The sequence below is a fragment of the Dyella silvatica genome (genome assembly GCF_026283955.1).
In the GTDB taxonomy this organism is placed as follows: Bacteria; Pseudomonadota; Gammaproteobacteria; order Xanthomonadales; family Rhodanobacteraceae; genus Dyella_C; species Dyella_C silvatica.
In genome coordinates this window covers 1-40,438 of record NZ_JAPDPE010000036.1, presented here as the reverse complement: position 1 = coordinate 40,438, position 40,438 = coordinate 1, and the positions used below count along the sequence as shown (strand labels likewise).

The 40,438-nt window shown below is 61.3% G+C and carries 22 protein-coding genes; 17 read left to right on the top strand and 5 right to left on the bottom strand.

Features of this window, described 5'->3' with window-relative positions; translation table 11 throughout:
- The 3 genes from OUZ52_RS09290 to OUZ52_RS09280 all read left to right on the top strand — a co-directional run.
- Positions 1 to 678, top strand: a 678-nt coding sequence (locus tag OUZ52_RS09290; protein WP_266158107.1) for an AraC family transcriptional regulator, incomplete at its 5' end; no start/stop codon positions are given.
- A 435-nt stretch (positions 679 to 1,113) separates the two neighbouring features.
- A complete protein-coding gene (locus tag OUZ52_RS09285; RefSeq protein WP_266158106.1) occupies positions 1,114 to 1,995 on the top strand; it encodes a Kelch repeat-containing protein in 882 nt (293 codons plus the stop codon).
- Positions 1,950 to 4,400: a beta strand repeat-containing protein gene (locus OUZ52_RS09280; RefSeq protein WP_266158105.1), complete on the top strand. Its 2,451-nt coding sequence runs from the start codon at positions 1,950 to 1,952 to the stop codon at positions 4,398 to 4,400. The genes OUZ52_RS09285 and OUZ52_RS09280 overlap by 46 nt, the downstream gene beginning before the upstream one ends.
- 407 nt (positions 4,401 to 4,807) lie before the next feature.
- On the opposite strand, the gene OUZ52_RS09275 is transcribed toward OUZ52_RS09280, so the two are convergent.
- The 3 genes from OUZ52_RS09275 to OUZ52_RS09265 form a co-directional block, all read right to left on the bottom strand.
- Positions 4,808 to 5,584 (bottom strand): alpha/beta hydrolase, encoded by a 777-nt coding sequence (locus tag OUZ52_RS09275; protein WP_266158104.1) that lies wholly within the window; start codon positions 5,582 to 5,584, stop codon positions 4,808 to 4,810.
- 92 nt (positions 5,585 to 5,676) lie between these two features.
- Positions 5,677 to 6,285 (bottom strand): hypothetical protein, encoded by a 609-nt coding sequence (locus OUZ52_RS09270; RefSeq protein WP_266158103.1) that lies wholly within the window; start codon positions 6,283 to 6,285, stop codon positions 5,677 to 5,679.
- Between the two features lie 344 nt (positions 6,286 to 6,629).
- Positions 6,630 to 6,902, bottom strand: coding sequence for a hypothetical protein (locus OUZ52_RS09265; RefSeq protein WP_266158102.1), 273 nt, complete (start codon positions 6,900 to 6,902; stop codon positions 6,630 to 6,632).
- Positions 6,903 to 7,275: 373 nt separating this feature from the next.
- On the opposite strand from OUZ52_RS09265, the gene OUZ52_RS09260 reads away from it, so the two are divergent.
- On the top strand, positions 7,276 to 8,037 hold the full coding sequence (locus tag OUZ52_RS09260; protein ID WP_266158101.1) for a DNA/RNA non-specific endonuclease: 762 nt from the start codon (positions 7,276 to 7,278) through the stop codon (positions 8,035 to 8,037).
- Between the two features lie 145 nt (positions 8,038 to 8,182).
- Here OUZ52_RS09260 and OUZ52_RS09255 read toward each other — a convergent pair whose 3' ends face one another.
- On the bottom strand, positions 8,183 to 11,128 hold the full coding sequence (locus tag OUZ52_RS09255) for a TonB-dependent receptor (RefSeq protein WP_266158108.1): 2,946 nt from the start codon (positions 11,126 to 11,128) through the stop codon (positions 8,183 to 8,185).
- Between the two features lie 701 nt (positions 11,129 to 11,829).
- On the opposite strand from OUZ52_RS09255, the gene OUZ52_RS09250 reads away from it, so the two are divergent.
- The 8 genes from OUZ52_RS09250 to OUZ52_RS09215 all read left to right on the top strand — a co-directional run bounded on the left by OUZ52_RS09250 (position 11,830) and on the right by OUZ52_RS09215 (position 22,397).
- Positions 11,830 to 13,179 carry an Hsp70 family protein gene (locus OUZ52_RS09250; protein ID WP_266158100.1) on the top strand — a complete coding sequence of 450 codons (1,350 nt, stop codon included), beginning with the start codon at positions 11,830 to 11,832 and terminating at the stop codon, positions 13,177 to 13,179.
- Between the two features lie 85 nt (positions 13,180 to 13,264).
- Positions 13,265 to 13,570 carry a hypothetical protein gene (locus tag OUZ52_RS09245; RefSeq protein WP_266158099.1) on the top strand — a complete coding sequence of 102 codons (306 nt, stop codon included), beginning with the start codon at positions 13,265 to 13,267 and terminating at the stop codon, positions 13,568 to 13,570.
- 174 nt (positions 13,571 to 13,744) lie between these two features.
- Positions 13,745 to 14,314: a LexA family protein gene (locus tag OUZ52_RS09240; RefSeq protein ID WP_266158098.1), complete on the top strand. Its 570-nt coding sequence runs from the start codon at positions 13,745 to 13,747 to the stop codon at positions 14,312 to 14,314.
- 6 nt (positions 14,315 to 14,320) lie between these two features.
- On the top strand, positions 14,321 to 14,944 hold the full coding sequence (gene imuA / locus OUZ52_RS09235; protein WP_266158097.1) for a translesion DNA synthesis-associated protein ImuA: 624 nt from the start codon (positions 14,321 to 14,323) through the stop codon (positions 14,942 to 14,944).
- Positions 14,945 to 14,956: 12 nt separating this feature from the next.
- Complete coding sequence (locus OUZ52_RS09230; protein WP_266158096.1) at positions 14,957 to 16,369, top strand: Y-family DNA polymerase; 1,413 nt, start codon at positions 14,957 to 14,959, stop codon at positions 16,367 to 16,369.
- The gene (locus tag OUZ52_RS09225) at positions 16,366 to 19,446 is read left to right on the top strand and encodes an error-prone DNA polymerase (RefSeq protein ID WP_266158095.1); all 3,081 of its coding nucleotides are present in this window, start codon (positions 16,366 to 16,368) and stop codon (positions 19,444 to 19,446) included. The genes OUZ52_RS09230 and OUZ52_RS09225 overlap by 4 nt, the downstream gene beginning before the upstream one ends.
- A 226-nt stretch (positions 19,447 to 19,672) precedes the next feature.
- Positions 19,673 to 20,389, top strand: a complete 717-nt coding sequence (locus OUZ52_RS09220) for a helix-turn-helix domain-containing protein (RefSeq protein WP_266158094.1) — start codon at positions 19,673 to 19,675, stop codon at positions 20,387 to 20,389.
- 196 nt (positions 20,390 to 20,585) lie between these two features.
- Positions 20,586 to 22,397 (top strand): aspartyl protease family protein, encoded by a 1,812-nt coding sequence (locus OUZ52_RS09215; protein WP_266158093.1) that lies wholly within the window; start codon positions 20,586 to 20,588, stop codon positions 22,395 to 22,397.
- Positions 22,398 to 22,540: 143 nt separating this feature from the next.
- On the opposite strand, the gene OUZ52_RS09210 is transcribed toward OUZ52_RS09215, so the two are convergent.
- Positions 22,541 to 24,526, bottom strand: a complete 1,986-nt coding sequence (locus tag OUZ52_RS09210; protein WP_266158092.1) for a PKD domain-containing protein — start codon at positions 24,524 to 24,526, stop codon at positions 22,541 to 22,543.
- Positions 24,527 to 24,876: 350 nt separating this feature from the next.
- Here OUZ52_RS09210 and OUZ52_RS09205 point away from each other — a divergent pair, with 350 nt between their 5' ends.
- From OUZ52_RS09205 to OUZ52_RS09185, 5 genes are all read left to right on the top strand, one after another.
- Positions 24,877 to 26,535 carry a multicopper oxidase family protein gene (locus tag OUZ52_RS09205; RefSeq protein ID WP_266158091.1) on the top strand — a complete coding sequence of 553 codons (1,659 nt, stop codon included), beginning with the start codon at positions 24,877 to 24,879 and terminating at the stop codon, positions 26,533 to 26,535.
- A gap of 98 nt (positions 26,536 to 26,633) precedes the next feature.
- Entirely contained in the window at positions 26,634 to 27,437 is an 804-nt protein-coding gene (locus tag OUZ52_RS09200; protein WP_266158090.1) for an FKBP-type peptidyl-prolyl cis-trans isomerase N-terminal domain-containing protein, read from the top strand.
- 944 nt (positions 27,438 to 28,381) lie between these two features.
- Positions 28,382 to 28,594, top strand: a complete 213-nt coding sequence (locus tag OUZ52_RS09195) for an MbtH family protein (RefSeq protein WP_266158089.1) — start codon at positions 28,382 to 28,384, stop codon at positions 28,592 to 28,594.
- Between the two features lie 244 nt (positions 28,595 to 28,838).
- A complete protein-coding gene (gene fabD, locus OUZ52_RS09190) occupies positions 28,839 to 32,150 on the top strand; it encodes an ACP S-malonyltransferase (RefSeq protein ID WP_266158088.1) in 3,312 nt (1,103 codons plus the stop codon).
- Positions 32,151 to 32,425: 275 nt separating this feature from the next.
- A partial coding sequence (locus OUZ52_RS09185) for an SDR family NAD(P)-dependent oxidoreductase (RefSeq protein WP_266158087.1) occupies positions 32,426 to 40,438 on the top strand: 8,013 nt, incomplete at its 3' end.

The following is a 40,438-nucleotide window of genomic DNA, read 5'->3' as shown; positions in this document are numbered from 1 at the left end:
ATCAGCGAGGCATGCGTGAAACGTTGCGGCTTGCATCGCAAGGAGGAGGCGATCGGCAAGACCGCGTTTGCACTATTCCCCGGGCCTATGGCCGAGCGTTACTGTCATCAGGACGAGCGCCTGTTTCAAACCGGCAAGCCATTAATCGACAGCCTGGATCTGACCGTTTACAACGACGGCAGCACCGGTTGGTGTCTGTCGACCAAGCAGCCGCTGTGGGACCTCAGCGGGGCCATTGTCGGCTTGACTTGCGTGTCGCGCGATCTGCTCGAACCAAGCCGCGCCCGGATGATCGACAACGGCTTCGCAGACACGATCGACCATATGCGCGAGCACTATGTGGAAAAACTGCTGCTGCCCGATCTCGCTCAGCGGGCAAGCCTGTCCGAGGCGCAATTCGAGCGGCGCATGAAACGCATCTTCCAGCTATCCGCCGGGCAATACTTGATGAAAGTGCGCATCGATGCCGCCACGCGTTTGCTGCAACGTAGCGAAGAGTCGATCTCGAGAATTGCTCAGCAGGTAGGTTTTTTCGATCAGAGTCTTATGTCGCGCGCGTTCCGGCGGGTGACCGGTATGACGCCAAGCCAATATCGGCGAATCTTTGGGGATTTCCGTCTTTGCCCAAAGTGTGATGCAGCGCCCGGACTCGAAGCTTTGGCAAATCCGTCGACCTAAGCGAACGTTTTTACCTATCGCTGCCTTGCTCGCAGTCGCACAGTTGCGGCAAGTTTCAATACCGTTCCAGGGGATGCTGTCGATCACCAAGCTGCAGGGGTTGTGCCAGGCCAAGCCATCTAGCCGCTTAGATGGAGCCCCGTATAGCCGATGCAGCTGATCTACATGCAGGGGCACGGTCATCGAAACGTAGAGCACGTAAGCATGATCGTGTCCATCGAGGTATGAGTGGATCGGTGTCGCGAATCCATGGGGTTAGGTCGCGATAGATTCGCAGGAGCGTCCCGACAACGACCGGGCTTACGAGGGCCGCCGCAATCGCGCGTGCGGCATCACAACGTTCGTCATCGGGAGAATCCATATGACCATCTCAACGGCACGATCACCTCAGGGTGGTTGTGCGAATGGAGCGGCTTTGCTTCAAGGAGCGCCGCGATGAAAATTTTAAGACCCGCGTTCTGGTTAATGTCGCTGCTGCTTTGGGCCAATGTCGCCATCGGTCAAAGCTGGACACTGCTGAAAAATGCCCCGCCCACCCAGATCGGGCACATGGTGTTGTCGACCGACGGCACAGTGCTGGCGCATGCCAGAACCTTTTCCTCCGCCGATTCGCAGTGGTACAAGCTCACCCCCGACAGCAGCGGAAGTTACGTCAACGGCACCTGGAGCCAGATCGCCTCGATGCCCGCGGGATACGGGCCTATTGATTACGCCGGCGGCGTGCTGGCCGATGGCAAGCTGCTCGTCGAGGGCGGCGAATACAACAATGGGATCGATGACGAATCCAACCTGGGGGCCATTTACGATCCCGTGGCCAACACCTGGGCACCGGTGAATCCGCCCTCCGGCTGGACCGAAATCGGCGATGCCTCAGGCGTGATCCTCGCCAATGGCACCTTCATGATGGGGCAACAGGCCAGTACGCCGAGCGCGCTTTTCAATGAGTCCAATCTCAGCTGGACCATTACCGGCACCAACAAGCCCGATTACAACGTCGAGGAGAATTGGATACTGCTGCCTAACCACAAGGTGCTGAATGTTGAAATTTATTGGTACGACAAATACAACGCCACGGGTACCCAGTCCGAGGTCTACGACCCCAGCAGCGGATCGTGGAGTGACGCTGGCAGCACCATCGTGCAATTGTGGGATTCCGCGGCTAACTGTGGCGGCAGCAATGCGCCAATAAATGCGCCGCCGGTCACACGGCGATTTACAACACCGCGACCGCAACCTGGAAGGCCGGCCCGGATTTCCCCAATGGCCTGGATATGGCCGATGGCGCGGCGGCGGTGGAGACCAACGGCAATGTGCTGATCATGGCCAGCCCAGGGATTTATCAACAGCCGCCTACCTTTCTTGAATGGAATGGCAGCACCTTGACGACGGTTCCCACACCTAGCACGGCGTCCAGCGATTCTTCGTGGTACGGCGACATGCTGGAGTTGCCGAACGGCCAGATACTGTTCTCCGATTTAAGTCAAAGCCTTCAGGTCTGGACGCCGGCGGGAACCTACCAAACGGCTTGGCAGCCCACCATCAGCAGCGTATCGAGCACGTTGGCGGCGGGTGCTACTTATCCTATTTCCGGAACCCAGTTCAACGGATTGACGCAGGGTGCGTATTACGGCGATGACCAGCAGATGGCGACCAACTATCCGCTGGTCCGCATTGTCAATGCGGCGACCGGCCACGTGTTTTACTGCCGCACCCACGGACACAGCAGCATGGGCGTGGCGACCGGCAGCACGCCGGTAAGCACGAATTTCGACGTACCATCCAACATCGAGCTAGGTGCCAGCACGCTGTACGTCGTTGCCAACGGCATTCCTTCGGCAGGCGTTGCCACCACCGTCGGTCCGGCGATTCCAGGTTTTGCATTGACCGGCACGACCGCCTCGGTGCAGGCAGGCGGCAGCGGTAGTTCAACGGTCACGCAAACGGCCATCGGTGGATTCAATTCGGCGGTGACCCTCTCGGTCAGCGGGTTGCCGACCGGTGTCAGCGCGGTTTTCAGCCCGCCTTCCATTACCGGTACGGGCACCTCGACACTGACTTTTACCGCGGCTTCAACCGTGGTGGCGCCGGCTACTTCCACGGTCACCGTGACCGGAACCACGGCCGCCGGAACAACGCACAGCACCAGCATTTATCTGTCCCTTTCGGCGGCCCCCGCCGGCACCCTGAGCTGGAGCCCGGCGAGCTACAACTTCGGTACGCTGACCTCCACGGCAAACTCGTTCACTCCCAATGCGCAATTCTCCCTGACCAACACCGGCTCCGCGCCTGTGACGATTAAGGGCATCAGCATTAGCCCAGGTGGGGAGTTCGTTCTCAACGGGGACTACTGCACCGGCACGTTGGCGCCGGGGGCGCAGTGCCAGGTATTTGCGTATTTCACGCCGTCGAATCAACCTCCCGGCGTGTTCACCGGCAGCCTGATCGCAACCGACAGCGCACTCAACAGTCCGCAGACGCTGGCACTGAGTGGCACCGGCAGTGCCAGCGGTTTCAATATCACGGCTAATGATTTGACCGTGGGACAAGGCAGCAGCGGTTCGGACACGGTGACGCAAACGGTGCAAGGCGGATTCAATGCGCCGGTAACCCTCACGGCCAGCTTTTTGCCGACTGGCGTCAGCGCGGTTTTCAACCCGTCCACCATCGTCGGCGCGGGAACCTCGACGCTGACTTTTGCCGTGTCTTCCACGGCGGCGCCGGGCAGCTACGGCGTGATGTTGGTCGGCACCTCGGCTTCCACAGGAATCACCCAGGTCCACACGATCACCCTGACGGTTGCAAACCAGGGGAGCCCGGGTTTTTCGCTCTCAGCGCCGGCAGCCAGCGTGACGGCGGGTGGTGCGGGTAGTTCGGTGGTGACCGAGAGCATCACCCATGGATTCAATTCGCCGGTGACGCTTTCGGCGAGTGGATTGCCTTCCGGCGTTAGCGCGGCTTTCAGTCCAGCCTCGATCACCGGTGCGGGTAGCTCGACGCTAACCTTCAACGCGGCCGCAACAGCCGTAGCTGGTACTTACAGCGTGACCGTCACCGGTACGGCGGCCTCGGGAGCGACGCAGACGGCGACCATTCCACTGACCGTCAAAGCGGGTAGTTCATCGGGCAGCGTTACGCTGAGTCCGGCGAGCTACAACTTCGGCAACGTAACGGTCAATGGCTACAGCACATGGCAAGCATTCACGCTGACCAATACCGGTAGCACGGCGGTGTCGATCAGCCAGGCCACGGTAAGCGGTCCGTTCGATGTATCGAACGCTTGTGGATCGTCGCTGGCCGCCGGATCCAACTGCACGGTCTGGGTGTTGTTCGCACCTCAGGCCAACGGCGCGGCCAGCGGCACGCTGACGCTAGTCGACAACGCCGGCAACAGCCCGCAGACGGCGACTCTCACGGGTACCGGCAGCGCAACGAGCGGGGGCAATATCAATTACTCGGGAACCATCGCCGCCGCAGGGCAGTACGCGTATACGCCGAACTTCAGCAGCGGCGCAGGGCCGGTGACGGCAACGCTTAATGTACCTGCGGGCAGCAGCTGGCGATTTGCCGCCGACGATGCCACCGCTAATCAGGTCGTCGCGGAACAGGACGGTACCGGGCCGTTGACGATCACTTTTACGGCCGTGGCAGGGGGTACCTATAACTTCTTCATCGAGGCCAGCGCCGGGGCAGGAGCCTGGTCGGTGACAGGATCGCACCCGTAGCAAGCACATCGAAAACCTTTGTTTACTCGTCATTCCAGCAGTTGCAAAGCAGCGTGCTGGAGTGACGAGCTTCTTCGGCTGATTGAGTTGGGTGCTTGATGGGTTGGCAGTGAGGAGAATGCGGTGTTGAACGCGGTGATATGGGGCGCGGTATTAACGCTTGCCACGGCTCCGGTCGCCGGCGTCATCGTCGTGCGAAGTGGTCTGGCGGCGGCCCATGCCGACGCGAACCGCGGCAGCTCTTAGACGTCGGTGCGCAATCGCAATGGATGCTTTCCCAAGAGGTGAAAGGTTTCGCCATGTGGCGGCTTATGAACATGGCGGACGCCTAGCTTGCCGGCGCCCGCCTTGGTGGTAAGTACCGCTGACGGTTTCAATGGAACACATCTAACGCGGCATTAGCTGGATCAAGTTCTCGGCAAAAACGGCTGGACGCAGGGCCAGACGGTTTCGATCTCAGTCAGTTCGGTCTCATGAGTCAGTCCGTCGATAACGGTCAGACGCACCTTGGACGTTTGCAGTGCGGCTTCGTTGCTGCGGGTGTTTTCCAGCGTCGGCGAATTTTCTCGGCCGACCATCCACAGCGTGCTGCATAGCAGATCGGCTGGATCGATGGGCCGCCAATCCAGGATGGCGGTAAGCCAGGCAATCTCTGACCCTGCACGCCCACTGTGAAGATAGGCTTGCTCTGCCGGGAGTAGTGACGCCAGGTCAAGGCTGCCATCTTGCTGCGCTTTCAGGATCGGGCCCCATCGATCCCTGAGGTTGATCAGGGTGTGGCGAAACTCACCCGATGCGCCGGGTCCAAACGGTATGCCGACCATGACGAATCGACGCACACGGGTTGACTGCGCGGCAAGATAGCGACCGATATTGGCGCCGAGCGAGTAGCCCCAAAGCACGAATTGCTCGATACCCGCTTGATCGGCGACGGCAAGTATGTCTTCGCATTGCTGCGCCGTGGTATAGGCGCTTGCATCGATGGGTTTATCGCTTTGACCATGACCTCGAAGGTCGATGCTTAAGACGCGGTAGTGAGCCTGGAGCCTGTCGACGTAGCCAAGGGTGTGCCAGATCTGGCGCGACTGCGCGCCACCATGCAATAACACGATGGCGGGTCCGCCGCCGCTGATGTCGTAGGCAATGCGACGGCCGTCGCTAGAGGTCGCGAAACAGGTGTTCATAGGTAGGTATCTTTCCTGGAAAGCAAAACAGGCGCCTGCCGAGTGCGCGTGCACCCGGCGGCGGTGATCACTGCAATGACGAGCCGAACGCGTTAGAAATTTCGCGCGCTTGGCGTTCGGCCGATCGGCAAGCGATCGCGGGTGGCTATGAGCCGGTCGTGGCAGAGTGCCCGCCAGGCTGGCGTGCCATAACCAGCGACGAGGTCGCGGCCGGTTTCCTGCCAGCGCGGGGAGGCCGGATCGAGCCCGAGCCTGCGCACGAAATTTTCATCGCCAACGACGATTTGCCGGGCGAAAGGAAACAGGAACCGGCTCGTCTCACCGGCACAGAAGCGGCGTGCCTCGTCGTAGCTGGCGAACCAGTGGTTGAGCAGAAGTTGGCAGCGAAGGTCGTACCACAACCCTCCCATGTCATCGCCGGGTCGGGCCTGTCCGTGGAGTACGCAGCGCGCATGCTGCCAGTCCTGAAATCCGAGCTCGGCACAAACGAGGTTGAGTGCCTGCGTCAGCTTCCATTTTTCGGGCCACGCCCATCGCCGTTTTCTGGATACCCAGCGTGCGTGGAAGATGGCATCGGGTGTTTCGTTGAGCAGATCTTTCAAGCGAAGCCGTGCGCGAATCTTGATTTCACGCAACAGTTCATCGGAGGCGTCTTCCGATACCTCACGCGCCGCAGCGCTGGTTAAATCCCATGCAGTCATGACAACCCCTCATCAGGCGTCCGACATTCCCGCTGAAGTCAGACAAAGGGCTGAGTGTCGTCGACCCCTGACCCTGCCGATCAGTTGATCGCAAGGCAGGTAGAAACAGACGTATTCTCGAAGGGTGAGAGCCTCTTGCGCGGGAGGGCGCCCCTCCGGCACCCGCGGCAACTATAGACGGCTGCCCAAGTTGGCTGCAAGCCAGTTGGCTAGGTGAATTTCCACCCACGGCGCGGTCTTGTGCGGCGACTCGTGCACACGCGATGTGGGATAGCAGACACGCTCGCGTTGAAGCATGTTGGCCTGAGCTCGACCGTGAGCCGCTTATTTTGGTGTGGCGTTAGTCAGCCGGTGCCACAGGCACTGGGCCCGCCAACCAGGCTGGAAATCAGCTGGGTGAGCAAGGCTAGAAATACCAGCGCAGCGAGCAGCCCTGGGATCCATTGAGGTCGCTGCCACATCGCTACCAGCAGCAAGATGGATCCAGGTAGACAGAAGACGGCGGCCCCCAGCAGCAATAGAAAGCCACCACCCCAGCATCCATTTCCGGCAAGGCTGACGTCGATGTACACGGCAGCGAATGCGATAAACGCCGATAACGCGAGGGCGGCCGGCAAGCGGGCGCGATGGGCGCGTGTGGGTAGGGCCGGGGCCGACGGGCTTTTTTCAGTCTTCTCGAACGAGGTCACAACGGGGCGCTCAGGGTTGCATTCAACATCATAGTGCAGGCGCCTGGCGCAGATGCCGTGGCGCTGCTCCGGTTCCCATCTTCAAGCATGCCGCCGATCAGCGGCTTGCACATGCGCGCTGTCCTCATGCAGCGACCCATCGATGTCGGCAACAACCCATGCCTTTCGCCGGCTTGGCGGGGATATGGCGTGTACTCACGGTAGTCATTCAGACATCAATATGTAACGACGCGTAACGCAAAATCTTGCGCCAAGGGGGCCGATAAGCCAGTTATCAAAAGCCAGCAATGGAGGGATTTGTATGCTTAAACGTTTAGCTATTTTGCTGTTCAGCGCCGCTATCGGCCTGGGCTTTTCCACGGCACAGGCATCTTCCAGCGCATGCCCGCATTTGTTCGAGGCGTCGCAGGCTCCCAATCTTGCGAGTAGCGTTTCGGCCAAGGTCACGGTGGTTTGCTATACGGATTACGCGCTGGCCAATTCCGGTGTTACCAAGGGCCCGTTATGGAGTGCCGAGCATTTGACCAAAGAGCAGGTGGCTCTTGCCAAGAACGTCACTCGGAAAGACGCATTTCACGCCGACAAAAATGTGCCGGCTGCTGACCGCGCAGAATTGGCGGACTACAAAGGCAGCGGTTACGACCGTGGGCATATGACGCCCTCCGGCGATGCGCCCAGCGCGGACTCGCAGTACGAAACCTTTACGCTGGCCAATATAGTGCCGCAGAACAGTACCTTGAACCGGGGCAAGTGGTCGCGAATCGAAGCCAGTGTGCGCGCCATGGCGACCGAAATGGACGAGCTCTATGTGATTACCGGCCCGATCTTCGATGCCGACAGCATTCCGACGATCGGCGATAACCGCGTGGCGGTGCCTAAGTACGTGTGGAAGGCGGTCTCGTTTCCGAACGGTGGTGGCGCGGGAGCTTATCGCTGCACCAATGCCGCGCCGGTGACTTGCGATGTGGTGTCGATCCAGGTGATTACCGATGCGACCGGCGTGACGATTTTTCCCGACCTTTCGCAATACGATCGCCAGCACCCGATCGACTTGCCGTTGTAACGGCGGGCGATGTCTGAAGGGTTTGGCCTGGCGATAGCGCCGGCAGGGCGACGACGGCACGGGCTTGGTGCGATGCCCGTGCCGCCGGGTTTATGGATGCACGGCGGTCTCGATGGAGTGTCCGGCTGAGCCGATGGCACTCGATTCAATAGTCGTAAGTGGCGCTCAGCCGGACATAGCGGGGTTGCTGGCGAACCACGGACGAACCGTAGAGCGGATTGGGCGTGCCTGGTGAAATCTGGAAGAACGGATAGGCGTTGAGAATGGTTTGCGAGTTGAACGCATTGAAAACGTTCAACGAGAGTCCAAGCTTGCCGGTCGCGAACGCCGGCCGATACGTCGCACCCAGGTCCACTTGCTTGTTCCATGGCAGGCGATGTGTTCCCGGTGGCGATGGCTGGCCGCCGCACCAGTGGTAGTAACTGTTGTAGCCATTGGGATCGGTCTGATGAGGGCCGTAGTAGCCCAGGCAGTTGCGTGGATTGCCCGAGACCAGTTGCACATTGCCCGAGAGCTGCCATTCCGGGGTCAGCTGGTAGTAGCCGAAGAACTTGATCTGGTGGGTGTGATCGTTGCTCTGCGCGCCATTGCTGGACGACATCAGTTGCGGGAAATCCCAGTCGATGCTGGTCGATGCGGCGGTCTGCTGGATGTCCGAACGCAGTTGCCCTTCGGTGTCGCCATAGCTGCGCGAAAAGACATAGTCGACCTTGCCGTACCAGCGGCCATCGAAGGGATGTTCGAGGAACGCTTCCAGTCCGTAGTATTTTCGCTTGAGCGCGGGAAATCCGAACTCGACGTTGTTCAGCGGCACGCTGCGATACGTGCCTTGGCTATCGATCACGGTAAAAGTATTGGCCCGACCGGGGTTGATCAAATAGCAGCTGTTGGTGGAGCTGACGTTGTAGCCGAGCGTGGCTGCTTTGCTTTCGATGGCGCCGACGTCACAGTAATCGTCGATGCCGCTGCGCAAGATGCGCTGGGTCAATTTGGCGCCATAAACCCATGAATCGCCCCAGGTCTTGGTGAAGCCAAGAATGAATTCGTCCTGATACTCGGGTTTCAGGTTTTGCGCGGTTACCGTCTTAGGATTCGGCAATACGCCGTAGGTGTTATTGGCCGATACCGCACGGGAGAACGGTGTCAGTCCGGTGGGTGTGCCATCGGCGGCGATGCCGCTATAGGTAAAGTATTGCTGGGTGGCGACATAAGCGCCGGCGGCGTTCAAGGCGGGATTCAGCGGCAGACCCAGGTAATAGCGCCCGGCGTTTCCATACACCTTGAAACTCGCGTCGCCATTCACATCCCAGCTGAAACCGAGGCGTGGCGCCCATTGCGGTTTGGTCTGGCGGATATAAGCCTGGGCATCGGCGTTGTAATCGGTGAACTGGTCGTTACGCAGACCCAGCGATAGCAGCCAGCGATCGTTGAGCTGCCACTTGTCTTCGATGTACTGCGCACGCTGCGCCGATCGCACACTGGCAATCGAGCTGCTGACGTTTTTAATGGCGTAGTAGCCCGAGCCGCCATAGGGGTAATTCGCCGGGGCGCCGACGCCGAGATTCGGGATCAGCGCGACGCCGGGCATGGTCGTGTATTCATAGTCCCAGTAATAGCCCGGGCCTGAGCTTTGGCTGCCCTGGTCGATGGCGCGCGCGTTCTGATTGTCGATGCCCAGCGCGATGGTGTGCTGGCCCAGTTGATAGGTCAGGTCGATGCGCAGATTGTTGCTGTTGTTATGCCGGTTGGGATTGAACAGCGTCTGGGTCACCTGGCTGTTGCCGATGGAGTTTCCATCCTTCAAGGCCGGGTTCTGGTTCTGGATGTTGGTCAGATAGGTCAGGCTGCCGTCATAGCCACCGGGCGCGTCATAGTTGACGGTTTTCATCTTGCCGTAGGTGGCGCTAAGGGTTAGATGGTCGGTGATGTAACTGGTGAACTTCGCCGTATAAAGATCGCCGCCGGTCTTGGTGCTATCGGCATAGTTGATGAAGCTGCCTTGCCTCAGCGCGTTGTAGTCGTATTTGTAGATGGTGCCGTCGGTATGCTTTTTATTTGATGCGCCGGTCACCTCCAGGATGTTGCTGTCGGTGATGTTCCAGTCCAGCTTGCCGTACCATTTGGGCAAGGTGTCGTGATAGCGCACATAGGGCTGCGCGCTCGATACATTGTTGACGGTGGTGCCGTCTTGCCGGGAGGCCTCGGCGGCAAGAAACAAAAACAGTTTGTCCTTGATCAGCGGGCCGCCGACATAGGCGTCGTAGGTGGTCGTCCACTGCCGGTTTTTGCTATTGGGGGCATACAGGCTGCCGGCGATCGGCGAGGCGGGCAGGCCGTTGGTGTAATAAGTATTGGTGCCATCGGCCTGCGCAAACTTCGGCTCCCATAAAACCTGCGCGCCGGCATGCCATTCGTTGGTGCCGCGCTTGCCCACCATGTTGATGACGCCGCCATCGGAGCGACCGTATTGGGCGCTATAGCCGCCGGTATAGATCTCCTGTTGCTCGATGGCGCCATAGGGCAGGGTGATGCCACCCAGGCCGCGCAGTGGGTCAGTCGTGTTGAAGCCGTTGATGTAGTAAGCGTTTTCGCTGGCCGACGAGCCGCCAAAGCTGACCAGTGATTGCCCGGTCGGCCCGGTATAACCGGCGCTGTTGTTGACGACGCCGGGAGCCAGTTGCGCGATTGCCTCGGCCGAGCGTCCCAGCGGAAACTTGGCCAGATCGGCGGCGGTGATCACGGTGCGCGAATCGACACTGGTGACGTCGATGGGGGGCGCCGTGTTTGCGGTGACTTTGACGGCGCCGAGATTCTTTGCCGCCGTGGTATCGAAAGAGACCTCGGTACCCGAGCCCACCCGCAGGTTGATATCGCTACGGCTGTCGATCACCTTGCCATCGCGCAAAAGCGATACGGTATAAGCGCCGATCGGCAGCTCGGTGGCGACGTAACGGCCGCGGCCATCCACGGCGACGGTCCGGCTGATGCCGGTACTACTCCTGATCTGGATCGTTTCATTGCCGGCGACGGCGGCCTGGCCAAAAATGCTGCCTGTCGTGGATTGCGCATGAGTGGCCATGCTGACCAGCATCAGCGCGGAGGCCAGGGCCAGGGCGAGGGCAAGGGGTGAGGCGGGGATGGGCTTGATCAAGTTCAGGACTCTTCGATGCTGCGACAGTAAAAGGAAAGGTCATCGGCAATGGCAGGGTCGCGTCCGTGTGCATGGCTGAAAATCCGCAACTCCCCGTTAACAGGCTATGTATATCCGGACTGGCACGAGGTTCGCCTGTTCCAGAAGTATGGCGTGGGCTGGACCCGTTATGTGCCTGGTATGTCGCGGTGCAGCAATTTTTTGTGAGTGTATATATACATAGATTTTTTAGCCATATAAATGGCTAAAAATATAACGATCGAATATATCCATAGAATCTTTGCTTCTGGGTTACTTCAGCACGAAATTCCATCATTCGTCTGCGACCGGTAACCCAGACGACACGGCGGCGATGCGGGAGCGCAAGTCTGTCGCGATTGTTTTGCGAACCATGTCACCAAAAAGCGGCCGCTGAGACGCGAGGCCTGTCTCGGTTCATCTGGATGGGCTGGCTATGCCAGCCTTGATGCTTACGCGCCAGACCGGCCTGATCCCAGACCGGCTTGATCACTGCGATGGCATCGGCCGATAGGTCCGGATGAGGCCAGGCAGCATAGGCCGCGCGCCGCTGGGCCGACGATGACGAGCATAGATGTCATAATGCCCGGTTACGTTCATCTCAGCAGGCGTTGTCAGTACTCATGTATATCGGAATCGATTTCGGCACCAGCTATTCCGCCGCCGCGGCGGTCGTGGATGGACAATTGAAGCTGGTTCGCTTTGGCGATGCCCATCAGTTCCGTACGGCGGTGTTCTTTCCCGAGGTGGTGCCCAACCCCGAGGACTTCAGCCTGACGCCGGCGCTGGCCGCGCAAGTGGATGCCATCATGCGCAGTGCGCGCGGGCAGCAGGGCCACGGCACGGAAGAGCAGCGCCATCGCGACGCCGTGCGCGTGGTGCGCCGGCAATGGATGGAAGAGCAGACCCGCGCGGCATCGGCATCGATTGCCAGCTTTCAGCACGCGCTCTTTGGCGAAGAGGCGGTCGAGGCTTATCTCGAAGAGGGTACCGGCCATTTGATCGAGTCACCCAAGTCGATGCTGGGTTATCGGCTCGACCCACCCGTGCGGCGGACCATTCTCAACATCGCGGCACATATTCTTGAGCACATCCGGCTTACTGCCACCCAGCAGTTCGGCACCCCGGTACGCGGCGCGGTCATCGGGCGCCCGGTGGAGTTTCGCAGCTCGATGGGCGAGTCAGGCGGCGAGCAGGCGCTTGAACTGCTGCGTGAGGCGGCGGCGATTGCCGGCTTCGACGAGGTGACGTTTCTGGAAGAACCCGCTGCCGCGGCGATGCACTATCACCTAAGCCTGGCTGAGCGGCAGCTGGCGCTGATCGTCGATATCGGCGGCGGTACCACCGACGTCGCCTATGCCGAGCTGGGTGGTGGTTCGACCCCCATCATCCGCCGCAGCTGGGGCCTGCCCAAGGGCGGCAGCGACATCGATGCAGGTGTGAGTCTGCACAGCTTCATGCCGTATTTCGGCAAGCACGCGTCGGTGATCCCCGTACATCATTTTGTCGAGGCAGCCAGCGTGCACATCATGCCTAAGCAGCGTGAATTCCGCCGGCAAAACTACCAGCGCGTCAGCGAACCCTTCGGCTCGCGCTTGCGCGCGTTGCAACAGCTTGGTGCAACCACCCGGCTGAATCGGCTGGCCGAGCGCATCAAGATCGAGCTGGGCGCCAAGCCGCACAGCGAGGTCACGATGGATTTCATCGAGCGCGATCTTGCCGTGGCGGTGGGCGAGGCCGACTTCCTGCTCTCCGCCGATGATTTTCTGCAACGCTTGCAACGGCTGCTGGAGCAGGTGAGCGCCGACATTCCCGACGTGCCTGCCAGCGTTTTCCTGACCGGAGGCAGCTCGCGTTCGCCGCATTTGCAAGCCAGCGTGCGTGCCTGCTTTCCTGGCATTGCCTTGGTAGAAGGCGATCCGTCGTTGGGCGTCGTGTCGGGCCTGGCCAGCGCCAGCGCCCATATGGCGTGACGCTGCGTTGGCCGGACATGCCGGGTTTGCTGGAGATTTCTACACGGATGTTGCCGGCCGCGCGCCAGCAGGGGAGTATCGGGCCATGAGCGATCAAGCAACGCCGCCTCGCCCCTCTCCAGGCTTCTGGATGGCATGTCTGCTTTTCCTGGCGGTTTATGGGCTGCTGACGCCACTCGGTGTCGGGCTGTTGCTTAGATGGGATCTTTATCCGTTGGCGGTGTTGTTTGTTGCCGTGATGGCCTTGCTCATCATCCCTGTGCTGCACAAATACCCTCTCAAGGGCAAAGGGGTGCTTGGCCTGGTCGTGGGGATGCTCATCAGTGCCACGATTTTTGTGACATGGCTTTTTTATGCCCTTGCCGATGCGCTCAGGCAGATGCCGCGGTAAGCCTCGGAAGCCTTCCGGGGGTTGATGCCGCAACCATTGCGGTGATGCGGATGAATCTTGTGGTGATGTCGCAAGAAATCGCGGCGATCCATTCCGTGGTGAGGCTGAGGTTTCTCAACATCTGAGACGCATGCGGTGCTATCTTGATTGACGTCCCGATAATCAAGATGACTGATGCCTCCCTCCGACCACGGTGGATTTCGCCCCGGCGCCGGCCGCCCCGCCGGTGAGCCGAGCCAGCGCTTGCGCGTGCCTGAAAGTCAGGTGCCGGCGGTGCTGGCGTATCTCGATGCCTATCGCCAAGCCACTTCGCTGGAAGCGCCACGCCCGCTGTCGTTGAATCCGTCGACGGTGGCCCTGACCGCATTCTTGAGCCGCGTGCCCGCGGGCCTGCCGAGTGCCGCAGACGACACCGTCGACGAGATCGTCGATCTCAACGAACATCTGGTGCTGCCGGGACACGAGCCGAGCACCTACATCATTCGCGTCTCAGGCTGGTCGATGATCGGCGCGGGCATCTTCGACCGCGATGAGGTGCTGGTGGATCGTGCGCTCAAGGCGCGGCAGGGCGATATCGTCGTCGCCATCGTCAATAACGAGCTGTCCATCAAGCGGCTGGGCAAAGTGGAAGGGCATCTTGCCTTGTTGCCTGAAAACGCCCACTTCAAGCCTATTGTCTTCAAGGAAGGCGAGACCCTGGAGATCTGGGGTGTGGTGACCAAATGCCTGCGCAATTTGCGTTGAGCCGTCATGAGCAACGTCGTCGCACTTTCTTCGCTGATCCAGGGCCGGCAAGTCTGGCAAGGGCGAGCGGCGCCTGCGCCGGGCAGCGATCAACCCACCGGGTGGGCGATGCTCGATGCCGTCTTGCCCAGCGGTGGCTGGCCGGCGGCGGCGCTCACCGAAATTCTGCTGCCCGCCGATGGTGTCGGTGAGTTGCAATTGGTCTTGCCGACCTTGGCGCGCAGTACCCAGGCCGGTCGCACGGTGATGGTGATTGCGCCGCCTTATGCGCCCTATGTGCTGGGCTGGGAGGCGGGCGGGGTGGTGATGTCGCGCGTGGATGTGGTTATCGCCCATGCGGCGGATGCGCTGTGGGCGGCCGAGCAATGCTTGCGCTCAGGTAGTTGCGCCGCGGTGCTGACATGGCCGCTGCATGCCGACGACCGCGCAGTGCGCCGACTGCAAGTCGCGGCCGATACCGGCAAGGCGCTCGCGTTTGCTTTTCGCGATCGGCGCCATGCCTTGCAAGCCTCTCCGGCGGCATTGCGTTTGGAACTGGAGACCGAGCCGTCGCTGCAGGTGCGCGTACGTAAATGCCGTGGCGGCAATCCACCGGCCCACCCGGTGCCATTGTCCGCCGGTCGGTCGTGAGGAGGGCGCGGCATGCTGTGGGCCTGCGTATTGCTGCCGCATCTGGCGCTGGATGGCATCCTGCGCCGACGTCCCGCGTCGGATACGCCCCTGGTTCTGCTGCATGGGCCGGCGCAGGCACGCAGTATCTTCGCGGCCAATGCTGCCGCGCGCGCCGCCGGCTTGCGGGCGGGGCAACGACTATCGGCAGCGCAGGCGTTGCTGAGTCAGTTCGAGGCGGTCGAGTACGACGCTGAGGCCGCCGCGCGCTGGCATCGATTGCTTGCCGCATGGGCTTATCGCTACAGCTCCGAGGTCGTGCTGTTGCCGCACGCCATTGTCTTGGAAGTCAGTAGAAGTCTGGGTCTGTTCGGGCCATGGCCGCACTTCGAGGCGCGCTTGCGCGAGGATTTGTGCGCGCTGGGTTTTCGTCATCGCATTACCCTGGCGCCAAGTGCTCATGCAGCCTATGTGCTTGCCGGCGTCCACGATGGCCTGGCGCTGATGACGCCGGATACCTTGCTGCGTGCACTGACGCCTGTCGCGGTGCGCCACGCACGTTTGCCGGCTCATGCTGCGGCGTCCTTGCCTGCCATGGGTATTCGCACCCTGGGCCAGCTTTTGCGTCTGCCGCGTGCCGGCCTGCAACGCCGTTTCGGCAGTGCATTGCTGGACTATCTGGACCAGCTGACCGGCGCTGGCCCTGAATTGATGCAGGGCTATCGGCCGCCGGACTCGCTCGATCTGCGCATGGAGTGGGCGCAGGAGATCGAACACGTCGAGGCGCTGGTGTTCCCGCTGCGTCGATTGACCGGCGATCTGGCCGCCTATCTGGCAGGCCGCGATGGTGGTGTGCAACGCTTCGTGGTGGAGCTGGAGCATCGCGGCATGCCGTCTACGCGCTTACCGGTGGGGTTGCTGGCCGCGGAGCGCGATGCGGCCTTGCTGTTCGACTGCGCGCGTGGCCGGTTAGAGCGCCAGCAGCTGCCCGCGCCTGTCGTGGCGATGCGTTTGCTGGCGCGTGAGTTGCCGCCTTTTGTTCCGGCGGGGCGCGATTTGTTCGATGCGCGGCCGGCCCATGCCATGCCATTGGAGCAACTACGCGAACGCCTGCGCGCACGCCTGGGCGAGCAGGCCTTGCAACGCCTTCGCCATACCATCGACCCACGTCCCGAGCAGGCACAAACCAGCGCCGAGGCGGTGAAGTACACGCATGCCGTCGAAGCGTTGCCGCGTCCGACCTGGTTGCTCGATCCGCCGATTCCTCTACGTGGCCCGGTGCCGACTATTCTCGCCGGCCCCGAGCGCCTGGAAACCGGCTGGTGGGATGGCGGCGATCTGCGCCGAGACTATTACGTCGTGCGTACCGCCCAAGGGCAGTGCGCCTGGGTGTTTTGCGCGCCGGGCGAGCAGGGCCCATGGATGCTGCAGGGGTGGTTTGCATGAACGCCTATGCCGAACTGCACTGCCTGTCGAACTTCTCCTTCCAGCGTGGCGCCTCCAGTGCGCGCGAATTATTCGAGCGGGCCAAGGCCTGCGGTTACCGCGCGCTGGCGATTACCGATGAATGTTCGCTGGCCGGTATCGTCCGCGCCCATGAGGCTGCCCGCGATAGCGGATTGCAGCTGATCGTCGGCGCGGAGTTCCAGCTGTTCGATGGTCCGAAGCTGGTGTTGTTATGCGAGACCTTGGCCGGTTATATCGCGCTGTGTTCGCTGATTACCCGCGCTCGCCGCGCGGCAGACAAAGGCAGCTACCGGGTGACTCGCCGTGACTTTGCCGACGGCCTTCCCGGCACGCTGGCGTTATGGCTGCCCGGCGCCGCGCCAGATCGTGAGCATGGGGAGTGGCTGCAGACGATCTTCGATCATCGTCTGTGGCTGGCGATCGAGCTGCATTGCGGGCCCGATGACGCACGCCGCCTGCAGGCGCTAGAGGCGCTGGCGCTGTCGCTGGGCCTGCCGGTGGTTGGCAGCGGCGATGTCCACATGCATCTACGCCGTCGCCGCGCCTTGCAGGATGTACTGACCGCGGTTCGCCATCGCCTGACCGTGGCCGAAGCCGCCGCGGTGTTGTTCAAAAATGGCGAGCGCCACCTGCGCACCCGCGATGCGCTGGCGGCGATCTATCCCGCGCATCTGATGCAGGAAAGCGTGCGCATCGCCGCGCGTTGTCAGTTCAGCCTGACCGAATTGCGTTACCGCTACCCCGCCGAACTGGTGCCCGCGGGGCACACGCCGACCAGCTGGCTCAGGCAGCTGACCGAGCAGGGCATTCGCTGGCGTTGGCCCGCAGGGCCGTCGCCAAAGATGCGCGCGCAGATCGACTACGAGTTGCAACTGATCGCCGAGCTTGCCTACGAATCCTATTTTCTGACCGTGTGGGATATCGTCGACTTCGCGCGTCGTCAGCGCATTCTCTGCCAGGGGCGTGGCTCGGCGGCGAACTCGGCGGTTTGCTACGTGCTGGGCGTGACCGAGGTCGACCCCACCCGTATCAACCTGTTGATGGAACGCTTTATCTCGCGCGAGCGTAACGAGCCGCCGGACATCGATATCGATTTCGAGCACGAGCGGCGCGAAGAGGTCATTCAGTACATCTACAACAAATACGGTCGCGATCGTGCCGCCTTGGCCGCGACCGTGATCAGCTATCGCGGCAAGAGCGCAGTGCGTGATGTCGCGCGTTCCCTTGGTTTGCCGGCGGATCAGATCGACCTGCTGGCCAAGGTCTTTGCCTGGTGGGATGGCGAAGAGACATTGGATGGTTCATTGCGCGAATACGGTTTCGATCCGAGCAGCCCGGTGATGCAGCGTTTGTTCAAGCTCACTGCCGAGCTGCTGGATTTCCCCCGGCATTTGTCGCAGCACGTCGGTGGCTTCGTGATCTCCGATCAGCCCCTGTCGCACCTGGTGCCGGTCGAGAATGCGGCGATGCCGGATCGCACCATCATTCAGTGGGACAAGGACGATCTCGACGCGCTGGGCTTGCTCAAGGTCGATTGCCTGGCGTTGGGCATGTTGACCTGCGTGCGCAAATGCCTCGATTTGCTGCGAGAGCATCGGGGCAGGGATCTGACCATGGCGACGATTGATCCTGACGACCACGCGACCTACGAGATGATCCAAAAGGCCGACACCATCGGCGTCTTTCAAATTGAAAGCCGGGCGCAGATGGCGATGTTGCCACGCTTAAAGCCCAAGAATTTCTATGACCTGGTGATCGAGGTAGCCATTGTGCGGCCAGGCCCGATCCAGGGCGATATGGTGCACCCGTATCTGCGGCGCCGGCGTGGCGAAGAGCCCGTCGACTATCCTTCGCTAGAACTGAAAGAAGTCTTCGAGCGTACGTTGGGTGTGCCGTTGTTTCAGGAACAAGTGATGAAGCTGGCCATCGTCGCCGCAGGCTATACGCCGGGTGAGGCGGATCAGTTACGTCGCGCCATGGCCGCCTGGAAACGTCATGGCGGCATGGAGAAACATCGCCAACGCCTTACCGAAGGCATGCTGGCACGAGGTTATACCGCCGACTTCGCCGCACGGATTTTTGAACAGATCAAAGGTTTTGGCTCCTACGGGTTTCCGGAAAGTCACGCCGCCAGCTTTGCCGGCATTGTCTATGCCAGCTGCTGGCTGAAACGCCACGAGCCCGCCGCATTCACCTGTGCCTTGCTCAATGCGCAACCGATGGGTTTCTACGGCCCCAGCCAGCTCGTGCAAGACGCGCAACGGCATCAGGTTACTGTGCGTCCGGTCGATGTGCGCTATAGCGATTGGGACAATGCCCTGGAAGCCGACCCGGCATCACCCATCGGTTCACCGGCGATCCGGCTCGGGCTTCGGCAAGTGCGAGGTTTTCGCGAAGACGTCGCGCAACGCTTGTCGAACGCACGCCGGCAACAAGCCTTCGGTGACATTGCCGAACTATGCGCACGTGCCGGTCTCGACAAGCATCACCAGGAGGCTTTGGCCGAAGCGGGTGCACTGCGTGGACTTGCAGGCCATCGTCATCGCGCACGCTGGGCCATCGCCGGGGTGGAATCGCAACTGCCGTTATTCGGCCATGCCAGCCCGGAGGAAGAGAGAATGATCTTGCCGCCTCCCTCGCAAGCGGAGGACACCCTGGCCGATTACGCCCGGGTCGGCCTGACCCTGGGGCCGCATCCGTTGCAGCAACTCCGCAAGCGATTGCGCGCCGCGCGTTGCACGGATTCGCGCGCCTTGCGCACACAGCCGGACGCCAGTCAGGTGCGTGCCGCGGGTCTGGTGACGCAACGCCAGCGGCCGCAGACCGCAAGTGGCGTCACCTTTATCACGTTGGAAGACGAATACGGCCCGATCAATGTCGTCGTCTGGAGCCAGGTCGCCGAGCGCCAGCGGCGGATTTTTCTAGAGGCGCGCTTGCTGGGCGTGGATGGGCGCTGGGAGCACGCCGATGGGGTCAGTCATTTGATTGCCCATCGATTGATCGATTTAAGCGCCTTGCTTGGCGCACTGGATAGCCGCTCGCGCGATTTTCACTGAGGCATGCCTTGCCGCCGAGGCGGTTGCCATGCAGGGCGGCGCTGGCATGGCGATGCCGATCCGCGGATCGCTAGGACATCTTCCCTGAGCAGGTTTGCTCAACCATGCGGCGGCATGTCTACTCCATCCCGGTCAGACAAAAAAGGGCCAGGGGTGATATTGATACGCGGCGCCCGCTGGATGAATCATCAACATAACGGACGTCCATCTGGAGAGGCCCAAAGACATGCATCTGTGTTCGGCGCCGTTTGCTTCGGCCCCCCTCGGTCACCAATGCCACGATGCGCACAAACGCCTGGATCGGCATTGCCACGATGGTGCTTTTGCCACCGTGGTGCTAAGCGGTGGATATACCGAAGCGGGCGACGAGGGGCGCCATACGGTGGAGGCGGGCGATGTGCTGATTCATCGACCCTACGAATCCCATCTGGACTGCTTTTCACGGCGTGGCGCCGAGGTGTTGGTTCTGCCGGTAGCCCATGGCGACAGCGTTCCGCTATTCGGCAAGGTCGCCGATATCGACGGACTGGTCCGCGTAGCGCGCCGTTCGCCGCAGGACGGCCGGCTATTACTGCTCGAGACTCTGCAAGCCTCTGAACAGCGTCATCGCGACTGGCCGGACCTGCTCGCCGAGCAGCTTCGGCAAGATGCCGACCTTTCATTGCGGCACTGGGCGGCGGCCATGGGGTTAAGGGCAGAGTCGATCAGCCGCGGCTTTCAGCGCGCCTATGGCACCACGCCGAAGGCGTTCCGCGCCCAGGCGCGGGCACGCGCCGCCGTGCAATGCATGGGCGAGGCTGGGCGATCGCTTTGCGATATCGCCACCGCGCTGAACTTTGCCGATCAGGCACATATGACCCGCGCCATCGTCGCGCTTACCCGCCACCCCCCACGGCATTGGCGCCAGCTGAAGGCCGCTGCGGCGAATCACGCCAGCGGTTAACTGGATTCAAGACAGGCCGCCTGGACAGCTTTAGTCTGGCGGCGTGGTCTGCGCGAACGCTATCGCTTGCCGGTGCTTGCCGATACTGGCGTGGTCGCCGGCTAGCTTTCTCTCTCACCACTACGTCCCTCATAACTACATCCCTCATAACTGCAGGTATCTCCTGCGCAACATTTTCCTGGTAGTCGCCCTTGGCATGGCCCTCTATGGCGCGCCCAGCTATGCCGCCGATGACGTCAATGCTGTTTTGAGCGCTAACCGCGCGGCGATGGGCGGTGATGCCTGGAACGGCAAAATGACCCTGGATAGCCACTACCGCTATGTCGGGCAGGGTCTTACCGGCAGCACGGCATCGCTGGTTGATCTGCAGCGCGGTGCCTTCGTCGACAGTTACCGGATTGGGCCGACAACCGGTGCCAATGGCTACGATGGTTTACGCGCCTGGGAAAAAGAATCATCTGGCACGGTGACCGATCAGGCCGGTGGCGACACCTTGCAACTGGCGATCAACGAGTCGTATCGCGACCGTAACCTGTGGTGGCGTAGCGACCGTGGCAACGCCAGTATCCAAAGCCAGGGACGCAAGACGGCGGACAACCAAGCGTTCGATGTGCTTACCGTTACCCCGCGCGATGGCAAGCCTTTTGAGGCGTGGTTCAGCGCCGATACGCATCGGCTGGCGCGGACCGTGGAGGCACAGGTTACCCAGACGATCACCACGTTTTTTTCCGACTATGCCGAGATCGATGGCGTGCCCGTCGCCCATACCCTGGTTGTCGACGATGGCAGCGGCGTAGCCAACCGGCAGACCATGAGCTTGACCTCGGCACACTTCGAGCCCGCCCGCACCGCATCGGCTTATGCCAGGCCCGCGGCCGAGTTGCATGATTACTCACTGGCTGGCGGGGTTAGCGAAACCACGGTGCCGTTCCAGCTGATCAATAACCATATTTATGTCCAGGCATCGGTCAACGGCAGCAAGCCGCTGACCTTTATCGTCGATACCGGCGGCCATGACATCGTGACGCCGGTCACGGCCAAGCTGCTCGGGGTGAAGCCGCAAGGCAGTCAGACCTCCACCGGCGCCGGCGACAATGTCGCGCAAAGCGGTTTGGTCGATGTCGATTCGATCAGTGTCGGTGCGGCCACGCTCAATCGCCAGACCCTGACCGTGCTGCAGTTTTCCAATGCGGCCGAAGGCATCGACGAGCAAGGCATGATTGGCTACGAATTCTTTGCCCGCTTCATCACGCGGGTGGACTATGACAAGCAGCAGATCACCTTTATCGACAAGAAACACTTCGATCCAAAAGATGCCGGCACGCCGGTAAGCTTTCGGTTTTATCACCAGTTTCCCGAGGTACTGGGTTTTTACGACGGCATCCCGGGCCGCTTCGGTATCGATACCGGTGCCCGAAATGCGTTGTCGCTGACGCGCCCGTTTACCGAGCAAGGCCATTTGCGCGAACGTGAAACCAAGGGCGTAGAGGCTTTGACCGGCTGGGGGGTGGGTGGCCCGACCCGCGGCTACGTGTTCCAGGGCAAGCATCTGAAACTTGGCGATGTCGACATTGCCGGCCCGCTGACCCAGTTCAGCGTCGACAAGGGCGGTGCGGGCGGTGTCGATGCGTTTCCCAACAATGTCGGTGGTGGAGTGCTCAAACGCTTCGTGGTCACTTTCGACTATGACCATCAGTTGATGTATCTAAAGCCGATCGCGGGCAAGGTTGACGATCTGGATACCTTCGATCGCTCAGGCATGTGGATCAATCAATCGACCCAGGGCTTCAAGATTGTCGATGTGAGCAAGGGCACGCCCGCCGCCGAGGCCGGCTTGCAAGCCGATGACATCATCACCGCCGTGGACGGCGCGCCGGTTGCCTCGATAAAGCTGTACGACCTGCGCAAGGCACTCCGCAACGATGCGCCAGGCACGACCCTGCGCTTGACGGTAAGCCGAAAAAACGCCAGCCGCGACCTGCGTCTAACGCTGCGGGATCTGATCTGATCGGCTTGTCTTGTCTTGTCTTGCAGACACCTCCCGGCGTACCAGGCCAGGCGCATCGTGCGGCGTTGAGGCCGCTTCATATGCCAAGACCGGAAGAGCCGACGCTCTCCCGGTCTTGCTGCGCTCTTGCGCTGGCGCGGTGCTTACTGAACGGTCAGGGTGACATCGTCGAGTACGAACGAGGTCTGCTTTGAACTGTTCTCGCTGCCAGTGAACTTGATCACCACCGTCTTGCCAATATAAGCGCTGAGATCGGCGGTGTGCTGGGTATAACCCGAGGCTGCATTGACGTTGGAATAAGTCGCCAGTGTCGTCAGCACGGTGCCGGCGGTATTCAGCAGCTGGACCTTCAAGGTGTCGTTAGCGGTCTGGCCCGTCTCGGCCGTATCGATGTGCAGATAGTAAGACAGCGTCGCCTTGGTCTTGCCGCTGGGAATCGCCGCTTGCTGCGACAGCGTATCGGTGTGGGTGCTGCCGTAGCCGTCCAGCCAGGCGTACCACGAGCCGGAGTGCGGAGATTCACCGCTATCGTTGCTGACCACGCCGCTGCTTGCCGTCCACGGCGTTGCCGTACCTGTCTCGAAACCGGTGTTGCCCAACAATTGCGTGGCAACACCGCCGCTGGTGACGGTGACCGACTGCGTCTTGGTATTGCTGGCGCCGTTGTTGTCGGTCACGGTCAGCGCGACGCTGAAGGTGCCGGCGGCGGCATAGGTATGGCTTGGGCTGGCGGTGGTGGCGCTGCTGCCGTCACCGAAATTCCAGCTATACGAGGTAATCGTGCCGCCGCTGTCGGTCGAGCTGTTGGTGAAGCTGGCAGTCAGCTGATTGGTCGCGAAAGAGAAGCCGGCCACGGGGCCGGTCGGCGGCGGGTTGCCGCTCTTGGCGTTACAGGTGCCGGTGAAGTGGTCGGTAAACATGTTGCCGTCGGAGGGCACGAAATCGCCGGTATAGCCGGTGGAGGTAAGGGTCAGCTTGAGCACGCCATGCGTGCCATCGTCACTGGCTTCGACGTTGGGATCGGTAGTGGTGAAACTGTAGAAGGCACGGCCACCGGTGCCGACCAGGATTTCCCGGATGCCATCGGCCGCCGCCTGCTGGCTCGCATTCAACTGCGCGTAGCGTTGATAGTTGTGGTCGTGGCCGTTCAAGATCAGGTCGGCCTTGGCCGCATACAGCGCGTCCCAGATCGGTTGAACCGTGCTGTAGCCGCCGGCGTAGTTGCCGATGCTCATCAGCGGGTGGTGAAAGTACGCGGCGACACAGGGCTTGGCCGTAGCTGCAAGGTCACTCTTCAACCAGGTGATCTGCGCGCTGGCGACCGCATTGCCGGACATCGTATTGAGTGCCACGAAATGCCAGTCGCCCACATCCCAGCTGTAATAACCCTTGCTGCGGTCGCCGGCCGGGCCGGTTTGCACGCCGGCGCCGTTGAAGTAATCGAAGTAGCCGCTGGCGCCGCTGGTGTTGTAGTCATGATTGCCGGGGGCAGGGCTGGTCACGCTCTTGAAGCGGCCCCACTTCGGATCGTAATTGGTCTGGTATTCCGACAGTGTGCCGTCTTCATACACCGAGTCGCCGGCGGTGAACACGGCGGTCGGGTTGATGCTGACGATCAAGTCCGACGTGCCTTGGCAAACCGTGCCGCTGCTATCGCAGATATCGCCTGCACCGGCGACCACCGCCGAGGTGGCGTCCAGCGCCTGGCTGCTGTACTGATAGCTTTCCAGTTCGAAGTGGCTGGCCGGGTTGCCGAACGACGGCTGGATATCCACGCAGGCACCGCGCAAGGCGCGGGTGTTGAACGAGCGGTTATTCCACTGGCTGCCGGCGAAGGTGACGCGATCGCCTTCCGAGCTGACCAGGGTGAGCGAGTCATACGGGCTCAACTGCAATTGCTTGATGCCTAGCCGTAGCCATCGTGCATTGGGTTGGCAGACGCGATTAAGCGACGATGCCAGAATCAGCGAGTTGCTATTCGCCTGGCTTTGAATAGGCTTGGTGATGACGCCATTTTCCGGCAATTGCACGGTACGTTGCGCGGCTTGCGCAACCGATACGGTGGCCATGGCGGCGGCGAACATCAGCGAAGCGGTGACTTCACTGCGCTTCGAGAGTTTTGTTTTCAAGTCGATTTCTCCAGTGTGGTGTAATGAAACGGTCTCTAGATGGTTGAATTCGATCCACGAATCGGCCTGCGTTAACAACAAATACGCATGCAAGAAGTTGATTTCGGCGTAGACACTTTCTGTTCGAACGAACGCTTCCAAAGATCAGAAGAAGATCAGCGTTGAAACGATGTGTAGCTGCGTGATGGTGTCACGGCGTGAATCTAGCTCGTGTGTACAACAGGTGATCTCGATACGAAATTGAGACAGGGTTGTTATTTGCCACAGACTTGTCATACGCCGCGATAATTAATCACCCGATGTAGCGGTATATTCGCGGTCCTGCCATGCATCCGGGTCATCGCCTTGACATGATCGATCCACAACGTCGCCGTATGCTGAGCTGGCTTTCCGGTGGTGCTGTTGCCGTCGTGGCGGCGCCTTGGGCGATTCGACATGGGTACAAGCCGCAGCCTGAAATACATGTGCCCGCAGCAGCATCGCCAGCGCGCTCGACGCCGCCAGCTCATCCCGCTGTGCCGCCGCAAACGCCTGCCAGGCAGGCACTGCGAATTCCAGGGCGCGACGGCTTGATGGCAGAGCATGTGCTTTCACAAAATCTGCACATCACCGCGCGAGTACGTTCGTTCGCGCTGTTTCCGGGGCAGTCCACGGCACTGTGGCATTACGCCATCGATATCGATGGCCGCAGCCTGGCTAACCCGCTATTGCGCGTGGCGCATGGCGCGGCAGTCGATATCAGTTTCGATAATCGCCTGGCCGAGCCGACGACGATTCATTGGCACGGGTGGTCGCTGGACGAAGCCAATGACGGCAGTGGCCTGCATCCCGTGGCGGTTGGCGAGCAGGTGCGCTATCGCTTTCGGGTCACTAATCGCGCCGGGCTTTACTGGTATCACGCTCACCCACACATGCGTACCGGTATGCAGGTGCAACACGGCATGGCTGGCCTGCTACTGGTCGATGACGAGGAGGAGCTTGCGCTGCGGAAAAAGCTCGGGCTTGCTTGGGGCGAGCGCGATATCCCGCTGATGCTTGCCGATAAGCAGATCGATCCAGACAACGCGATCAGCTATAAACAGGATGCGGATGACTGGATAGGCAACCGCGTGCTGGTCAATTGGACGTCCGAACCCTATCTCGATGTCGTTGCCGGCTGGTATCGTTTTCGGCTGGCCAATGTAGCCAATGCACGCATGTTCCGGCCGGCATTTATCTACGATGGTCAGCCGTTGCCGATGCAGTTGATTGGAACCGACGGCGGCCTACTGGCACAACCGTGGCCGGTCGACGATTTTTTCCTGGGGCCGGCACAGCGCGCGGATATCCTGATCGATTTCAGCACGCTTAGGCCGGGTTCGCGCGTGCTGCTGCGCAGCCTTGAGTATGTCGCGATGGATCACGACGGCGACGATGCGGTTACTTTTCAGCCCGATCCCATGGCCGATCACCCCGGTGCGGTGGCCATGGGCAATCGGCTCGACATGATGGAGTTGCGGGTGGTGGCGGCGACCCAGCCTGCGCAGCAAACGGATATCCCGCAACAGCTGTCCACGCTGGTACCAGCCCCGGTCGTCAGCAGCTGGCCAGTGCGTCATTTTCGTCTACGCACCGATCCGGATGGCCGCTGGTTCATCAATGACTGGAACTTCCATAGCAACGGCCACGCTGCGGTATTTTCGGTCAAGCGCGGTGCGCGTGAGGTGTGGGAGATCCGTAACGAGATGACCAGCATGCCGCATCCGATTCACTTGCACGGCTTCCAGTTTCGGGTGGTCTCACGCAGCATCAGCCCACCGGATATCCGCAGCCGCATGGTGGCCGATGCAGGCCTTGGCCCGCAGGATCTGGGTGTAGCCGATACGGTGGTGGTGTGGCCGGGCGAAATCGTGCGCATCGCCATCGACTTCGCCCAGGCGTTCACCGGCACACAACGTTACATGTTTCATTGTCACAATCTCGAGCATGAGGACAAGGGCATGATGGTGATGTTCGCGGTTACCGATTGAGTCGTAGACGCGTACTGAGCGCGACCGGTTCGCATGGCCTGTTGGATTCTTTTATCGGCATTCGCCAGCACGGCGAATGTTTACCCTGGAGCTGATTCATGACACCTTTTAAGTCCGCCCATGTCTTCGCGCTTTCGATAGCCCTGGCTTTGACGGCATCTTGCAGCGCCGATAAGTCGACGCCGGCGTCAGGGGTCGCAAGCAGCGGGTCCAGCGCGAGCGCGGCAAGCGGCAACATCGTCGGGCTGGAAACCGAACGCAAGCAGGTGAGCTATATGGTCGGCCTTGATCTGGCGAAGAATCTGGCGCCGATCAAGGGTGAGGTCGATATCGATACCGTCCTACAAGCCATTCGCAGTGCACAGGCCGGTGACAAGCCGCTGCTCAGCGAGGCGCAGGCTAGCGTCATTCGTCAGCATTTCGTCGAACATCTGCGCCTTAAGCGCGAGACAGAACAGAAGGCGCTGGCGGCAAAGAATCTGCAAGAAGGCGAGGTGTTTCTCGCGCAAAACGCCAAGCAAGCCGGCATCGTCACCACGCCATCGGGCTTGCAATATCAGGTGCTGCGCGATGCCGGCGGCGATAAGCCCAAGCCCACCGATACGGTGCGGGTCAACTACATCGGCAGCTTCTTGAGCGGCGCCGAGTTCGACAATACCTATAAGACCGATCACACCGCGTCGCTGGTTCTCAACCAGGTGGTGCCCGGTATCGCCGAAGGGCTGGCGTTGATGCCGGCGGGCAGCAAATACAAATTCTGGATACCCGCCAAGCTGGCCTATGGCGAGCATGGTGTGACGAATGCGATCGAGCCCAATGCGGCCTTGATTTACGAGGTCGAACTGGTCGAGATCGCCGGCATGCCGAGCCATGAGCCGGAGAAGCCCGGCACGCGCGATTAAAGACCTGGGTTTTGCGTTGACCGAAGCCTGTTCGTAGGTAACGCCGGCGAACTGGCCTTCGGCGCGCGCGCAGGTTTCGGCCTTCTCATCCATGCATTATTGGATGTTCAAACAAGGCAAATAGACGGCTGGATGTCTGCCATGGAGCATTCCAGGCCGTTGAGGCTGTCGCAATATATTGCGCGTAATTTCATGCGATTTCACGCCCTGTATACACATTCGCGATGAGTCGCCCGAGTGTTGCCGGCAGTTTCAGCAAAATGCGTGGCCATATGATAGGTTCGCTCTCCGGTCGAGCATCCTTACGTCGCAGACTCGCTTGAATAAGTGACACGCGGCGTCATGGCATGGGGACGGACCGGTAAAGCAGCACATGGTGGGGAGTACGAAGGAATGAACAGGCTCATTGCTCACAAGGCGATGGGTGCAGTTGAGCCAGGAGCGCGGGTTGGAGCTGGGGATGGGGAATCTGAGCATTCTTGCGGGAGCGGTTTGTGGAGGGTCGCTCTCGCTGCAACGGAAACATGAATCATCGATTCGTTTCCGTCGTTGTTCAAATGATCAACTGCGGGTCAGGCCTGACGGCACGGCCAATACCCGCGGTTGGCTTAAGCGTGGCTCACGCAGACAACGGCGAAATTTTCTTGCGCATAAGCCGACCTGCCGGTTGCGCCCATTCACGCCAATTTCACGCCTCGAAACTCAGGGTAGCGGCGGCTTCCCTGCAATAGGCATCGTCAATACCCAGTATCGGCTTGGTGATTTTTTTGCCCGGACGGCGAACGACAATCTGATGCCGTATCCGCTTAGCGTGCATGCGTGCGTCATGACCCCGGTCGACCGGCCCATGCCCCAAGCCAAGCGCAAATCATCTTTTCCAAGTTAGTGACAAGGTCAATCGGCCGATAAAGGCGATCGCGTCTTTCTTTTGCACAGGAGCATGCATGTCCAGTAGCTTGAATCAGTCTGAAGCGATGTACGAAGTGGTTGTCAACCAGGATGGGCAATATTCGATTTGGCCGGTGAATAAATCCGTGCCGCACGGATGGTCGAAGGCAGGCAAGCAGGGTACGAAAGAATCCTGTCTCGAATTCGTTGGCGAGGTATGGACGGATATGCGTCCAATATCTCTGCGCGCACGGACACAGTCCAGCTAGCCTCGCATGGCGAGCGACGAACTGAAATAAAACCACGGCATCCTATCCTGGATCATTGACATGCCAAATCAGCGTCGGCAGTTTCTTTGTGCGCGCTTTAACGCGCCACGCGCTAGTTTGCGCGCGCGTTTGAAGCGACTGTTTGCACGGTCCGCCATACATTCCATATCCACCCATTCATCGATGCATGGGTGGATCTCGTGATTTTCAGATGGAATTATGGCCTTGCATGTGTGCGTAACACGTGAAAATCGTACTTTTATTTTCGGGGCAGGGCTCGCACCATTTTCAAATGGGACGGGAGCTGTTTGCGCGCGATGCGCGCTTTCGCGCCTCCATGCAAAAAGCCGATCGCGTCATGGTGGAGCATGCGCTGGCGACATCGCTGATCGAGCGTGGCCTGCAGCCCGATATGGTCTTGGGCGCAAGCCTGGGCACCTTTGCCGCGGCGGCGGTCGCCGGTTGCATCGATCCAGGCGACGCGTTGCGGGCGGTGATCGAACAAGCGATGGCGATCGAGAAGCACGCCGAGCCCGGCTGCATGATCGCCGTCATGGGTGAGCCGGAGCGTTATCTCACGCCTGCATTGCGCACGCTTTGTGAGCTAGGGGCCAGCAATTTCGCCACCCATTCGGTGATCTCGCTGCCGCAACGGCATATAGCGGCGGTCGAAGCCGATCTGCATCGGCAAGGCCTGGCATTTCATCGACTTCCGGTCGGCTTCGCTTTTCATTCGCGCTGGATCGATAGCGCCAGCCAGCCCTATCGGGCGTTTCTGCGCACGCTGCAACTTCGCCCGGGCCATATGCCGATCGTCTGCTGTGCCATGGGCAAGCCGCTGCATCGCTTGGCCGATGATCATTTCTGGTCGGTGGTGCGCGAGCCGATCCTGTTTATGCAAACCATTCGGCTGATCGAAGCACAGGGTCGCTATCGCTATATCGACGTCGGGCCGGGCGGAACCATGGCGACGTTCCTGAAGTACGGATTGCCCGCCGATTCGACCTCTCAGATTCATCACGTGATGTCGCCGTTCGGCGGCGAGATGGAGCGATTGACCGAGCTGACCGCGTTGTCGCGGACGGCGGCGCCGCACATCGATCAAGCCATAAGCCCGGCAACACCGGGCCATCAAGACAACCAGGTTCGGAGCAAGCGCATCATGGAGTCACGCAAAATGAAGGCAATCATCTTTCCTGGCCAGGGCTCCCAATTCAAGGGGATGGGCAAAGACCTCTTTCCGCTTTTTCCGGAACAAGTCAAAAGCGCCTCCGACATCCTCGGCTACTCGCTAGAGGATTTGTGCTTGAACGATGGGCAAGGGCAGCTGTCGCAGACGCGATATACCCAGCCTGCGCTGTATGTGGTCAATGCCCTGCATTACTACCGGCAGCGTGACTTGCATGCCGCCGCCGAATCCGATCCGCCAGCCGATTTTTTTGCCGGCCACAGCCTCGGCGAATACAACGCCTTGCTGGCGGCGGGTGTGTTTTCTTTTGAAACCGGGCTGCGCCTGGTTAAAAAGCGCGGAGAGCTGATGGGTGCGGCCAGCGGTGGTGGCATGGCGGCCGTGCTGGGTATGTCGGCGCCGGAGGTGAGGGCGTTGCTTGATCAGCATCAACTTGCACAGATCGACATCGCCAATTTTAATACGCCGACACAAACCGTTATTGCCGGCGAGAAAAACCTGTTGGCGACGGCGGCCGAGCTGTTTGCGCAAAAGAATTTGCGTTGCGTCACCTTGAATGTCAGCGCGGCCTTTCATTCGCGGCACATGCAATCGGCGCAAGCCGAGTTCGCCCAGTTCCTGCAGCAGTTCTCCTTTGCGCCGCCCAGCATCACGGTGATCGCCAATGCGACGGCTCGTCCCTACGATCCCACGCGCATCGCCGAGACGCTGGCGCGGCAGATCGCCTCGCCCGTGCAATGGGTGGATTCGATCCGCTACTTGATGGGGCGTGGCTTGACCGGCGACGGCGAGGTGGAGTTTCAGGAGATCGGCGCCAGCGTGCTTTCAAAAATGGTGCAGGAGATCAAGGCCAAGGAAACGCCGTTGATTGACGACGCGCCGCCTGCACGGCCACTCGATGAGCCGTCTGCGAATAGCGCCGCGCCAAACCACGGCGCCAGCCCGCAGCCGGATACACACGCCGTGCCGCCTGCCATCGGCCGGGTCAACGGGCGCGGCGTGCCGCTTCGCGTGGATGCGACCTCACTCGGCAGCGAAGTGTTCCAGCGCCGGTTCGGCTTGAAATACGCCTATATGGCAGGCGCGATGTATCGCGGCGTCGCCTCCGCTGAGCTGGTCATCAAAATGGGCAAGGCCGGCTTGTTGAGCTTTTTCGGCGCGGGCGGGCTGTCGCTGGAGAAGATCGAGGCGAACATTGTTCGCATCCAGGGCGAGCTGAATGCGGGTCAGCCCTATGGCATGAACTTGCTGGCCAATTATGAGTATCCCGCGCTGGAAGCGGCGGTGGTCGAGCTATATCTCAAGTACGGTATCAAGAATATCGAGGCCGCTGCGTTCATGCAGATGACCCCGGCCCTGGTCAGGTTTCGCTTGCAGGGCCTGCACACCAACGCGCACAACGAGATCGTCTGCGATCACCGCATCGTCGCCAAGGTATCGCGGCCGGAGGTGGCCAAGGCGTTCATGAGTCCGCCGCCGATCGGCATCGTCGAGAAGCTGCTCGAACAGCACCTGATTACCCCGCAACAAGCGGCGTTGTCGCAGAAAATACCGGTCAGTCACGATATCTGCGTCGAGGCCGATTCCGGCGGCCATACCGATGGCGGTATCGCCGCCGTGATGTTGCCGCCGCTCTTGCGAATGCGCGATGAGATGCAGCGCACGCATGGTTACGCAGAGCCCATGTGCATGGGCCTGGCCGGCGGCATTGGTGGGCCTGAAGCTGCCGCTGCGGCGTTCCTGCTGGGCGCGGATTTCATCATGACCGGCTCGATCAACCAATGCTCCGTCGAAGCGGGCATGAGCCCGGACGGCAAATCGATGCTGCAGGAAATCGATATTCAGGACACCGAATACGCGCCGGCGGGCGACATGTTTGAAATCGGCGCACAGGTCCAGGTGATGAAGAAGTCGGTGTTCTTTCCGGCCCGGGCGAACAAGTTGCTCTCGCTTTATCGCCATTACGACAGCCTGGACGATATCCCCAAGCGCACCCGGCAGCAGCTGGAAACCACCTTCTTCAAAAAGACCTTTGACGAGATCTGGTCGGAGACGGCGAGCTATTTCAAATCGGTCAAGCTGGAGCACGAAATCGCCAAGGCGGAGGCCAATGCGAAGCACAAGATGGCGCTGGTGTTTCGTTGGTACTTCGCCTATTGCACGCGTATCGCGATGGAGGGCAAGGGCGACGACCGCGTGAATTATCAGATCCAGACCGGGCCGGCGTTGGGCTCGTTCAATCAGTGGGTTAAGGGGACGGAACTGGAGCCGTGGAATAAACGGCATGTGGATCGCATGGCGATCAAGATCATGGATGCGACGGCGGAGCATTTGACCCGCTCCTTCAGCCGGTTTCTCGATGGCTGACACCATCGGGAATGGATAGGCCTGATGAGCCTCGATGCCCGGCTGTCCGTCGCCTGATCGAAGTCGATCAACGCGCTGGCGGCATGCATCAAACGCTTAACCGGGTCGGGCATGCGCGGCATCTTGCAATGGCCGCGTGGGCTTCGTTCCACGATCGCAAGGCGTTTTTCAGGAGCCACAGGGCATGAGGCCAGCCGCCACCCGGCGGCGGTTCAAGGCTTATTCGTTTGGCTGCAGCAGCATCCGAAAGAACACATCACAGGATATGCACGATCATGAATGCCCGTCAGACGCCAGCCCAGGAAAACCCATCGCAATCGATTGGCGAGGAGGGGGCGGGGCATCAGGCCGATCATCATGATCGTGGCGACATGGCGATCATCGGCATGGCCTGCCGTTTTCCCGGTGCCGGCAATTACCAGCAGTATTGGGAGAACCTGTGCAGTGGCTTGTCCAGTATCAGTGAGATTCCGGCCAACCGCTGGGACAAAGAAGCTTTTTATTCGAGCCAGGTGCAGGATAAGAACAAGTCGATCAGCAAATGGGGCGGCTTTGTCGATGGCGTCGAATTTTTCGACGCGGATTTCTTCGGTATTTCGGCTCGCGAAGCCGAGGTCATGGACCCGCAGCAGCGGATCATGCTGGAGCAGGCGTGGGCCTGCATCGAAGACGCCGGTTACGATCCCAAGGCCTTTAGCGGCAGCAATACCGGGGTCTATGTCGGGGTATTCAATTTCGATTACGAAGACCATCTGCGACACGCCCTCGAAGCGATCGAGGGGCATGTATCCACCGGCACGCATACCGCGCTTATCCCCAATCGCATCTCGTACTTCTTGAACTTGCACGGCCCCAGCTTGCCGATCGACACCGCATGCTCCAGTTCGCTGGTCGCGCTGCACAAGGCGGCACATGCGATCCGTCGTGGCGAATGCGACTACGCCCTGGTCGGCGGCGTAAGCGTGCTGTGCAGCCCTACGCATTTCATTTCATTTTCCAAGACCGGCATGTTGTCACCCGACGGCAGCTGCAAGAGTTTTGACGAGCGCGCCAACGGTTATGTTCGCGGTGAAGGCGCGGCGATGATCTTGATCAAGCCGCTGCACCAAGCCATTCGAGACAAGGACCGGATCGCCGCCGTACTGCGCGGCAGCGCAATGAATCATGGCGGTCACGCGCGCACCGTGACCTACCCGGGATCGACCGCGCAATCGATGGTCATCGCCGAGGCCTTGCAGCAGGCCGACGTGGCGGTCGGCAGCATCGGCTACGTCGAAGCGCACGGTACCGGCACGCCCAAAGGCGATCCGATCGAAGTGGAAGGCCTGAAGCTGGCATTCGCTCGCGTCGCCGCCGCCCGCGGTGAGGTATTGCATGAGCACTCCTGCGGCATCGGCAGCGTCAAGACCAATGTCGGTCATCTGGAATCGGTGGCCGGCCTGGCCGGTTTGATCAAGACGATGCTTTGCATGAAGCACCAGACCTTTCCGCCGCTGGTGCATTACCAAAAGCTCAATCCGCGCATCGCGTTGGAGGGCAGTCCGTTTTTCATTATCGACAAGGCCCAGCCGTGGCCCGCCCTGGTCGACGATAGCGGCCAGGCGATGCCGCGCCGCGCCGGCATCAGCTCGTTTGGTTTCGGCGGGGTGAACTCCCATGTGGTGGTCGAAGAATATGTCGAGTCGGTGGCCGCGGCCACCGGCGAAGACCCTGTGACAACGACAGGCTTCCCAACGGAGCCGTCTGCACTCATCGTGTTGTCGGCCAAGACCGAGCCGGTACTACGCCAGCGCGCGCGACAACTGCTTGCCGCGTTGTCGTCACCCGATCTGCGCCGCGCCGGCCTGGCCGACCTGGCTTACACGCTGCAAGTAGGGCGGCCGGCGATGGCGGCGCGCCTGGCGCTGATAGTCGACTCTTTCGATGCGTTACAGACGCGGCTGCAACACTGGCTGGCGGCACCGTCTGTATCCGAGCAGACCTTCAGCGGTCTGCTTTCCGCCGAGGTATCAGCAGGCGTTGGCGATGATGCCGAGCGCGATGGCTTGAACGCCTTGCTCACCAGCGGAAACCTTCAGGCGGTGGCCGGCAAGTGGGTGCAAGGGCATGCCTTCGATTGGATGGTTTTGCATCAAGCAGGCACGCGTCGCCGCCTGGCGCTTCCGACCTATCCATTCGTGAAGGAAAAATATTGGGTCGAGGCAGCGTCATCGATGGCATCGGCATCGGCGGCGGGAGCCATCCATCCGCTGCTACACCGCAATACGTCGAACTCCACCGGGCTGCGTTTCAGCAGCCGCTTTAGTGGCAACGAATTCTTTCTTGCCGATCATCGGGTGCAGGGCGAGCGCACCTTGCCGGGCGCGGCACAGCTGGAAATGGCCCGCTGCGCCGCAGGCCACGCGCTTGCCCATAGCGGTCCACACCGCTTGAAAGATGTCGTATGGCTGCGACCTATCGTGGTTGGGGTAGCGCCGAAAGACCTGCATCTGGCGCTGTTCCCGGCAGGCAATGGCGAATTCAGTTTCGAGATTTACGCCGATGCCGAGGGCGACGAAGGCGTGGTGTATAGCCAAGGCTCGGTGCTTGCCGTCGCCGATGCCGAGCCGGCTGCGGCGATGTCGCTCGATCTCGCCACGATGCGTCGGCAGTGCGCGCCGTCGCCGCTCAGCGCCGAGGCATGCTATGCCGCGTTCGACCGGATGGGCCTGAACTATGGTCCGGGCCATCGTGGCTTGAGCGAGCTGTTCGTCGGGCCAGAGTTGGCCTTGGCGCGGATCACCCTGCCGGATGCGCTGAAAGCGTCGCAGGCCAGCTATGTGCTTCATCCCAGCTTGCTCGACGCGGCCTTGCAGGCCGCCATCGCTTTTCAAGCCGATGCTGCCGGTGGGCTCGACGAGGCTGCGCTGATACTGCCTTTCGCACTGGGTTCGCTGGACCTGCTGGCCCCTTGCACGGATCACCTGTGGGCGGTGATCCGTCGCCGCGCCGGCCATGCGGCAGGCGATGCGCTGCAAAAATTCGATATCGACTTGTGCGACGACAACGGCCGGGTCTGTGTCCGCCTCGGCGAATTCTGCGCGCGTGCAACCGCAGCTGCGGGCGCCGACGAGCCGGTACGAACGGCCTTGCTGCGACTCGACTGGACCGCGCAGCCGGTGGTCACTGCCGACGCTCCGCGCTATGCACAGCAGGTGGTGTTGCTGTGTGGTGACGCGGAAAACATTCGCCGCGCTTTGCCAGAACTACGGTCGCGGTGGCCGGATGCGACCTGCATGGATATCGATGTGCGCGAACCGCTGGCGCCGTGCTACGCAGCGGCAGCCGTGGCGTTGCTCGAACAGCTGCAGGCGCTGAATAGCCAGCCAGGCCAGCATCTGATCCAGCTGGTGCTGCCGCGCCAGGGCCTTGGTCAGACCCTGGCCGGATTAGGCGGCATGCTGCGTACAGCACAGCTGGAGAATCCGCGCATCGTCGGTCAGCTGATCGGCGTCGAGCATGGCCAGGATGTGATGCAAGCGCTGGCTGAAAATCGCGACAGCCTGGCGACGCAAATCCGTTATGTCGACGGCGTCCGCCAGGTCGGCGGCTGGGTCGAACAGCCGCCGTTGCCTGATGCGGTATCGCCATGGAAAGCGCAGGGTGTGTACCTGATCACCGGTGGCGCCGGTGGTCTCGGCCTGATCTTCGCTCACGACATCGCCCGTCAGGCCCAGGGCGCAACGTTGATCCTGACCGGGCGTTCGCCGCTGAACGCCGCGACGCAGGCCAGGCTTGGCGAACTCGAAGCACGGGGCGCCACGGTGCAATATCGCCAGCTCGACGTCGGCGACCGCGATGCGGTGATGCATTGCGTGCGCGATGTGGTCGACCGCTTCGGTGGCCTGCATGGCATCGTGCATAGCGCAGGCGTCTTGCGCGATAGCTTCATCATCAAGAAGACCCGCGAAGAACTGCAGCAAGTGCTGCACGCCAAAGTGGCCGGCACCTGGTATCTCGACGAAGCCAGCCAGGAGCTGGCGCTCGATCATTTCATTTGCTTTTCCTCGACCTCGGGCGCGCTTGGCAATGTGGGCCAGGCCGACTACGCGGCGGCCAATGCCTTTATGGACGCCTTCGCGCCTTACCGCAGCGGCCTGGTCGCCCAAGGGCAGCGCCATGGACGCACGCTGTCGGTGAACTGGCCGCTATGGGAACAGGGCGGCATGCAGGTCGATGCCGCCACGCGCCAGAGCATGACCCAGCAAACCGGTTTGATTCCCCTGCGCAGCGCCAGTGGTTGCGCGGCCTTGGCGCAGGCTTTATCGAGCGGCCTGCCGCAGGTGCTGGTGGCTGAAGGTGCGCTGCGCCGTTTCATCTCCGGCTTATCGACCGTGGCGAAGCCGGCCGTCGCGGCGCTCAAGCCCGCGGGCGCGGCGGTGAGTGCGGCGACGGACGAATTGCAGGAAAAAGCCATCCGCTATTTCGTCCGCTTGCTGTCGAGCACGCTTAAACGGCCCGCCCATAGCATCGACGCGCAGGCGCAAATGGAGGCCTACGGCATCGACTCCATCCTGGTGATGGACTTGACCCGCGCGCTGGAGCAAGTGTTCGGCTCGTTGTCCAAGACCCTGCTTTTCGAATACCAGACGATTGCCGCGCTGGCGTCTCATTTCCTGCAACATCACCGTGCGCGGCTGAGCGAGGTGCTGGGCGAAACACTGCACGATGCGGCGGTAGCGCCGTTACGCGAGGAAGTCGCACCGCTCAGCGCCAGCGTGCTCGGTCGTCGCCCGCGCTTTGGCACGCAGCCAGAGCATTTACCGGGTGTAGCCGGGTTATCCGGCGATGCCGCACGCGTCCATTCGACGGCCGCCGCCGGGGACGTCGGCGAGATCGCCATCATCGGCGTCGCCGGGCGCTATCCGCAGGCCGGCAATCTGCAACAGTTCTGGGCCAATCTGAGCCAGGGCAAGGACAGCATCACCGAGATTCCGTCCGAACGCTGGGACTACAAGCTCTACTACGACGAAGACCGCAACAAGGCCGGCAAAACCTATAGTCGCTGGGGCGGCTTTATCGACGGCGTCGATCTGTTCGATCCGCTGTTCTTCAATATCTCGCCGCGCGAAGCGGAGCTGATGGACCCGCAGGAGCGGCTGTTTCTGGAGTGCGTGCATGCCACGCTGGAAGATGCCGGCTATACCCGCGATAGCGTCACCCAGCATGCCGGCGCAGGGCAGGAGGGCAGTGTCGGCGTCTTCGTCGGCGTGATGTACGAGGAATATCAACTGTACGGTGCGCAAGAGCAGGCCCGGGGCAATAACCTGGCGATGCTTAACAGCGCGGCGTCGGTCGCCAATCGCATCTCGTACTTCTGCAATTTCAACGGCCCCAGCATGGCGCTGGACACCATGTGCTCGTCGTCGCTGACGGCGATTCACCTGGCCTGCCAAAGCCTGCAACGCGGCGGCTGCGCGGTGGCGATTGCCGGTGGCGTCAATGTGTCGGTGCACCCGAACAAATACCTGATGCTGGCGCAGGGCAAGTTCATCTCCGGCAAGGGCCGTTGCGAGAGTTTTGGCGAAGGCGGCGAAGGCTATGTGCCGGGTGAGGGCGTCGGTGCGGTACTGCTCAAGCCATTGGCGCAGGCCCAGGCCGATGGCGATCACATCTATGGCGTGATCAGGGCCACCGCGATCAACCACGGTGGCAAGACCAACGGCTACACCGTGCCCAATCCCAACGCGCAGGCCAAGGTGATTGAGCGCGCGCTGCGCGAAGGCGGCATCGATGCGCGTGCGGTCAGTTATATCGAAGCGCACGGCACCGGCACCAGCCTGGGCGATCCGATCGAGATTGCCGGGCTGTCGAAAGCGTTCCGCCACTGGACCCAGGACACCCAGTTCTGCGCCATCGGTTCGGCCAAGTCGAATATCGGCCACTGCGAAAGCGCGGCCGGCATTGCCGGCGTGACCAAGGTCTTGCTCCAGCTAAAGCATCAGCAACTGGTGCCCAGCCTGCATTCGAGCGTGTTGAATCCGAACATCGATTTTGACGGCACGCCATTCGTGGTGCAGCAAGCGTTAGCACCGTGGCCGCGGCCGATGCTGGATGTGGGTGGGGTGCAGCGGGAAGGCGCGCGCAGTGCCGGTATCTCGTCGTTTGGCGCCGGTGGTGCGAATGCCCATGTGGTGATCGAGGAATACCTGGCACCGGTGCCGACACCGACCGCACGCGGGCCGGTGCTGATCGTGCTATCGGCACGTCATGAAGACCGTTTGCGCGAACAAGTCCAACGATTGCTCGCGGCTATTGCAGCAGATGCCGATATGGTTCTGGCCGGCCTGGCCTATACCTTGCAAGTCGGCCGTGAAGCGATGGAAGAGCGGCTGGCGCTGGTGGTGCATTCGCTGGGCGAGCTAGGCGAAAAGCTTAGTGCCTACATTGCCGGCGAAAGCGCCATCGACGAGCTGTATCGCGGCCAGGTCAAACGCAACAAAGAAACCCTGGCTGCGCTGGCCGGCGATGACGATATGGCGACCATCGTCGAGGCGTGGATAGCCAAGGGCAAGTTCGGCAAGCTGCTCGACCTGTGGGTAAAGGGGCTGGCCTTCGACTGGTCGCGTTTGTATGGCGCCGAGCGGCCACGCCGCATCAGCCTGCCGACCTATCCGTTTGCCCGCGAGCGCTATTGGATACCCACCGGCCCGGTGCCGACAGCGATTGCATCCGGCAACCATGCCGCACTGCATCCGCTGCTGCATCGAAATACCTCGGATGTCGCCGGGCTGCGCTTTAGCACTCAGTTGAGCGGCGACGAATTCTTCCTCACCGATCACCGGGTGCAGGGCAACCGGGTGCTACCCGGCGTAGCGCAGCTGGAAATGGCCCGCCGCGCGGTCAGCGAGGTGATCGGCGAAGCCGCGCCTATCGCACTGAATGACGTGGTGTGGGTGCGGCCCATCGTGGTCGATGCGAACGGTCTCACCCTGCATATCGCGCTTTATCCGGAAGCATCCGGCGAAATCGGTTTTGAGATTTATAGCGAAGGCGAGGATGGCGAAACCGTCGCATATAGCCAGGGCTCGGCGACGGCCATGGCGAATGCCGAGCCAGCGACCACGACCACACATGACCTGGCCAGCCTGCGCCAGCAATGCGCCGCTTCACAGCTGAGCGCCAGCCAGTGCTATGCCTTGTTCGAACAGATGGGCTTGCACTACGGCCCGGGATTCCAGGGCCTGCACGAACTGTTTATCGGATCGCAGCAAGCGCTGGCGCGGATCACCCTGCCGGCCTCGGCACCGGCGGATGGCTATCTGCTACATCCCAGCCTGCTGGATGCGGCCTTGCAGGCGACGCTGGGCCTGCAAGAGCAGGGCAAGGTCATGCTGCCTTTTGCCTTGGGCACACTCGAGGCATGGGCGCCATCCACCGCCGCCATGTGGGCGGTGGTACGGCACAGCGCGGGCAGCCAGGCCGGCGATGCGGTGCAACGGCTCGACATCGATCTGTGCGATGAGCACGGTGCGGTGTGCGTGCGCTTCAAGCAGTTCAGCCTGCGGCCGTTGACGGCCATGGCCAGCGCCGGCAAACCGATCCAGACGCTGTTGTTGCAGCCGGCGTGGACGGCGCAGCCGCCGTTGGCAACGGCTGGCGATGCGTTTGCGCAGCAGGTGGTGCTGTTGTGCGGTGTCGATGCCGTCGATCTGGAACAGCGCCTGCCCAACGCCATCTGCCTGAGCCCGGCCAGCGGCGACCATCTTGCCCAGCGCTTTGAAGCGGCGGCTGGCGTACTGCTGGAACAGATCCAGTCGCTGGGCAGCCAAAGCGGCAAACAGCTGATCCAGGTGGTGGTGCCGCGCCAGGGCGCCGGCCAGATCATGGCCGGCCTGGGCGGCATGTTGCGTACGGCACAGCTGGAAAACCCGCGCATCGTCGGCCAGCTGATCGGCATCGAGGCGGGCCAGGATGTGGCCCAGGTCGTGCTGGAAAATCGCGGCAGCGCGGCGGCGCAGATACGTTATGTAGACGGCGTGCGCCAGGTGAGTGGCTGGTCCGAGCAGACCGCGGCGAGCGCGGCGGCCTCGCCGTGGAAAGCCCAGGGCGTGTACCTGATCACCGGCGGAGCCGGTGGGCTGGGCTTGATCTTCGCCCGCGAGATTGCGCGGCAGGCGCGCAATGCGGTGCTGATCCTGACCGGCCGCTCGGCATTGAACGAAGGCATCCAGGCGCATATCCGCGAACTGGAAGCCCTGGGTGCGGTGGTGCGTTACCACGCGGTCGATGTCGCCGATGCCGCGGCC

Excerpts from the sequence above, each read along its gene's own strand:
- OUZ52_RS09195 (WP_266158089.1), top strand. The coding sequence starts at position 28,382 with ATGTCCAGTAGCTTGAATCAGTCTGAAGCGATGTACGAAGTGGTTGTC.
- OUZ52_RS09260 (WP_266158101.1), top strand. The coding sequence starts at position 7,276 with ATGCTTAAACGTTTAGCTATTTTGCTGTTCAGCGCCGCTATCGGCCTG.
- OUZ52_RS09215 (WP_266158093.1), top strand. The coding sequence starts at position 20,586 with ATGGCCCTCTATGGCGCGCCCAGCTATGCCGCCGATGACGTCAATGCT.
- OUZ52_RS09255 (WP_266158108.1), bottom strand. The coding sequence starts at position 11,128 with ATGCTGGTCAGCATGGCCACTCATGCGCAATCCACGACAGGCAGCATT.
- OUZ52_RS09270 (WP_266158103.1), bottom strand. The coding sequence starts at position 6,285 with ATGACTGCATGGGATTTAACCAGCGCTGCGGCGCGTGAGGTATCGGAA.
- OUZ52_RS09275 (WP_266158104.1), bottom strand. The coding sequence starts at position 5,584 with ATGAACACCTGTTTCGCGACCTCTAGCGACGGCCGTCGCATTGCCTAC.
- OUZ52_RS09245 (WP_266158099.1), top strand. The coding sequence starts at position 13,265 with ATGAGCGATCAAGCAACGCCGCCTCGCCCCTCTCCAGGCTTCTGGATG.
- OUZ52_RS09240 (WP_266158098.1), top strand. The coding sequence starts at position 13,745 with ATGCCTCCCTCCGACCACGGTGGATTTCGCCCCGGCGCCGGCCGCCCC.
- OUZ52_RS09220 (WP_266158094.1), top strand. The coding sequence starts at position 19,673 with ATGCATCTGTGTTCGGCGCCGTTTGCTTCGGCCCCCCTCGGTCACCAA.
- OUZ52_RS09250 (WP_266158100.1), top strand. The coding sequence starts at position 11,830 with ATGTATATCGGAATCGATTTCGGCACCAGCTATTCCGCCGCCGCGGCG.
- imuA (WP_266158097.1), top strand. The coding sequence starts at position 14,321 with ATGAGCAACGTCGTCGCACTTTCTTCGCTGATCCAGGGCCGGCAAGTC.
- OUZ52_RS09230 (WP_266158096.1), top strand. The coding sequence starts at position 14,957 with ATGCTGTGGGCCTGCGTATTGCTGCCGCATCTGGCGCTGGATGGCATC.
- OUZ52_RS09280 (WP_266158105.1), top strand. The coding sequence starts at position 1,950 with ATGGCCGATGGCGCGGCGGCGGTGGAGACCAACGGCAATGTGCTGATC.
- OUZ52_RS09200 (WP_266158090.1), top strand. The coding sequence starts at position 26,634 with ATGACACCTTTTAAGTCCGCCCATGTCTTCGCGCTTTCGATAGCCCTG.
- OUZ52_RS09225 (WP_266158095.1), top strand. The coding sequence starts at position 16,366 with ATGAACGCCTATGCCGAACTGCACTGCCTGTCGAACTTCTCCTTCCAG.
- OUZ52_RS09205 (WP_266158091.1), top strand. The coding sequence starts at position 24,877 with ATGATCGATCCACAACGTCGCCGTATGCTGAGCTGGCTTTCCGGTGGT.
- OUZ52_RS09285 (WP_266158106.1), top strand. The coding sequence starts at position 1,114 with ATGAAAATTTTAAGACCCGCGTTCTGGTTAATGTCGCTGCTGCTTTGG.